Raw genomic sequence first — 56792 nt, 5'->3', positions numbered from 1 at the left:
ATGGCTTCCTCGCGGATCACCTGGACGAACGCGCGGTCGCCGAAGTCGAACGGGCCGGGCTTGTTGAGCTCGGCCAGGATCACGTCGAGCATCCGGTCGACCGTCGCGCGGTGCCGCTCGACCGCGGCGTCGCCGAGGAACCCGGCCGCGACCGCCGCGGAGCGCACCTGCTCCCGGTCACCGCCAAGCCCGGCCGCGAGCAGCCGTCGGTAGCCGTCCTGCGTTTCCGGCTTCACCTCACGCGCGGCACCGAAGTCGAGCAGCACCAGCCGCCCGCTGTCCGCTTGCCACCGATAGTTGGCGAAGTTGGGGTCGGTCTGCATCACGCCCCAACCGAACAGCTCGCGCAGGACCAGGCGGACGAGCGCGTGAGCGGCACGGTTGCGCTCGTCGGCACCGCGACCCTCCAGCGCCTCGATCGGCTCGCCCGCGACGTAATCCATCGCGAGCACGCGCGCGGTGCTGAACTCGGGCACGAGGCCGGGTACCAGATAGGCGGGATCGTCGCCGACCAGCGCCCGGTAGCGCGTCAGCATGGCCGCCTCGCGCGCGTAATCCGCCTCCTCGTGCAACTGGCGCTTGGCCTCCGCAAGCAGCGGCGCCAGGTCGAGCTCACGTGGGAGCAGCCCCGATACCCGCAGCAGCGTGGTCACATTGTCGACGTCGGCGTCGATGCTGTCGGCGACGCCCGGATACTGGACCTTGATCGCGACCGTTCGCCCGTCGGGCAGCTCGGCGCGGTGAACCTGCCCGATGGAGGCGGCGGCGATCGGGTGCGCCTGAAAGTGGCGGAAGCGGCGACGCCAGTCCGCGCCCCATTCGGCCGCGAGCACTTGGGCAAGCTGCTGCGGCGGCATGTGGTGGGCGTTGTCGCGCAGCCGCGCCAGGATCGCGGTGAGCTCGGGCGGGAGGACGTCGCCTGCGTCCATGGAGATCATCTGCCCGAGCTTCATCGCCGCGCCGCGCAGGTGCGACAGCTGCTCGGCGACGCGCGCCGCATTGGCAGGGGTGAGCAGCAGGTCGCCCACCTTCGGCCGCTCGCCCGCCGCCAGCCGCCGCGCCCCCTCCGACAGCATGCCGCCTGCGACGCTCGCCCCCATGCGCCCGAAGCGGGAGAGCCGCGACAATCGCCCGCTCGGCACGCTGCGGCTCCGCCCGTCGTCGGTCATCGGCTGGTTCCTTGTTCGAGTAGTTGCGCCAGCGTGACCGGCGCGAAGTGGTGGACGTCGACGCCAACGTCGTACTGGCGCGGCAGCGGTTTCAGCCGACCGTGGCTGTGACCGTGCAGGTTGATCGCGCGGGCGTGCTGCTGGTTCCAGCTGCGGAACGGATAATGGCACAGCACCAGCGGGTGCCCATCCGCCTCCAGCTCGGCATAGTCGCCGACGCTGGCCCAGCCGGGCGCGGCGGCGGTGTCATCCGGATCGTTGTTGCCGCGCAGCAGGTGCTTGGTGCCGTGGAGCCGTGCGAGCAGCGCCGCCACGTCGCCGGGCCGCCGCGCGACATCGCCCAGGTGCCACACGATGTCCTGCGGCCCGACGACTGCGTTCCAGCGCTCGATCAGCAGCGCGTCCATCGCCGCTACGTCGGCGAACGGGCGACGCCAGATGTTGATGGTGCGGTGATCGCCGAAGTGGGTGTCGGCGGTGAAGAACAGGCGGGTCGAAAGGGCATCGGTTGCGGGCACGCGCTGCTAACGGTTACCGGCCCATGCGGCTCCCCCAGGCGATAGACGCGGAACCGCTGTGACCGGCAGCGCGCCGAGGCGTGGTGGCGCTATCCCTCGCCGACCGCTTCCAGCAAGCGCCGGGCGCGGCCCACGTCGCCCTCGACGATTGCGGTGGTGAACCGCTGGATCATGGCGCGGAACGGCCCGCTGCGGGGCGCGGCAGCGCTCGTTTCGGGCGCCGCGAGCAGGCGGCTGCCCCACTCGCCCGACAGCGCCTTCGCGTCCTGACCGGTGCCGAGCACCAGCGAGGGGAAGGGCAGGACCGACCGGGGCGAGGCGAAGGACGCGGTCTGGTCGCCGCTCGCCGGATCGATCAGCAGCGCGCCCGCGACCCGCTCCACATAGGCGCGGGGCGACAGCCTGGCCCACCACGCCGCCGCGGCGCAGCCGATCCCCTCGGCGACCAGCAGCACGGCACGATCGGCACCCGCCACCGCATCGTCGATCAGCGAAGCCGTGACGTTGCGCTGCGCGGGCGTGTCTGCACGGCACGGGATCAGGCGTCCGGGATTGATCGGCAGCGCGGCGAGCATGTCGGCGAGCCCGATCCGCGCAGGATGGCCGCTCAGGATCACCGGCTGCAGCCGATCCAACGTCAGGGCAGTGGCGGCCACTTGCGACTCCTCCGTTGCCTGCTGCGGCGCGCCTGCGCTCGCGGAGGGCATAGTCGCGCGGCACCGACGCCGAGCCTAGCAAGCAGAACTTGGTGCTCGTAAAGCAAATCTGACAATTCCTACTTAGCTGATGGGATATCACTTGGGGCGGAGGTCATGAATGACGCAGACGCCGTTCGCCGAGGATTTCGCACGCGTTCGGGGCAGCGACTCGACGGGTGTCGGCACGGTACCCGACATCGTCGCGGCCCTCAGGGCCAGTCGCGACACCTGGCGCGCCCGCGAAGGCGCGGGCCAGGACGGCGCGAGCTTCCCGGCGCGGGCCGCAGTCGCCGGGATCGTCGAGCTGCTTTCCGCCGCGCTCTACCCGCGGCGGCTCGGTCGCTTCGGCGGGAGCAACGCTGACGAGGACGGCTTCGTCGCCGCTCAGCTGTCCGCCGCGCTCACCGCGCTGGAGCGGGAGGTCGGACGCGAGCTGGCCTATTGGCAGGCCGAGGCGCGTGTGCCGTTTCCGCGCGAGCAGGCCGGTGAGATCGCGGCGCTGTTCGGGGCGGCGCTGCCCGACATCCGACGCCAGATCGACGAGGACGTCGACGCGGCCTTCCTGATCGATCCCGCGGCGCGCAGCGTGGACGAGGTGCTGATCTGCTACCCGGGGGCGATCGCCTGCCTCCACCACCGCATCGCGCACCAGCTCTTCGCGCTCGGAGCGCCGATCGTCGCGCGGCTCATCTCCGAACTCGCCAACGAGCGCACGGGGATCGACATCCATCCCGGCGCCACCATCGGCCGTCACCTGTTCATCGACCACGGCACCGGCGTCGTGATCGGCGAGACGGCGCGGGTCGGCGACCGCGTCCGCATCTACCAGCATGTGACGCTCGGCGGCCGGACGGCGCCGGGTACCGCGCGCCGGGCGCAGCGGCCGGGCATGCCGCGCCATCCGGTCGTCGGCGACGACGTGGTGATCTACGCCGGCGCGACCATCCTCGGTCCGGTCACGATCGGCGCGCGATCGATCATCGGCGGCAACGTCTGGCTGCTGAGCGACGTCGCGCCCGACAGCGTGATCGTGCAGCCGGAGGCGCGGCACCTGCCCGCCAGCTCGGCGGGCGACCTGCGCGACGCGCTGGAGGACGCGGCATGAGGGAGGGAGGGCGGCGCCCGATCGTCGGCATCATGTGCGGGAACGAGGTTGCCAATCGCCCGGTTCAGGCGGTCGCCACCCGCTTCCTCGATCCGCTGAAGCGGTTCTGCGATGCCAGCGTGCTGCTGGTCCCCGCAGCGACGGACGCGGTCGACATCGCCGCGACCGCGGCGGTGCTCGACGGGCTGCTGCTGACCGGCGGACGCTCGCACGTGTCGCCGCGCCACTACGGCGACCACGCCGCGCCCGAACCGGAGACGGTGGATCCGGAGCGCGACGCCGTCGCCCTGGCGCTCGCCGAGCGCATGATCGCCGGCGGCAAGCCCGTGTTCGGCATCTGCCGAGGGCTGCAGGAAATCAACGTGCTGTTCGGCGGCTCGTTATCGACGATCGCCGCGGCGCCACGCCACCACCGCGGCAGCTGGGACGACGACTATGACGCGCTGTTCCGCCATCGCCACCTGGTCGAGCTGACCGCGGGCGGGGTGCTGGCCGCGGCGAGCGGCCGGCGGCGGCTGCGCGTCAGCTCGGTCCACCAGCAGGGGATCGCCCGGCTCGGCGGCGGGCTGCGGGTCGAGGCGCTGTCGGCCGCCGACGGGCTGGTGGAGGCGGTGCGCGCCCCCGCCTGCGGCGCGAACGTGCTGGCGGTGCAGTGGCATCCGGAATGGGACGTCGATCGCTGCGCGGGCAGCCGCGGCTTCTTCACGGCGTTCGGCGCGGCGCTCAGCCACCAGACAACGGTTCAATAACGAAAGGGTGATCAATGAAGAAATCTGCTGCCGTGCTCCTGCTGCTCGCCGCGCTCCCGCTCGCCGCCTGCGGCGGCTCGACCGAGACGACCAACAGCGTGGTGACGGAGAATGTCGCCGGCGACCCGCTCGGCAACGAGCTGGAGGCCGGCGACGCCTTCGGCAACCTGTCCGGGGACAATGCCGTCGCGCTCAACGACACGCTGCTGGACAATGCCGCTACGCTCGAAGGCAACAGCCTGACCGCGACCGACAACAGCCAGTGACCCATTCCGCGGTTAGCCACGTGCCGCCCGCGTCCCAGATGCCTGGAAATGCTCCCTAGGCACAACTCGGCCCGACGATGACCTCGTCGGGCCGTTCTTTTTGGGCTGCGGACTCAGGTCAGCGCGCCGCCGTCGACCGTCAGGCTGGTGCCCGTAATCTGGCGCGCCGCCGGGCTCGCCAGAAACGCCACCGCGGCAGCCACGTCTTCCGGCTGGCCGTAGCGGCCAAGCGGGACCAGGCTGCGCTGGTAGTCGGCCGTCTCGCCGTCCTCCGGATTCATGTCGGTATTGGTCGAACCGGGCTGAACCAGGTTCACGGTGATGTCGCGCGGACCAAGTTCCTGCGCCAGCCCGCGGGTGAACGACTGCAACGCCGACTTGGTCATGTAGTAGACGGTGCCGGGTGCCCCGACGATGCGGTCGGCGCCGGCCGATCCGATGTTGATGATCCGCCCGCCCGCGCCGAGATGCGGGATCGCCGCCTTGGCAGCGAGGATGGGCCCGCGCACGTTGACGGTCAGGAGCGCGTCGATGTCCTCGACCGGGAAGCTCGCGATGTCGCTGTAGCGGGCGATCGCGGCGTTGTTCACGAGGATGTCGAGCCCGCCGAGTGCCGCCGCCGCCTCACCGACCGAGCGCTCGATCGCGCCCGCGTCGGCGCTGTCCGCCTGGATCGCGACCCCGCGCCGGCCGAGCGCCTCGATCCGGGCGACTACCGCGGCCGCACGCTCCGTCGCGCGCTCATAGGTGATCGCGACATCCGCGCCCTTCTCAGCCAACCCGATCGCGATCGCCGCGCCGATGCCGCGCGAGGCGCCGGTGACCAGGGCGCGCTTGCCCGCGAGTTCCTGCATAAGCCTGTATCCTTATATAGTGATCGACACATAATGTTTGGCGTTCAGCAGTCGGGCCGTCAACGTCTAAATGTGTCGATCACTACAGAAATGATCTCCGCATCGGCAACGTCGCGGGGCACGCCGGCTTGGGTCGCGGCCGTGGCTGCGCTACGGAGCACGGATGGACTTCGATGAACTGCTCGTCCGCTTCTTCGGAACCGACGACATCGCCACCCTTCCGCCCGAGCAACTCGCCGCCGGGATCGACCGCCTGCGGCTGCAGTTCGGGCTGGAGAAGGACAGCGGTCGGCGCTTCGCGCTGTGGTGCCTAGCCTACATGCTCGGCGTCGCGCCTGACCTCGACACCGCCTTTGCCGACGAGGAGGATCGCGAGGCCGCGCGCGACTTCATGGACGCGGTCGACAACGAGATCGAGGACGCCGAGGACGAGTGACGCAGCGCCGGTGATCGGGTCGGCCCGGCGCGACGAGGCCTTGAAGGGGGGGTGCAGGGCGTGGATCGGCGTGAACTGCTGGGGCTCGCCGCGCTCGGTGCGCTGGACCTTAGCTGGCCTGCGTCCCCGGGTGCCGCCGCCCAGCAGACAGACCGGACTGCGGACGCGCCGCGGCTCTGGTACCGTCAGCCCGCGCGAATGTGGCTGGAGGCGCTGCCCGTGGGCAACGGGATGCTCGGCGCGATGGTGAGCGGCGGCGTTCGGGACGAACTGCTCCAGCTCAATCACCATGGCTGGTGGGCGGGCCAGCCCTACCATCCCGTCAACCCGGCCGCGCGCGAGGCGCTGCCGCGGGTGCGCCAGCTGATCCTCGACGGGCGGATCAAAGAAGCGCACACGCTCGCCGACGCCGCGCTGGTCGGCCGTCCGGCGAGCCAGATGCCCTACCAGACCGCCGGCGCGCTGCTCGTCCGGCTAACCGGCGTGAATGACAACGACGCGGAAAGCTACGAGCGGGATCTCGACCTCGACGGCGCGCTGGCGAGTGCCAGCTTCACCGCGGGCGGGCGGCGCTACCGGCGGGAGGTGTTCGCCTCCCATGTCGATCGGGTGCTCGTCGTCCGCCTGTCCTGCGATGCGCCGGGCGCGATCGACGCGCAGCTGGCGTGGCGCGCGGGTCCGGACGCGGCCGCGCTGCCGGCCGGTGACGATCAGCTCCTGTCCGTGCTGCGCGGCGCCAGCAGCGCCGGCGTGCCGGGCGGGCTGACACTGGCGCTGCGCGCGCAGGCGCTGCCGCGCGGCGGCCGGGTGGTGCGGGAGGGTGACGCGCTGACCGTGCGCGGTGCCGACGAGCTGGTCGTGCTGGTCGCGCTGGACAGCAGCCACCGCCGCTTCGACCGGGTCGATGGCGATCCGGTCGCCGCTACCCGCGATCTGCTCGCCGCCGCCGCCGCCAAGTCGTACGCGACCCTGCTCGCCAATCATCAGGCCGATCACCGCCAGCTGTTCCGGGCCGCCGCGCTGGAGATCGGCCGCTCGCCCGTCGCCGAGCTGTCGACCGACGCACGGGTCGCGATCAGCCGGCCGCAGGACGATCCGGCGCTCGCCTCCTTGTACTTCGCCTACGCCCGCTATCTGCTCATTGCCTGCTCACGCATCGGTGGCCAGCCGGCCAATTTGCAGGGCATGTGGAACGACAGCAACGCCCCGGCCTGGGGCTCCAAATACACGATCAACATCAACACCCAGATGAACTACTGGCTGGCCGAACCCGCCAACCTCGCGCCCTGCGTTGCGCCGCTCGTCGCGATGGTGGAGGAGCTGGCCGCGTCGGGCGCACGCACCGCGCGCGAGATGTACGGCGCACGCGGCTGGGTCGCGCACCACAACACCGACCTGTGGCGCGCCACCGCGCCGGTCGACGGCAGCTTCTGGGGCCTGTGGCCGATGGGCGGCGCGTGGCTGTGCCTGCACCTGTGGGATCACTATGACTACGGCCGCAGTGCGGCCTTTCTGCGCCGAGTATGGCCTGTGATGCGCGGCGCCGCGCTGTTCTTCCTCGACACGCTGGCGCCGGAGCCCGGCAGCGACCGGCTGCTGACCAACCCGTCGCTGTCGCCGGAGAACGATCACGGTCACGGCGGCAGCCTGTGCGCCGGCCCCGCGATGGACATGCAGATCCTGCGCGACCTGTTCGCGCGCTGCGTCGAGGCGGGCGCGATCCTGCGGCTGGACGCCGATCTCTGCGCCCGCTTCGCCGCGGCCCGCGCGCGGCTGATCCCCGACCGGGTTGGTCGCGCGGGCCAACTGATGGAGTGGCGCGACGATTGGGACGGTGACGCGCCCGATCAGCGCCACCGCCATGTGTCGCACCTCTACGGCCTCTACCCGAGCGACCAGATCAACCGCGACGACACGCCGGCGCTCGCGGCGGCGGCGCGGCGGTCGCTTGAGCGGCGCGGCGATGCGTCGACCGGCTGGGGCCTCGCGTGGCGGGCCAGCCTATGGGCACGGCTGGGTGACGGGGAGCGGGCGCTCGGCGTGCTCCATCGCCTGCTCTCCTCTCCGCGCACCTACCCCAATCTGTTCGACGCGCATCCGCCGTTCCAGATCGACGGCAATTTCGGCGGTGCCGCCGCGATGATCGAGCTGCTGGTGCACAGCCGCGGCGACCTCCTCGAGCTGCTGCCGGCGCTACCCGCCGCGTGGCCGCACGGATCGATCCGCGGCGTGCGTGTCCGCGGCGCGGCGGAGCTTGATCTCCGCTGGACGAACGGGCAACTGAGCGAGTGCCTTATTCGGCCGCGGATCGGCGGAACCCGAGTGGTTCGCTGCGGTTCCGACCGGCGGACGGTGGAGCTTCGACCCGGACGCATCGTGCGGCTGCTAGGTCCTGGCCTCCAGGCGGCTGACGCGTGACGATGATGAGGAGCGACGATGTGAGCGACACCGTGGACGTGAACGCCGCAACGGCGGACGAGCTCGACGCGGTGCCGGGCCTCGCCGGGCACGGGTTCGAGATCGTCCGCTATCGCGGCGAGCGCGGCCGCTTCACCGACCTGCGCCAGCTGGAGGAGGTGCCGGGCCTCGCCGGCAAGGTCGACGGCAGCCGGGCGCACCTGCGGGTCGGGGAGGACTGACCAGCGGCTGGAAGCGCAGCCCGACTCCGGTGGTGATCAGCCGGCCGAGCGGGCTCGACTGCTGCACGTCGAAGCCGCCGCTCTGCCGGGCATCCGACGCCAGGATGGCATCGGGCGGGTCGCGGTCGAACAGGTTGGTGACGTTCAGCGACAGGGCGTGAGCGCGGCGACCCCGGTCGTTCAGGCAGAACGGCATCCCGTGGTGGTACGGCGACGGGGCGGGCGGACGCCTGACCGTGGCCGAGCTCGCGCTGCCCGGTCCGACGCGGGCGCTGCGCGAGCGGGTCGGCGTCGCGCGGACGATCGGTGCCGTGGTGTCGTCCTCCAACGAAGTCGAGCGCCCGGGCGTGGTCCGCAACAGCTCACCCGAACGAAACCAGCTGACCATCGGTGAGATCGATGACAGCGCTAGCGGCCGGATTGCGGAGCTCCGCGCCGTGCTGGTCGCGGCCGGGATCGCATCGCCGCCCACGTTGGACATCCGGGAGGCGGTCTGGACCAAGCTGATCAACAACCTGCGCGCCTCGCTGCTGTCGCTGCTGACCGATCGGACGTCACGCGAGGTGTCGACGATCCGGCCCTGCGCCCGATCGTCGACGCGGTCGGGGCGGAGGCGGTCGCGATCGCGGCGGCGAGCGGGGTCGACTGGACGATCGATCCGCGACCGCCCGCGGCGGGTCACCTGTCCTCCATGCCCCAGGACCACCGCCGCGGGCGACCGCTGGAGGCGGATGCGCTGCTCCATCTGCCGCTCGCCTTTGCTCGCGCAGCCGGCGTGGCGGCACCGACCCTGACGACCCTCGCCGCGCTGGTGAGCGCCGCGCTAGAGCAGGTGGTGGTAGATCTTGTCGAGCGCGGCGCGAAAGTCGCGTAGCTCGGCGGCGGTCAGGGCTTCGCGGGCCGGGCGCTCGTTCTCCAGCGCGCGGGCGAGCAGGCCGTCCAGCGCCACCTTGCCCTCGTTGGTCAGCGCGACGCGGTGTCGGCGACGATCGCTCGGATCACGGGTGCGGGTCGCCCAGCCGCGCTGTTCGATGTCGTCGAGCACTCCGACCAGCACCGTCTGGTCGTAGCCGCCGAACCGCGCGAGATCGATCTGCGAGATGCCGGGATTGGCGTCGATCACCGCCATCACGCCGAACGCGCCCGCCTTCAGCCCGAGCGCGAGCGTTTCCTTGCGGTAGCAGTCGGTCAGGTAGTTGCGGATGTGGCGCAGCCGGAAGTTAATCAGCTGGTCCAGCACGCCCAGCGAGAAACTCTCCGCCAATCCGGGCGTGGCCGCGCCCGGCGGCACCGGGTCGGCAATCTTCGTTGTCGCCCTGCGAGCGGTCATTTGAGTACGCGTTGCTCCAGAAATTCCTCGACCTTCCGTATCATGGCGGCGTTATCCCACAAGCGGGCATCGACCATGCTGGCAGTCAGCGTCAGCGTCGGAATGCCGCCTTGCTCCAGGGCCATGGCGCACAATTTGGTGCCGAACGCGCTCATCCGGTCGCCGATCGGGACCAGCATCACCGCGCCCGTGCAGCCGTAGTCGCGCGCCTGCTCGATGATCCATTCCGCCATCCAGCCGGGCAGGTGGAGCTGCTCGTTCATCGAGATGTGCCGCGCGGCGAGCGCCCGCAGCGGATCGTCGGTGAAGTATTTCCGGTACCCGTCCGAGAGGAAGTTGGAGTACATCGACCACACGAACGTCGCCCCGTACTTCTCCTCGAACGCGCGGTAGAAGCCGGTGTTGAACCACAATCCGTTGTTCACCCACAAGAGCCGGACGCGCTCGTCCGGGCAGGCGGCGACGCCGCTTGCGACCCGCGCCTCCAGTTCCTCGCAATAGGTGCGCAGGTGGTCGACCGCCCATTGGCTGCCGCGGTTCCAGGTCGCGGCCATGACGTTGGTGAGCTGTTCGGGCAGCGACACCGGCGCGGGCCGTGCGGCGGCGATGATCCGCTTCGCACGATCGACCAGCTCGCCCGCCTCGTTCACGCGGTGCATGACTTGGCGGAACGCGCCTGGGTCGAGCGAGCGGTGGGTCAGCGTCTCGGCGACCGCGATGACGTTCTCGATCTGCTTGACCTGGAAGTCGAGCCGGTGCGGCTCGTACAGCGCCTCCCAGTCGGACTGCGCGTGGCGGAACCAGCCGGGGGTCAGCTCCGTCACGGAGGAGTTGTCGATCGTGACGAGCGGCACGCCGCCGAACGCGCGCGCCCATTGCTCGCCGATCTTCTGCCCGTAGTCGCCGCGCAGCCGCTCCAGGATCATGGTCGGCTTCGGCAGCCCGCCATAGGGTGCGCGCTCGGGCTCGTTCGCCAGCGTCGTCATGAACGGCAGGCTGGTGTAGCGCGGCAACCCGTCGTGGTAGCCGAGCTCGTCCATCAGCCCGAAGTAGTAGGGCGAGAGCTGTTTCGCCGAGATCACCGCCGAGTACCACGGCAGCGAAATGACGGGCACGTCCATGGTGTGGAAGATCTCGTGCGGGGCAACCGCGTCGGCGATGACATAGTCGCCGCCGCCCTCGATCACCTCCGCGCGAAACCGCGCCTGGGTCGCCTTCTGATAGGCCTGGGCGGCGAGGGTCGCGGCCATGCGCTCGCCCTCCGGCGCACGCGGCGGCCGGGTCGCGGTGTCGGTCATGCGGGCACTTTCTGGAGCGTGGCGAGGAAGCCGGCGACCGCCGCGTGCTGCTCGGCGACGGGCGGGTCGAGGTAGGGCTGCTGCTTCAGGAACAGCGACGGGATGCCGCGCGCGTCGAGCAGCTTCTTCTGATCCGGATACTCCCAGCCGAGCGTGTCGTCGTACTGGTCGTGGAAGAAGATCACCACCTCGGCCCGGCTTCGTTCGACGAGCGCCAGGAAGCGCTGGTCCTGCGCGCGCTGAGGGTAGGCGCGCAGCCCCGGGATGCCGAGCTGATAGTGGTGGACAAGCGCTTCCCACGGATCGCCGCCCTCGCTCACCAGCGTGTCATAGGTGGTGTCTCCGGCGACATGGTCGTGCGCGACGACGCGGGCACCCGCCTCCTCGATCAGCGCGGTCACGCGCGGATCGCTCTGCGGGCTGCCCTTCAGCAGCACGCGCGGCCGATCGTCGCGGCGGACCGGCGGCGGATCGGCGACCAGGGCCTCAAGCGCCGGCACGGCCTCGTCCGGATGGAGCACTGACGCCGCCGCGATGACGGCGAGCGCATCGACGCCGGAGAGGGATGGAGCGTCGCCCTGCCAGAGCGTACTCGCTTGCCCGAGCAAGCTGCGCAGCCGGTTGCAGGTCGCGATCGCCGTGCGGAGCGCCGCTTCGTCGATCCGGGCGCCGCCGATCTCCTCCAGGCGCGCGGCGAGTGCCCGCATCCGGCCGAGGTCGTACTGCGCGACCGTCCAGTGCGGCGTCTGCAACAGGTCGAAGAGATGGAGCGGCGGCACGCTCGCCTGCAGCTCCCATTTCGGGATCTCTTTCAGGAAATAGTAGAGCTGAAGGTAGGTCTCGGCCGTGCGCGGGATCACCAGCAGGCTCATGTCGGCGAAGTCGCCCTCCATCGCGGCGCCGAACAGCGACTGGACCTCGCCGTCGAAATACTCCTCCAGGTAGCGCTCAGTGAGCGGGGACCGCCGCGCGGGATCGCCGACCAGCCGGATCGGATCGAGCCCGGCGGCGAGGATCAGCTCGACCGGCACGGCGTTCAGGAAGTAGCCGACCAGCGTCGCACCGGCGGCACGGCGGCGGCGCGCTTCGCCCAGCCGATCGGCATAGACGGCGCGGATGCGCGCGAGCGCGTCGGCTCCCGTCACGCGACGTCCCCGACCTGGACTACCAGCTTGCCGAGCGCCTGCCGGTCGGCGATCGCGGCGATCGCGGCCGGTGCGTCTGCGAAGGAAAAGACCTGCGACACGCGGGGGCGGATGCGGCCGGCCACGAACAGCGCGACCAGGTCACGGACATTCTGCGCCGCGACTGCCGGCTCGTTGGTCTGCAAGCCGCCGTTAAAGACCCCGACGATCTCCGCGCCCTTCAGCAGCGGCAGGTTGAAGGGAAGGCGCGGGATGCCGGCGGTGAAACCCACGACCAGGTAACGGCCTTTCCAGGCGAGCGCGCGGAAGGCAGGCTCGGCATAGTCGCCGCCGACTGGGTCGTAGACGATGTCGAAGCCGCGCGCGCCACCCGCTTCCTTAAAGCGCTGGCCGAGGCCACGCGCTGCATCCTTGTCGAGCGGGCCGCGGTCGTAGACGATTGCCGCGTCCGCGCCGCTCGCTCGTGCGAAGTTCGCCTTCTCCGCGCTCGAGCAGGCGGCGACGACGGTGGCACCCAGCGCCTTGGCGATCTCGATCGCGGCGATCCCGGTCCCGCCCGCCGCGCCCAGCACCAATACGTGCTCACCGGCCGCGATCCGGCCGCGCTGCACCAGCGCGTGGTAGGAGGTGAGATAGGTGAAGAGGAACGCGGCACCCTCCGCCATCGACATGCCCTCGGGCAGCGGCGCGCACTTGTGCGCGGCAACCGCGACCTCCTCCGCCAGGCCGCCCCAGCCGGTGCGCGCGATCACCCGGTCGCCGACCGCGAGCGCGGTGACCGCCGACCCGACCTGCGTCACTACGCCCGCGATCTCCCCGCCGGGCGCGAACGGACGCTCGGGTTTGAACTGGTAGAGGTCGCGGATGATCAGGCTGTCGGGAAAGTTGATCCCGCAGGCGGCGACCTGGACGACTACCTCGTCGGCCATCGGCGCGGGCGAAACCGTGTCCGTCAGCCGGAGGGTCTCCGGCCCGCCGACCGCCTCGCTATGCCAGATCCTCATGCCATGTTCCTTCCCGGAGCTGAGAGCGCGGATATGCCCACGCGGAGCGCGGCGACCAGCGCGAGCGGCTGATCGACCATGATGTGATGGCGCGCGCCCGGCACCGCCGCGACGAAGCGGCAGTCGGGCAGCTGCGCGCTGAGGTGGGCGACGTGATCCTCCCCGACCAGCGCCGACTCCGCGCCGTGGAGGAGGCCGATCGGCACGCGCGCCTGCGGCACGAGCGCGTCGGCCGCGGTGCGGTCGAGGGTCGCCCAGAGGTTCGGGTCGAAGCGCCACGTCCACCCCGCCGGGCCGTTCGCGTCCGCGGCGACCTGGTGCAGCGACCCGCGCGCGAGGTGGTCGACGGCGTAGAGGTGTTCGCTTGTCTGCGGCGGCGCGAAGCGGTAGCGGGCGAGTGCGGCGGCGAGCGTCGGGTAGCGGCCGGGCGCACGACCGGTCACCAGCCAGCTCGGCCGTTTGCGCGCGGGCGGGGGAACGAAGCTGTCGACCATGATCCCGCCGCCGAGCCGCTCGGGATGGTGCGCGGCGGTGTAGATCAGCGGGATACCGCCGAAGCTGTGCGCGACGACGATCGGCGGTCCCGCGGCGGCGAGGTCGCCCGCGTCGGTCGCGCCGAGCAGCTCGGCCGCGAACTGCGCGACCGAGTAGCTTTGCCGCCACGCGGAACCGCCCATCCCCGACCAGGAGATCGCGGCGCAGCGGTGCGTGGCGGCGAAGAAGGGCGCGATAAAGCTCCACCAGTCGGCGTGCGCCGCGTTGCCGTGGAGAAAGAGCAGCCCGGGCCGGCCGCGCTCGCCCCAGGTCAGCAGCTCGATCGCCGCGCCGTCCGCATCGAAGGTCGCGCGCGCCGGGGCGTCAGCCAGCGCGGCCGTGAACCAGGCCGGTGCCGGCGGCTGCCGCCCCTCGAAGAAGCCGAGCAGGGAAGGGAGATCGTCGCCGTCGGGCAAGGCGTCAGAACTTCTTGGCGAGCGTGAAGGCGACCAGGCGCCCGACCGCGCTCGCCTGCCCGGGATCGAAGCCGCCGACGATGTTGACGAAGGGGGGATCCTCGTCGAGCAGGTTGGTGACGTTGACGCCGAGCGACAGCCCGTTCAGCAGCCCGGCGCTCCGGAACTCATAGGCGACGTTCAGGTCGATGGGGTTCCAGCTCGACACCCGCTGGTTGGGCGTGACCAGCGTGTTGCTGTACCCGCCGACGTGGTTCAGCGTCGCCCCGACGGAGAAGCCGTTCAGCTCCCATCCGGCATAGGCGCGGGCGCGGAACTCGACCGGGAAGTTGATGCGGCCGGTCTGCTCGACCGGGGTCGCGATCTGGGTCACCGCAAAGTCGTAGTTGAGGACGTAGCTGCCGTTCACGCCGATGTCGAAGCGGCTCGCCCCGGCCTCGAACGCGTAGCTCGCGTCGAAGTCGAAGCCGGAGGTGCTGATCGAGCCCAGGTTCTGCGCCGAGCCGTCGTACAGGAAGGCGATGACGGGCGGCCGCACGCCGTTGATGACGAGCCCGCGGTCGAGATACGATTGGATCAGCGCGTCACTGGGATTGCGCGTCACCGCGAAGCTGTAGTTCGCATCCAGCAGGCTCTGCGAGGTCCGCGGCGGGAAACCGATCAGGTCCTTGTAGAGCAGCGAAAAATAGGTCGCGCTGAGCTGCAGCCCGCGGATCTGCGTCGGGTTGACCTGGACGGTCGCGGACCAGGTCTCCGCCGTCTCCGGCGTCAGATCCGGGTTGCCGGCATTAAGGGTCAGCCCGACGCTCGACCCGGTCGGCGACTGGCGGTCGGTCAGCGTCGCAACCGTCAGGCTCGCGCCCGTGCGCAGCAGCGGCAGATCCTGGAGCCCGGGCGCCCGGAAGGAGGTGCCATAGCTCCCCTTGAACAGCAGCCCGGCGACCGGCGACCAGTTGAGCCCGATCTTGGGATTGGTGGTGCTGCCGACGTCGTCATAGTCGTCGTAACGGACGGCGGCGGACAGATCGAGCCGCTCCAGCCCCGGCGCCGCGTTCGCCGTGCCGAACACGGGCACGTAGAGCTCGGCATAGGCCGACTTCTGGTTGCGGCTGAGCTTCGGGTTGTTGATGATCGACGGAGCGGCCGCGGTGCCCTGGCGGCTGCCGGCATCGGAGGTGTAGCGGACAAACTCGCCGCCGATCGCCAGCCGCACGTCGCCGCCGGGCAGTGCGACCAGCGGCCCGTCGGCCTGGATCGATCCGCCGCGGGTGCGGCTGACCGCATACGGGTTGAAGAGGCCCGAGTAGATCGCGTCGAGCACCGCGGGGCTGTTGGTGCCGCCGAAGGGATTGAACGCCTGGGTCGGATCGCTGCTGCGCAGCCGCGCCGTCAGCGTCGCGGTTTCCGGTCGGCGCGTGTTCTGTTCGCTGAAGTCGGAGGTGTAGAACCCGTCGAGGCTAACCTTCCACGCGTCCGTCACTTCCCAGGCGATGCCGCCGGTCGCGAACAGCGTGTTGGTGGTGCCCTGCTGACGGATCGGGCCGAGCAGCGGCGTGAAGTCGTATTCCACGGTCACCGAGGTTGCGGTGCTGCCGACCGGGCGGACAAAGAACGGGTTGGTGTTTGGCACCGTCAGGCTGACGATGTTGGTGGTCGATCCCTGCTGGATCGCCAGCGAGGTATAGTCGCGCGCCGAGTAGAGCCCCTGCGCATGGAGGGTGATGCGGTCGCCGACCTCCTGCTCGAGGTAGCCGTAGACGCGGTGGCGCTCCTCCCGCGGGAGGATGTCGCCGAAGCGCAAATTCTCGCACAGGTTGCGGGTTCCGGCCCGCAGTTGATTGGCGGTCGCGGGGGTCACGCCGCCCGCGGGAATCGCGTAGGATTGCCCGCCGACCACGATGTTGCCCGGGCTGCACTGGCTGTTGCGCAGGTCGCTGCCGCCGAACTCGCGCAGGTCGGACCGGTTGTAGTCGCGCTCGCCGCCGTTCAGATTGTCGTTGCGGGTGTATTCATAGGCGAGCGTCACGCCGCCGCTGCCCCAGCGCTGCCCGGCGAGCAAGCTGCCCTGCGCCAACCAGTAGCCGTCGGCGAAGCCGTAGCGACCGCGCGCCTGGAGCCCCTCATAGTCCTTGCGCAGGATAAAGTTGACGACGCCCGCGACCGCGTCCGAGCCATAGACCGCGGAGGAGCCGTCCGGCACCACCTCGATCCGCTCAATGGCGATGCTCGGAATCGCCGAGGCGTCGACGTAGTTGGACGACACGCCGCTGAACGACAGTCGCTGCCCGTCGATCAGCGTCAGGGTCGCCTGCGGGCCGACCCCGCGCAGGTTGAGCGCGCTGCCGCGGGTGGTGTTGGTGCCGCCCTGACCGCCGCTGACGGAGGGGGAGGAGGCGTCGACACCGAAGCCCTGGATCTGCGGCACCTTGCGCAGGAACTCGCCGACGGTCGCGGTCGGCTGCGCGACCACCTGGTCCGCGCCGACCGAGATCACGGCTGAACCCACCGGCCCGGTGCCGCGGATGCGGCTGCCCGTCACGATGATGTCGGCGGCGGTGTCCTCCGGGACCACCTGCTCCTGCTCGCCCGACGGGGCCGAAGGGTTCTGCGCCGGAGGCGGCGCAACCGGGTCCGTGTTGGTCTGGGCCGCGGCCGGAAAGGCGAGCGCCAGGCACAGCGGGGTGACAGCGATGTAGTGCAACGAACCTCTCCTCATCTTTTCTTTGTTGTCGGTCGTGCGCCGTTTCGGCGTTGGTCGGGTGCTCGGGCCGGTCAGGTCGCGCCGCTCGCGTGCAGCGCGGCGATCGCATCGTCGCCGAGTCCCAGGCTCGCCAGCACCTCGTCGGTGTGCTGCCCGAGCGTCGGGACCGCGCCCGCGCTCATCGGGCCGCTCGCGAGCTGGAAGCCCGGCCCCACCACCTTCAGCGGCTGCTCGCTGCCGGGCAGTTCGCCCTCCAGGAAGATGCGCCGCTCCTCGAAGTGCGGGTGCTTCAGCACTTGGCCCAGGTTGCGGACGATCGCGACCGGCACGTGCCGCGCGGCGAGCTGCTCCTCGATGTCCTCGCCATTGTGCTCGCGAAAGATCGCGGCGAGCGCGGTACGCAGCGCCTCGTGGTTGGCAACCCGGTCGGCGTGGGTGGCGAACCGCGGGTCGGCGATCAGCCAGCGGCAGTGGAGCACGTCGCACAGCGCCTCGATCTGGTGCTGGTGGTTGGCGCCGATCGAGATGTAGCCGTTCGCCGTCCGGTACGTCTCCGCCGTCGCGACAAGGCGGTAACCCTTGTTCCCCGTCCGCCCGCGCACCTCGCCCGTGTAGAAGTAGGTGGGGACTGCGGCGCCCAGCAGGTTGAAGGCGCTGTCGAGCATCGCGACGTCGACGAAATCGCCGGTGCCGGTGCGTTCGCGCCGCTGCAGCGCGGCGAGGATGCCGATCACCGCCATGTAGCCACTGAAGGTGTCGATGATCGGAAAGCCGACCTTCATCGGCTCATCATCCGGATTGCCGTTCATCCACATGATGCCCGACATCGCCTGGACGATGTGGTCGTACGCGGTCCAGTCGCGCAGCGTGCCGGTCTGCCCGAAGCCGCTGATCGAGGCGTAGACGAGCCGGGGATTGCGCGCCTGGAGGTCGCCCGGCGACAGCCCGATCTTGGCAGCGACGCCGGGGCGGAAGTTCTCCACCAGCACGTCGCTGCGCTCGACCAGCGCGTGCACCACCGCGATCGCGGCCGGGTTCTTGAGGTCGAGCGTGATCGATTTCTTGCCCATGTTGGCCGAGGCAAAGGGCAGGCTCATCCCCGGCAGCCCGGCGTGTTCCGTATAGTGGCGGAAATCGTCGCCGACGCCCGGCCGCTCGACCTTGACCACCTCCGCGCCCAGCATCGCCAGCATGTTGGTGCAGGTCGGACCTGACAATGCGTGGCTCAGGTCGAGGACGCGAATACCCTCCAGCGGCCGGGATGCTTGCGGGGTCGCCTGGCGACCCGACTGGCTTGCACTCTCCATGACCTCTCCAGATCGTCTTGCTAACAAACAATACAGAAGCCAATTAGTCATATAACTTGACTTTCGGCAAGCGCCTGTCGAGCATCGCTGGCAGAAAAATCGAGCGGGCACCGCCCGCGAGGAGAGGTCCGATGCGTCACGACCACACACCCGTTCGAGCCGCGACACGTTGATGGCGATCGAGGAACAGGACGCGCTCGCCGCGCCGTCGCCGGCCGGTACGTTCCCTCGCGCGGCGGGCTGGACCCGGGCGCAGATCTACGTCCTGGTGCTGCTGGTCTTGGTCAACATCTGCAACTACCTCGACCGCGGCGTGCTTGCGATCCTGCAGGAGCCGATCAAGCGCGACCTCGCGCTCCAGGACTGGCAGCTCGGGATGATCAGCGGCCCGGCCTTTGCGATCCTCTACTCCTTCGCCGGCATCCCGGCGGCGCGCATCGCGGAGCGGGTGAACCGGATCTCCGTGCTGTCGCTCGCGCTCGCGCTGTGGTCGGGCATGACCGCGCTGTGCGGCGTGGCGGGCAGCTTCGGCCACCTGGTCCTGGCGCGACTGGGTGTCGGCGCGGGGGAGGGGGCCTGCACCCCGGTCAGCCACTCGCTGGTGGCGGACACCTTTCCGCCGCAGCGCCGCGGGCTCGCGCTCGCGGTGCTCACCACCAGCATCCCGCTGGCGCAGATGCTGGCCCCGCTGATCGGCGGCTTCGTGGCGATGACCTATGGCTGGCGGGTGGCGTTTGCGGTGGTCGGGCTGCCGGGCATCGCGCTTGCCGTGCTGCTACGGCTCACCTTGCGGGAACCGCGCGACGATGCCGCGAACACGCTGGTGTCGCGCGCGCCGGCGGGTCGGTTCCGGGACGACCTCCGGCTGCTGCTTCGCCTGCGCTGCTTTCGCTGGCTGTTCCTTGCCTCGGTCTTCATGGGCTGGGCGGTCGGCGCGACCAACATCTTCACCGCCAGCTATTTCCTGCGCCAGTACGACCTGACGCTGGCACAGGTCGGCATGGTGACGGCGGCGGGCCTCGGCGTCGCGGGTCTGGTCGGCACCTTCGCCGGCGGCTGGCTCGCCGATCGCTTCGCCGGGCGCTACGGGCGGTCCTACCCCGGCATGTGCGCGGTCGCGGCGGCGGGAGCAGGGCTGTTCTTCCTGATCACCTTCACCCGCCCGACCTGGCAGGCCGCCGTCCTCTTCCTGATCGTCGCCAACCTGTTCAACGACCTGAAGAACGGGCCCAACTACGCCGCGCTCCAGAACATGGCGCCGCCGCACATGCGGACCACCGCCACCGCGATCCTGATGGTGGCGGTGATCGTGCTCGGCACCGGCTGCGGCCCGCTGATCGTCGGGGTGGCGAGCGACCTGGCGGCGGCTCGGGCCTTTCCCGACGCGCTCGGCAGCTTCACCGCGGTCTGCCCGGGCGGGAAGGCGCCGGCGGGTGCGGCGGCGCTGCTGCACGATGCTTGTGCGGCGGCGTCGGCGGCTGGCCTGCGCGGCGGGCTGATGGCGGCGTGCCTCGCCTATGCGCTGGCGGCGCCGTGCTTCCTCCTGTCCGCGCTGACGATCCGCACCCCGCTGCAGGGCGCTCAGGACCCGCGCGAGGCGTAGCGTCTGAGCGCGAGCGCGAGCAGCACCAGTACGCCGATCAGCGCGAGCTTGAGCGAGGGGCTGGGCACCAGCCGTACCGTGGCGGTGGAGAACAGCGCCGCGCCGCCCATCTGGGTCATGCCGAACAGGCTGATCGCTGCGCTTGCGTTGTCGCGCTGCCGCTCCAGTGCCTGCGCCATGAGGGCGGGACCGGTCATTCCGCTGCCGAACGCAATCAGCATCATCGCGGCGAGCAGCGCGACAAGGTTGCCGCCGGTCGCCGCGACTGCCATCACCAGCACGGCACCGCTGCCGAGCGCCGCCGCACCGATGCTGCCGAGCCGCCCTGGCCAGCGCGCCATGACGCGCGGGACCGCCAGCGTGCCGGCGATCATCGCGCTCGCCACCACCGAATAGTAGAGCCCGGCTTGGGCAGGGCTCGCCCCCGCCGCGCGCAGCAGGAACGGCGACACCGCCAGGTACACGTACATGCCGCCGGTGATCAGTGCGTTGGACAGCGCGAGCGGCAGGTAGCGGCCCTTGCGCACGACCTGGAAATAGGTGCGTGCGAGCCTGGCCGGCCCGATCGGCAGGCGGTCACCGGGCCGCGTCTCCCCCAGCAGCGGCGCCAGCGCGATCGCCGCGATGCTGAGCGCCAGCAGCAGCCAGAACGGCGCCTGCCATCCGCCGATCGAGGTCAGGGCGCCGCCGATCGTCGGTGCGACGGTGGGAGAAATCAGCGTGACGCTGCTCATCAGCGCGAGCGGCGCGGCCGCGCTCCCCTTCGGCGCACGGTCGGTCGCCATCGCGCGCGCGGTGACGAGTGCGGTCGCGGCGCCGAGCGATTGCACTGCGCGACCGGCCAGCATGACCGCCAGGCTGCCCGCCGCGCCGCACGCGAGCGTGCCGGCGGCAAACACCGTGAGCCCGCCCAGGATCACGGGCCGGCGACCATAGCGATCGGCGAGCGGCGCGCCGACCAGTTGCCCCAGCGCGAGCCCGACCAGGTAGACCGTGATGATCAGCTGTCCGTCGGCGGCGGAGATCACCAGCCCCTGCGCCACCAGCGGCAGCGCCGGAACGATGATCTGGGTCGCGAGCGATCCCAACGCCGCGATCCCGCCGAGCAGCAGCAGCTGTGCTCGTCCGATCCCTGCCCGCACCGTGTCGATCGCTCTTCCCCCCAAGTTGATTTAAATCAGTACGACAAACCATCGACTGGACAAATTACTTTCTGCTCAGCAGAAGTGTGTAGCGACGGCGGAGGCGCCTTGGCGGCACCGGCACCGATACGATGGTCGTGGGAGTGGATCGATGGCGAAGCCCCTGGCGGGGATAACGATACTCGATTTCACCCACGCACTGGCCGGGCCTTTCTGTACCTCTCAGCTTGGGCTGCTCGCCGCGGACGTCATCAAGCTTTAGGCGCCCGGCACCGGCGACGATTTCCGTGCCTTTGCCCCCACCACCTTTCTCGCGGTGAACGGCGGCAAGCGCTCCGTGACGCTGGACCTGAAGCAACCCGCGGCGCGTGAGGTACTCGACGCGCTGCTGCCGCTCGCCGATGTCGCCGTCGAGAATTATCGTCCGGGCACCGCCGAGCGGTTCGGGCTGGAGTGGGACCGGCTGCGCGCGATCAACCCGCTGCTGATCTTCTGTTCCATCTCAGGCTTCGGGCTGACCGGTCCGCTGCGCGATCTGCCGGCGGTGGAATGGTCGGCGCAGGCCGCCGGCGGGCTTTCCGCGCAGGATCTGGGCGAGGAGGCGGACCCGCGCGATCCCGGTTTCGGGATGCTCGATGTGTCGACCGGGCACAGTGCGCTCACCGCCATCCTCCGCGCTGTTCCAGCGCGAGCGGCAGGGCACCGGGCAGCGGATCGACACCGCGCTACTCGACGCCGCCCTGATGCTCTCGACCGCGCGGCTCCACGCGCCGGCGAGCGCCGAGGGGTCGCGGGAGAGTCGCCCGGCGGTGGGGCGCTTCCGCGCCGCCGATCGCCGGCCGTTCGTGATGGGCGCACCAGCGCTGGTTCGCGACGATCTCCGACGTGCTCGGCGCGCCTGCGCTCGTCGACGATCCGCGCTTCGCGACACCTGCAGATCGCCAGGCGCACGCCGACGATCTGCTTTCGGCGATGGAGGCGCGGCTCGCGGCGCGGCCCGCGGCCGAGTGGGAGGTGACGTGACCCCGTTTTTTTCCTCCATCTGGAGCTAGAGTCCGGCCCATCAAGGGATACGGACGACATGAAGCGGAAGCATTTTCCGAAGAGCAGATCATCGGCCTCCTGAAGGAGGAGGCCGAGGCGGGCGCGGTGGTGACGGAGCTGTGCCGCAAGCACGGCATGTCGAGCGCGACCTATTATGCGTGAAAGGCCAAGTTCGGTGGGTTGGAGGTGTCCGACGCGAAGCGGCTTAGGGCTCTGGAAGACGAGAACGCCAAGCTGAAGCGGCTGCTGGCGGACGCGATGCTCGACAACGAGGGTTAGAAGGATCTGCTGTCAAAGAAATGGTAGCGCCCGCTGCGAAGCGACAAGCTGTCGCGCATCTCCAGGCGACGTTGGGGATGAGCGAGCGGCGGGCGTGCATGGTCGTCGGGGCGGACCGCAAGAGCATGCGGTATCGCTCGTGCCGGGCAGATGATGGCGACCTGCGGTCGCGTTTGCGTGAGCTGGCGCAGCAGCGTCGGCGGTTCGGCTACCGGCGCCTGCACATCCTGCTCCGCCGTGGTGGCATCACGATCAACCGCAAGAAGACGCAGCGCCTCTACCGTGAGGAAGGGCTGACGGTCAGGCGCAGACGCGGACGAAGGCGCGCCATCGGCGCGCGGGCGCCTGCGCCGGTGCTGGCGCTCCCCAACCAGCGCTGGAGCCTGGACTTTGTCCATGACCAGCTTGCCACGGGACGCCGGTTCCGGGTGCTCAACATCGTCGACGACATCACGCGCGAGTGCTTGCGAGCGGTGGTCGATACCTCGATCTCCGGCCGCCGTGTCGTGCGCGAGCCGGCCGATCTGGTGGTCGAGCGTGTCGCGCCGAAAATGATCGTCAGCGACAACGGCACTGAGCTCACCTCCAACGCGGTGCTGAGCTGGTCGGGCGAGGCGAAGATCGAGTGGCACTACATCGCGCCGGGCCGTCCCATGCAGAACGGCTATGTCGAGAGCTTCAACGGCCGCATGCGAGATGAGCTGCTGAACCAGACGCTGTTCCTGACGCTGGGTCAGGCCCGCGACATCGTCGCGGGCTGGGTCGAGGATTACAACACCGAGTACGCCACACCAGCGGCCTTCGCCGCAGGTCTCGCGTTGCAAGTGGCTGCTCCGCTCCGCGCAGCTGGAAGCTACGTTCCGCAGCCCCTTGCTCCACCAGCGCAGCCGCGCGACAACAAACCCCGGTCTCTGGTCCCGGCTGGATGAAAACCGGGGGTCACGTCAGAGGCGCTGCTGACCGCGCGCGGGGTGCCGGCGGCGGTCGTGCGGACGCTGGCGGAGGTCGCTGAGCACCCGCACGTCCGCGCCCGCGGCAATCTGCGCCCGCTCACGTTGGAGGACGGCACCGCGACTGCGGTGGTCGGCGCGCCCTTCTTCGCCGCCGACGGCCCCGGCGACCGAGCGGGCCGGTGCCCAAGCTCGGCGGGCACAGCGACGAGGTGCTCGCCGCCGCCGGTCTCGACGAAGCCGCGCGGGAGCGACTGCGTGCGGCGCGGATCATCTGAGCCTCTCGGGCTGGTCCGGTGTGCGATCCGGATCGGTCTCAGGAGGAGAAGCTCGTGCCTCCGTCCGGCATCACGTTATCGACGCCGTTACGCGCACTGCCGGCGCTCAAACGGCTGATCGCCGGCACGATCCATGCCGACTTCACGCTCCTGGAGCCGGCGTTCTGCCTGATGGACTGGATCATCTGCTAAACTCCACTTGATCAACCGTCGGATCGCGGCAGCCGAGCTCTTCCATGACAGCACCGTAGCTGCGAAGCCCGTCAGTGGTGATCGCCTCAGGCGAGCCGTGGCGCTTGAGCGCCTTCTTCATGAAAGTGAGCGCAGCCTCCTTGTCACGTGTCTTGGTGACGAAGCTCTCGAGCACCTCGCCTCCGTGATCGACGGCACGCCACAAGTAGACCATCCCGCCGTTCAGCTTGACGTACATCTCGTCCAGGTGCCAGCGCCAGTGCCGGAACCCGCACATGCGGCTCACCCGTGCCCGGCGGAGATCATCTGCGAACATCGGGCCGAACCTGTTCCATTACAGCCTGACCGTTTCATGGCAGATGTCGACCTGCGCTCGAGAAACAGGTCCTCCACGTTCCGCAAGCTGAGTAGGAAACGCACGTACATCAGCACCACCAGCCGGATCACCTCCGGTGACGAGTTGAAGTAGCGAAACGGGCTAGCTGGCTTGCGCAGGCGGGGCATGCCGCGCCGCTACGCTGCCCTGCTTACCAGCCGTTGCATTACGTCTGACAGTGCCCGGCCAGGCTCCGCGTTCTGCGTTTCTTCGCGCGCTTGCCGCCACAGCGCGCCCATATATCGGTCAAGCGATGCCGGCACGACCGGCAGCAGACCGGAGCCGGGATAGACGGTCACCTCGCCGAACAGCGGCCTTCCTGCCACTTCGTAGCAGTCGATGCGAAGAAAGTGATGCCCGCGCGCCAGACGCTCGGCACCGGCGATGAGCTTGTCGAGCGTTGATGGCCGCTCTGGATCGGGATCGCGAGTTGGCGGTGAGGCGCGAACCCAGTTACGGTCCATCACGATCCAGCGGTGCGCAGTTGCTCGCTCGAGATGAACCTGCACGAAAGCAACGCGGCCACCAAACACGAACAGCTTATAGTCGGTTGGGAGCTCTTCTCCGTTGCCGAGGTAAGATTCGATGAGCAGCCCCGGCGGTACGTTTGCATAGGCCCACTCGTCCAGCCACCGGCCATACCGCACGTCACCCCAACATGCCGCTTTCAAATACGCAGCATCCCACTCGGCCGGCGTTCGCACAAAAGCGACGTGCCCGCACCCGTGCCGCGCTTTGACCACGAAGGGCAGCGGCGCAGGCGGCTGAGGCGGCAGAACACTGCCTTGCCAAAGGGTCGGGATCACCCAGTCAGGTCCAAGCACGGAAGCGACCAGCTCCTTGACCGCGACCTTGTCGACGAGCCCCGGCAGACGCGGGTCACGGTCGTGCAGTTTACGGTGCTGTACCCATTCGGTGAACCGTTGTGGCGCATGCAGATGCAGAGCGCGTCCGTGCTGCCAAAAGTAGGTCAGATGCAGCCGTAGTTGCGCAAGGAAGGTCATCGGAGATTGTGTCGCGCGTTTGGGCCGATAAGCGCAAGCGCTGCGGAAGGCACCGCATCCCAGCTGCGCGAACTCGCCAGAATCGCCCGCTCGCGGCCGCTCAGGGGCAATGAGGCGCGCCCCGAACCGGTCGCTCGTTCAGCATTATCCATGGCCGCACAATCGAGCGATTCTCGACCTCGCTACCGTCTTGCCCGAGCGTCCTTGAACATGCCCACAGATCATCCATATACCATCCGTCTGGATGGTGACAGTGCGATGCGGAATGTTGCTGAGAGCGAGAAAATCACAATCAACCTCGGGTTTGTAGATCTCGGCCACGTTGATCTGCTCGTGCGCGAGGGCTTCTATGGCAATCGCACCGACTTCATCCGCACGGCGATCCGTAACCAGCTCGAACGGCATAGCAACGAGGCGAAGCAATCCGTCAGCCGCCGAGCGCTCCAGCTCGGTGTTTGCCACCTTTCCGCGCAGGAACTCGGATCCGCGCGTGAAGCCGACGAGAAGCTGGACATCCGCGTCCTGGGTCTTCTGTCGATCGGGTCCGATGTAACTCCCGAACTCGCGCTCGCCACGATCCGCTCGATCACGATCCTAGGCGCACTCCATGCCACCCCGGCAATCAAGGCCGCTTTGGCCGATCGCATCACCTGACCGGAGAATACCCATGAGCCTGCAGACTTCCATGATAGAGGCCTTGCGGCTGACCCGCTCCGGCGACCTTTCAGGCGCAACGGCGCTGCTTCGCACCACGCTCGCAGGGCAAGGCGGATCCTCGCCGACCATGGAATACCAAGGCGAGGTGATCGACCTGACGCCTGAGCAGCCAACGCCCCGTGTGGGTCGCGAGCAATCGCGCAGTGGCGATTTCATCGGACGTAGCCACTCGGGCAGCGTCGGAACTATCGAGTACATGCTGTACCGCCCGGCTGCCACTGCGCCCAACATGCCGCTGGTCGTCATGCTGCACGGCTGCACGCAAACGCCCGAGGACTGCGCGCGAGGCACGGGCATGAACGAACTGGCGGAGGAGCTTGGATTTCTCGTCGCCTACCCGCGGCAGACCCAGGCCGCCAACCAGCAACGATGCTGGAACTGGTTCCGGCCAGGCGACCAGGCGCGTGGGCGCGGTGAACCCGCCCTCATCGCCGGGATCGTGCGGGACGTGATCGCCGCAGAGCGGATCGATGCCGAGCGGGTCTATGTGGCGGGTCTTTCGGCTGGCGGTGCCGCGGCAGCGATCATGGCCGACGCCTACCCCGACCTGTTCGCCGCGGTTGGCGTGCATTCGGGGCTCGCCTGCGGCGCGGCGCGTGACCTGCCCTCTGCGCTCACGGCGATGAATCGAGGCGCCGCGCACCAGTCCTCAGCGCCAAATGGCCGGAAGCGCTTCGTGCCCGTCATCACCTTTCACGGCGATCGTGATCGCACAGTGATTGAGGCGAATGCCCGCGAAATCGTCCATGCCGCATCCAGGGCTGCCGGCGTCACCATCACGGTCGTCTCGGAAACGGGCAGCAGCGGCGGCAGGCGCTTTACGCGCGCGCTAAGCCAGGACGCTGCCGGACGCGTCCTGATCGAACAATGGACGATTGCGGGCGGGGGGCATGCGTGGTCGGGCGGAAATCCGGCCGGCTCGCACGCCGACGCAGCCGGGCCGGACGCATCGCGGGCCATGCTAAGCTTCTTTGAGCGGCATCGCCTCTCAGGAGCCCAGTAGGTGGTCGACGGTAGCGACACGCGCGAGCCGGGCCTGGCCGAGCTGCCGCCAGGTGCCTTCGCCAGGCAGGATGATGGCGACGATCTGAGCTTCTACGCGCCCCCACGGCTCGTCACGCACATCGACGATGGCGCTGTCGCCGCGTTGAGCGCCCACTATCGCCGGGCGATCCCGGCAGGCGGCCGCATCCTCGACCTCATGTCGAGTTGGGTAAGCCATCTGCCTCCGGAGCAGCGCTACGCCGAGGTCATTGGTCACGGCATGAACGCCGATGAGCTCGCGGCCAACCCGCGCCTCGATCGCTGGTTCATCCAGGACCTCAACCGTAATCAAGCATTGCCGATCGACGATGGGTCAATCGATGCTGCGTTGTGCTGTGTCGGCGTGCAGTACCTGAAGCATCCACTGGCAGTGTTCGCGGAGGTTCGACGCGTGCTCAAAGCGGGAGCACCGTTCATCATCAGCTTTTCGAATCGCTGCTTTCCGACAAAGGCGGTTGCGATCTGGCGCGCGCTCGGCAGCGATGGTCACGCTGCGCTCGTTCAACTGTATCTTGAACGATCCGGCTTTTCACACTTGGGCGTCGAGGTGCTGTCGGATGGGAGCGCCGGCGACCCGCTGATCGTGGTGAGCGGAAGAGCCTGAGCTGTACCTATCCAACCCACCGGCGAACGACCGTCTGCAGCGCCCCGCGGGCGTGAAATCGCTCGCCGGCAAGCAGATCAAGGTCGCCGGCTGGATCATGCCGCTCGACAAGGCAGCAAACCAGAAGCGGTTCGTCCTGCTCGCCTATCCGCCGGGCTGCCCCTTCCACGTCCATACCATGCCGAACCAGTTCATCGAAGTGATGGCGCCGGCGGGCGTGCAGCTGAACGGAAGTGACCCGATGGTGATCGCCGGCACGCTCCAGCTGGCCGGGCAAGACGAGAGCGGCATCTTGTACCGTCTGGTCAACGCGAAGAAGGTCTGAGGGGCAGGGGTGACTGCGGCAGCCGCAGTCACCCCGTCCTTTAGCTTACCGCCCGCGCAGTTCCGCCACCAGCGCCGGCGCCGGATAGATCTTCTCCAGCGCCTCCTGCACTGAGTCCGTGGACACCACGACCGTGCGGTTGAGCGTGGCGTCATAACCGTAGTTGCCGCCGAGCGAGTGAATGTTGCCGTCGAACGCCGCGCCGATCACCGTGCCCGCGCGATCGATCACCGGCGAGCCGGAGTTGCCGCCGATGATGTCGTTGGTGGTCACGAAGTCGTAAGTGGTCGCGCCGTCGATCTTCGCACGGTTAGCGGCGAAGCCCGGAGCGACGTCGAACGGCGCGTTGCCGGTCGCGCGGTCGAAGGTGCCGCCCAGCGTTGTCGCGATCGGCACTTCCTGCCCGCGCTCGGTCCAGCCCTTCACCTTCCCGTAGCTGATCCGGAGCGTGAAGGTTGCATCCAGGTATGAGCTCAATCCCACACAGGCCGCAAAAGCGGCAAATGAGCCAAAACGCCCGTTCCGGGTCGAGCTGGAACGATCGCTTGTGATCATAGATCGCGTCAAGCCGCCGTTCGTCAAGTGGGAAGGACCGCTAGCGACCTCGCGGTTGTTGACCAAGGACGGCGGCGAGTAGCGGCTCGTTGGCCGTAATCAAAGTAATCGTAAGCAGCTCAGCGCGCCCGATCATCTTTGATCGTTGATCCCTCTGGTGACCGACATCGGCATCGCCGCCGTGGTACGTAGCTGGTCTTCGCCGCTGGCGCCAAACTAGAGAGCGATCTTTAGACCTTGGTCTAATTCGAAGGTGCCGCCCACCGCCGCGTAAGAGGTGTTTAAGTACGATAGCGTTGATCGGTCCCGCACAAGTTCACGCGGGCAAATCGATCCAATGATCAAGAACGGCAACGTCAATGGCACCCAGGCTCTGCGGGTCACCGCGGCCTCGCTGCTGGCGTGCGTCGCCGCCGTGCCAGCCGCCGTGGCGCAAGTGACCCCGGCCGGCACTCGCATCACCAATACCGCGACGCTGACCCACGCCGACAGCGCCGGGCCGATCACGTTTCCAAGCAATACCGTCACCACCTCGGTCGACGGGCTGGTCGACGTGACGGTGGTTGCGGCAGCCGCAACCCGCGTCGTCGCCGACCCTGCGTCGCAGGTAGCGGTTCCGTTTGTCGTCACCAACACCGGCAACCTGGCTCAGGATTTCTCCTTGGCGGGCAGTGGCGGCGAGCCGCTCCGGGTCGCGATCGACAGCGACGGCACGAACGAAGCGACCAGGATCACGCTGACGCCAGGCGAGCAGCAGACCATCTTCGTGCTCCTGCCCGGTCCGGTCGTCGATCGAACCGCCGTCACCCTCACCGCGACCGCGGTGACGGGTACGGGCGTTCAAGGCAGCGTCCTGCCCGGTGCCGGCCCGGATGGCAGCGACGCGGTGCTCGGAGGTAGCGGCGGTCGTGCCACCGCCCAGACGGTCCTCATCCTAGATCCAGCCGCGCCCTCGCTCACCAAGTCGCAGGCAGTTCGCGCCCCCGATGGGAGCGAGCGCGCGATCAACGGCGCGACCATCACTTACCAGCTTGTCGCCCGCTTCCCGGGCGCAAAGCGCGGCGTCGTCATTACCGACGCGATCCCCGCCGGCACCCGCTTCGTGGCCGACAGCGTGACGCTCGACGGCATCCGGCTGACCGACGCCGACGACGGGGATGCAGTGACCTTCGACGGCACGACCGTCCGCGTGACGCTGGGTGATCCGACGCCCGGCACCGTCCGCACCGTGCGCTTCCAGACCATCATCAACTGAAGGATCAACGATGACCCGCCTGCTTTCCGGCACTGCTGCCATCACCATCGCCACTGTCGCGGCGCCCGTGCTCGCCGCCGGGCCGCTCCAGGTGAGCGCCAGCGTCATGGTGGAAGCCAAGGAGCGCGGCACCGACGGCGCCGTGCGGGTCAAGCTGGTGCCCGCGAGCCGCGTGGTGCCGGGCGACCGGATGACGCTGGTCGTCGCCTATCGCAACACGGGCGGGCAGCCGCTGTCCAACGTCGTGATCGCCAACCCGGTACCTGCAGCGCTGATGTTCCAAGCGGCCGCTCCCGGCTCCCCCGCGCCCGAGGTGTCGGCCGACGGCAAGACCTTTACGACGCTCTCCGCTCTGCGCGTCGCCGGCCCCGCCGGCCCGCGCGCAGCCAAGCCTGCCGATGTCACGCACGTCCGCTGGCGGATGACTGCCCCGATCGCACCCGGTGCGGAAGGCCGCTTCGCCTTCAACGCCGTCCTGAAATGACCCCCAACGTACCGAACCACCATCTAGTCAGAAGGAAGAACAGGGATGTTTGTTAAGAAGACCATCGCCGTGCTGCTGGCGGGCACCGCCACGCTCGCGGCGGACAACGCCTTTGCACAATCGACCGGCACGGCCGCCGGCACCAGCGTCGACAATACCGCGTCGGTCACCTACACGGTGAACGGCGTCAACCAGTCGACCACCTCCAACACCGCGTCGTTCGTCGTCGACCGCAAGGTGAACTTTACCGTGGTCACCGACCAGACCGGCTTCACCCAGGTCACGCTGGGTCAGCAGGACGCGGTTACCAAGTTCAAGGTGACCAACACGACCAACGGTACGCAGGACTTCATCCTCGATCCCGACCAGAACAACATCGGCGTCGGGATCCTGCCGGGCAACGACAATTTCGACGTGGCCAGCCTCCGCGCGTTCGTCGATTCGAACAACAATGGCGTCTATGACGCAAACGTCGACACCCAGACCTTCATCGACGAACTGGCGCCGGACGCGTCGGTGACCGTGTTCGTCGTCGGCAACGTGCCGAGCACCCAGTCGGCGGCGATCGCCTGGGATTCGCTCCACGTCATCGTCGCGGCGGGCGGCACGACGGGTACCCGCGGCTCGGCGTTGATCGCAACGGACCTCAACCTCGCCAACGCCGACAACACGGTCGATATCGTCTTTGCCGACAACGACAGCGATGGCGCCGCCATCGGCGACATCGCCCGCAACGGTGAAGGCCGCGCCTATTCCGGTTACGAAGTCGGCACGCGCAACGTGGCGCTGAGCGTCAACAAGTCGGCGCGGGTCGTGGCCGACGGGGTGAACCTCGCCAACTTCAAGGCGATCCCGGGCGCAACGGTCGAGTACTGCCTGACCGTCACCAACGCGACTCCGCTGGTCGCGGCGAGCAGCGTGGTCCTGACCGACGTCATCCCGGCGAACACCACCTATGTGCCGGGGTCGATGGCGATGGGTGCGCCGGGTACGCTTGGTGCATGCGTCGCCGCCGGCTCCACCGAGGACGATGACGCCGACGACGGCACCGAATCCGACGGTCTCACCGCGGCGTTCGACGGCGGATCGAAGACCGTTTCCGCGCGGATCACGACGGTGCCGGGCCTGGGATCGGTGGCGACCGCGTTCCGGGTCAAGATCAACTAAGCCACTCAGTCAGCAAGGAAAACAGAGCTCCGGCGCGCGCCACCCCCTCGCGCGCCGGGGAACGACGCTGCATGTCCATGACCCCACGCCTTCTCGCCCTTGCGGCCCTGCTCGGCCTGTCGCCTGTCGCCCCCGCGACGGCGCAGACCGTGCAGCGCGTGACGAATACCGCGCAGCTCAGCTGGAGCGACTCGTCCGACCGCCGGGAAGTAAGCTCCAACACCGTTTCGCTGGCGGTCGACCGCATCAAGGTCCCGACCCGCCTCAGCTTCCGCCTGCCGCCTGTCGGCCACGAGATGTCGGGGTCGCGCTGCGAGACGATGCCGCGGTTGCGCTTCACCCCCGCGCCCGTCGACGAGGCGGCCTATGCCGGATCCGCTCCGCTGGAGACGGTCGACAATCACCAGCCGTACTTCATCGTGCTCGAGAACGCCGGTGGAAACCGCGATGCCGCCCGCCGCGAAGAGGCGATCATCACTGCCACCAGCGGTGCCACGTCGCTGCAGGTCGTGCTGCTGGAGACCGGCAACAACACCGGCGTCTTCGCCGGTGGCATCTCGCCGCCCGGCCGCAATCCCGGGAACGCCGCGTGCGATCCGCGCCTGGATCGCGGCGCGCGCGTGATCCTGACCTTCGAGGAGGACGACCACAGCTATGGCTCGACGTCGGAGCAGCTGGTCGATCCGGCCGGCTACGTCTTCGACTCGCAGACGGGCGCGCTGGTCGACGGCGCCGTCGTGACGCTGCTCGACGAGCAGAACCGCCCGGCCGTGGTCTATGGCGACGACGGGATCAGCCGCTATCCCGCGACGGTCATCAGCGGCGGGCACACGACGGATTCGAGCGGGCGACTCTACGACTTCCCCCAAGGGAACTACCGCTTTCCCTTCGTCGCGCCGGGCAAGTACCACCTGCGGATCCAGCCGCCGGCGCGCTACACCGCACCGTCCGTTCGCTCGGCGGGTGAACTCGCCCGCCTTCGCGACCCGAGCGGCAGGCCCTTCATCCTGAACGGTGCCTCGACCGGTGGCGTGTTCGAGATCGTCGAGCCCGACCCCTTCTACGCCGACATTCCGCTCGACCGCGAAGGCGAAACGGCACTGCTGCTCACCAAGACGGCCTCGGTGCGTGAGGCATCGCCCGGCGACTTCGTGCAGTACCGGGTCACGCTGGAGAACCGAGGCTCCGCCCCGGCGCAGGGCGTTCAGCTGACCGACATCCTGCCTGAGGGGCTTCGCTACGAGCGTGGCTCCCACACCGGCGCGGGCACTCCGGCAGTATCGGCAGATGGCCGGACCCTGAACTTCCCGCTGGCGCAGGTTGCCGCCGGTGCCAGCGTCGAGGTGCGGTACGTCGTGTCGATCGCGCCCGGTGCACCAGTCGGCGAGGCAATAAATCGCGTGCTCGCCTCCGGCAGTGCCGGCGCGACCTCCAACGAGGCCGCCGCGGCCGTCCGCATCCGCCCGCTGCTGTTCACCGACGGCTTCACCGTCACCGGCCGCGTGACGGAGGGTGGCTGCGGCGACCCGGTCGACAAGCGTCGTGGCGTCCCTGGCATACGGCTGCTGATGGAGGACGGCACGTTCGTCGTCACCGACCGTGATGGCCTGTACCACTTCGAGGGCGTGCGACCGGGCCGCCACGTCGTGCAGCTCGACACCGGCTCGCTGCCAGCCAGCCACACGCCCGTCGCCTGCGACATCGACACGCGTCAGGCCGGCAGTGCGATCTCGCGCTTCGTGGAGGCCGACGGCGGACTGCTGAAGCGCGTCGATTTCCAGCTGAAGCCGACCGGCAAGGCCGCGGCGGCCGACACGCTGCCGATCGCGATCGCAGACGATGCAAATGCGGCGGGCAATCGCGATTGGCTGATCGGCCAGACGCCCGGCGTAGAGATGCTATTCCCGACGGTCGGCCACAATCCGCGGGCGCCGGTGCTGCGTGTCGCGATTAAGCACCTGCCGGCTCAGCGCGTACGACTGTCGCTCAATGGCCAGCTGGTCGATCCGCTGCTGTTCGACACCACCGATCAGGCGGGCGACGTTGCGGTTTCGCGCTGGAGCGGCCTCCCGTTGGTCGACGGCGACAACAAGCTGCACGCCGATGTGTTGGCCGGCGAGGGCCAGGTCGTCGCGAGCTTCGACCGCGTCGTACGCTCCACCAGCACCGCCGTGTCGGCGAGCGTCGTTGCCGATCGCAGCCGCCTGATCGCAGACGGCGTCACCCGCCCGCTGGTCGCGGTTCGCGTGGTCGATGCGACCGGCCATCCGGTGCGCGCCGGCACGACCCTGCCGTTCCGCGTCGATCGCCCGCATGTCGCCGCTGTTGATCCGACGCTGGCGCAGGACGGCACGCCGGGCGCCGCCACCATCGCGCGCGTGGTCGGCGACGACGGCCTGGCGTTCATCGCGCTGGAACCAACCACCCAGACCGGCGCGGTACGCGTCGTCGCGAGCTTCACGGGCGAGAAGTCGACCCACGATCGGGAGCTGCGCGCCTGGCTGTCGGGTGCGGCCAAGGACTGGGTCGTGGTGGGCTTCGGCGCGGGCACGGTCGGCCACAACACACTCGATCGCCACGCCCGCACCCTCGCCCGCGCCGACCGCGACACGCTGATGACCGACGGCCAGCTCGCGCTGTATGCCAAGGGCCGGATCAAGGGCTCGTGGCTCGCGACGATCGCCTACGACAGCGATCGCCGCCGTGATCGCGACCGGGGGCTGCTCGGTACAATCGACCCCAACCGCTACTACACCGTGTACGGCGACGGCACCCGCCAGGGCTATGATGCGCCGACCGAGCGCAAGCTCTACGTGCGGCTGGAAGCGCCCGAGTTCTACGCGCTGTTCGGTGACTATGAGACCGGCCTGACGCAGAGCCAGCTCGGCCGCTACAGCCGCACGCTGAACGGCGGCAAGCTCGCCTACGAGAGCGCCAACGTTTCGGTGACTGCCTTTGCCGCGCACACGGACGAGCTCTACGCCCGCGACGAGATCCCCGGGAATGGCCTGAGCGGCCCGTACCGCCTGTCGGGGCGCGACATCGTGCCGAACAGCGACAAGCTGCGCATCGAGGTGCGCGATCGCTTTCGCTCGGAGCTGATCGTGTCGTCGACCGCGCTCACGCGTCACCTCGACTATGACATTGACACGGCGATGGGGACGATCCGCTTCCGCCAGCCGGTGCTGACCCGCGACGCCGCGCAGAATCCGATCTTCATCGTCGTCGACTATGAGACCTACGGCCGGACCGGCGCGCTGGTCGCCGGCGGGCGCGCTGCGGTCCGCACCAGCGACCGCCGGCTGGAGGTTGGCGCAACCGCGCTGCACGACAGCACGGTCGGCACCGCCAACCTGCTGGCGATCGACGTAAAGGGGGAACTGAGCGCCACCACCGAAGTGCGAGCCGAGGCCGCGACCGGCGGCCGGGGCGGCTTTAAGGCCGGGCAGGCGTTTCTGGTCGAGGCTGAGCATCACGGCGCGGCGCTCGATCTGCTCGCCTATGCGCGCCAGCAGGATCAGCGCTTCGGCGTCGGCCAGCAGAACGTCGTGGAGGCGGGGACCCGCAAGCTCGGCGTCGACGGGCGGCTCCGCTTGGGCGACCGCGTCTCGCTGACCACGACCGCGTGGCACCAGGACTCGCTGGAGACGGCCGGCACCCGGCTCGCCGCCGATGTCCGGCTCGAGCTGCAGCGCGCGGGCGGGACGCTGTTCGTCGGCGGCCAGCTGGCGCAAGATCGGGGCATCGACGGGCGCGAGCGTGACTCGCGGCTGCTGACGCTTGGCGGTACCCAGGCGCTGTTCGACGGCAAGCTGACGCTCGCCGCGCAGACCCAGGTCGCACCCGGCGGCGACAAGGCGAGCGTCGACTTTCCGGTTCGCCATCAGGTGACCGGTGCGCTGAAGGTTATGGACGGTGTCCGCCTGCTCGGCGGGTACGAGATCGCGGAGGGTGCAGACTATACCGCTCACACCGCTCAGGTCGGCTTCGACGTCGCGCCCTGGGCCGGTGGCAAGCTGTCCTCTACGCTCAACCAGCAGGCAGCGGGCGAGAACGGGCAGCGCCTGTTCGCGCAGTACGGCCTGACCCAGTCGCTCCAGCTCGGCAGCCGCTGGTCGGTCGACGCGACGCTGGACGCCAGCAGCACCGTGCGCGGGGCGATCCCGACCGGTGCGGTGATCAGTGCGTTTCATCCGGTGGCGTCGGGCGGCTCGCTCGCGCAGGACGGGGCGGGCGACTATGCGGCCGTGACGCTCGGCACCAATTACCGTGCGGATCGCTGGTCGGCGAACGGCCGGATCGAGTATCGCATCAGCGACGCCGGCGATCGCTTCGGCATCACCGCGTCGGTGCTGCGGACGCTGGGCGAGGGCAAGACGCTGGCGTCCAGCCTGCGCTGGTCGCAGGTCACGCAGGACAGCGGCGCGGTGGCCTCCTTCGCGACCGCCGACCTGTCGGTCGCGTGGCGCCCGCTCGACAGCAATTGGTCGGTGCTCGAGCGCTTCGAGCTGCGCCGCGAGCGCGCGGACGCAGGCTTCGATGATCGCAACGTGCTCGGCGTGCCGTCCTTTGGCGGCGGGTTCCAGGCGACACTGCGCGCGGTCAACAACATCGCGCTCAACTACCGCACCGGCCCGGAAGGGCTCGGTCACGGGACCGAAGCGACGCTCTATCACGGCATCAAGTGGGTAAAGGGCAGCTTCGGCCCGCAGGACTTTACCGGCCTGGTCAACGTCGTGGGTTTCGACCTGCGCCGCGATCTCGGCCGGCATCTCGACATCGGCATCGCCGGCTCGGTCCAGCACGCGTGGGAGCGCAAGGTCGTGTCGTACAGCGTCGGACCGACGGTCGGCGTCTCGCCAGCCCGGAATCTCTGGCTCACGGCCGGCTATAACGTCGCCGGCTACCGCGACCGCGATTTCGAGGCGGATCGTTATACCCGCGCCGGCCCGTTCATAACCGCGCGATTGAAGTTCGACCAGGCGATGCTCGGCAAGGTAGGGGGACGCTGATGCGCCGGGTGCCACTTCTCGCTGCGATGCTGCTCGCCGCAACGCCGGCCGCGGCCGATCCGCTCACCGTGACCAAGAGCGTTACCGTGATCTCCGACCCGCTCGGCTCCGTGGTGCCGCGCTCGCTTCCCGGTGCGGTGGTGGAGTACAAGTCGCGTGCGACCAATCCGGCGGCGAATGTACTGGTGCCGGTGAAGGATTTGCTGCTGGTGGAGAACCTGCCCGTCAACGTCGAACTGCGGGTGGCCGATCTGGCTACCGCCGGCAAGGGGCCGGTCGAGTTCGCCGACGGAAGTCTGCTCGGCACGGGGCTGCTGCCGAGTGGATTAAGCTACAACTATTCGACGGCAGCGCCGACGACCGATGGTCTGGAGTTCTCCACCAACGGCACCAATTGGACCTATCAGCCGGTTGCGAACGCGGCGGGTTATGATCCGGCGGTGCGTGCGATCCGCATCAAGCTGACCGGCAACTTCACGGCCGCGACGTCGTTCCAGCTACGCTATCGCGCGCGGATCCGGTAAGCTTCTGTTGTTTGGTGCGTTGCGGTGGAGCCGCACGCAGGCGATCAGGCGTGACCGGCCCGGTTCAGTGCCGGAAACATCAGCCGCTCCTCGCGGTCCATCCGTGTGCGCAAGCGGGACAGCAGCGCCCGTGCCGAAGAGCGATAGCAGTGCCAAGATTGAATGAGCGACACGCCGCTCCACTTCGCTACATGCTCGGTGAAGGCTGCGTCCAGGCTAAGGTCGATGTGACTGGCCGCCGAGCCGGCGCTGCGCTGCCACGCCTGGAGCGCGGAGCGCTCGGCTGCCAGGTGCATGGAGAGTTCGCGAACCAGCTGCCAGCGCAATTGGGCGAACTCCGGTCCGGACGGAGGCGTCGGCTGGACCAAATAGACGTCAAGGTCCGCCGCCAGCGCGCGAAGTCGATCATGGTCGTGCTGAAGGTTCGCGATCACTGCTGCCTGTCCTCTCGATACAGGTGGCAGTGGAGCGTATCAGGCTTAACGACATCATGCCCTCGGCGAGGGCGGAGGCAAACTACGACGGAAGTCTAGTGTTCAGACAGGTTTTGTTGGCGGATTGCCGGCGAGCAGCGCTCGCACGTCACGCGCGAGTTCCAGGGGATCGAACGGCTTCAGGATAACCCCGATCGCGCCCTGCTCGCGATAGAACTCCATGTCCATCGCACGCCCCTTGGCCGTCATGAAGATCACTGGAATGCCGGTATGCGCCGGGTTGGAGCGCATGGCATCGAGCACCTGCGGCCCGGACATCCCCGGCATCATAACGTCTAGGATGACGACATCGGGTCGGTACCCGCCCACCAGCAGATCCAGCCCCTCCTGACCGGATGCTGCGATCCGGACGTTGATCGACGGATCCAGCGACAGTGACATGCCGACGATGGTGCGGATGTCGGCGTCATCGTCGATGTAGATGATCTTCAGCAGGCTCATGCAGCCGGTTCCTCTTCCAGGCGCGGCCGGAGAATGCGCCTCAGCGTGGCCTTAAGGTCGGGTATCGATCCCCGTGCCTTTACCAGTACGGCGTCGACCTGAGCCGCTGTCTCCTCCGTCACGTCCTGCGCGGAGAAGATCACCGTCGGGATCGCCAGTCCGTCCTCGTCGACGAGGAAGGGGATCAAGTCTCTCCCATCCGCGCCTTCCAAATGCAGGTCGAGGATCACCGCGTCGGGTCTGACATCGTGGAGCAGGGCGCGGGCGGACGGAAGGTCAGTGGCCGTGACGATCTGAGCCTCCGGCTCGAGCGCCGCCGACACGATCTTCAGCAGGTCGCGGTCGTCGTCCAGGTGCAGGACGACGGGGCGTCTCGGGCGCGTTCGCGACAAGGCCGCGCGCAAGGCTTCAGCCAGCCGTTCCGTCTCGGCCGGCTTGTTGATCCAATCCACGACATCAAGCGGCGAAGGACCATCACCGTCCGGCAGTGTGTCGGTTGTCACGACCATGACCGATGTACCTGCCGCGGTCCGTGCCTCGCGTACCGTGCGGGCGAACGAAAGACCGCCCCTCGGCGGCAATTTGAAGTCGACGATCAGTGCGGCATAATGCCGGTGCGCAAGGCACGCCCGTGCATCTTCGGCGTTGGTCGCGACCTCGAACACGCAGCCTTCCTCGATAACCAGTGCGCAGAGACTCTCGGTCAGCACTTCATCGTTCGAGCAGACCAGGATGCAGGGCGCCGCTTGGTCGGCGGCCGCGATGTTGCCGGTGAGCGGTATGGTGAAGCGGAAGCAGGTGCCGCCGCCGGGGCGATCCTCAAACCAGATCCTTCCGTCGTGCCGAGTCACGATCTCCCGCGAAATCGCCAGACCCAGACCTGTTCCGACCGTCCCGTCGCTCTGCTCGGCCCGTTCGAACCGGCCGAAGATGCGGTCGCGGAACCCGGCAGGAACGCCCGGCCCACGGTCCGCGACGGTGACAACCGCGCAGTCGCGGTCGTCGTTTTCAACGAACAAGTCGACCTTCGATCCCGGCGGGGCAGCCCTGATCGCGTTGGACATCAGGTTCGTCATCACCTGAAGCAGTCGATCGGCATCGCCCATCACCATCACGGGCTGATCGGGGAGATGGCTCGCGACGCGGATCGCGCGGGTTCCGGCCAGTCCCTGGCTGCCGAGACCCGCCTGCTCGATCGTCAGGCGCAGATCGATTGGCTCGCGCAGCATGCGAAGGGTGCCCGTTTCGATCCGGTCGATATCGAGCATGTCGTTGATCAATCGGATCAGTCGACGCGAGTTGTTCTCGGCAATCTCCACCAGACGACCGGCACTGGTCGGCAGGGTGCCGGCGGAGCCTGAGCGAAGCAGCCCGAGCGCGCCGACGATCGACGTGAGCGGCGTGCGCAGCTCATGGCTGACCGTGGACATCAGGTCGTCCTTGACTCGCTCCACGCGCTTGCGCTCGGAAATGTCACGCAGTGACACGACGAGATGATCGCCGCTGGGCAGGCTCATCAGGCCCATGGCGACGTCTACCGCAACGTCATGACCGTCTCGGTGGATCACGCGCCGGTCGGGCAGGAACGATTGCGCGAGTTGCCCATCGTGTAGGCCGACGCGCTTGTGGAAGCTGCCCTCTCCGGGCGCGATGTCGAGAATGGTCGCGATGTCGCGTCGCTCTAGCTCATCGCTCGCATAGCCGAGCATGTGCGTCGCGGCGGCGTTCATGATCTCGACCGTGCCGCTGGGATTGAGGATCAGGATCGCGTCAACGGTGCTGTTCAGGATCGTCGCATTGCGCTCGGCCGACTCGAACGCAGCGACATTTGCGCGATAGCGCTGCGCCCGCACGCGCCACAGGAACACAAGAAAGGCGAGCAGCACCAGCGAGAGCAGGGCGAACAGCGTCCAGACGATCTCGATCACGCGTGCTCGCTGGGCCTCGAAGGCGGCGGTGCGGCTAACGGATCGCCGCTGCTCGTCAACAATCCTCTGCCCAATCTCGACGCGCAGCCGGTCCATCAACTCCTTGCCGATGCCGGCGGCCACGCGCGCCTGGGCTGCCGCCGCTCGGCCTCCTCGGGCAAGAGCGATCGTTTCGTCGAGTTCCTTGAACTTCGCAGTCACAAGCGCGCGAACTGTTGCGCGGTAGGTGGCGGGCACGTCGGCCAGGCTTTGACGGTCGAGCCTCCTCAGCAATGCCGCAACATCCCGTCGGGCCGGCTCGAACGGTTCCAAAAACGCCGGATCGCTCGTCAGCAGGTATCCGCGCTGTGCGGTTTCGGCATCCTTCAGCCGTGATAAGAGGCGCACTTGCTCAAGCCGACGTTCGTAAGATGCGGCTGCCTGGACCCTCAACGCCTCGGACCGCGATGCCTCTTGTCGAATGAAGAACAGCGCCGCGGCCAGCACGAGCGGCAGGAGGGCGGCGATGCCGAGATACCGCCGCAGCGACGGCGCGCTCTCCGACAGTTCGGCCCGTCGATCACGTTGCGTCATGCGCTCTCCTCGGAACTGCTGTTGAGCACGGATCGCATGGCGAGCAGCGCTTGCGCGCGGTTAGAAACACCCAGCTTCCGGAAGATGGCGGTGAGGTGCGCTTTGACGGTCGCCTCCGTCACGTCGAGATCGAATCCGATCTGCTTGTTGGAGCGACCGTCCGTCAGCGCCATCAGGACAGCGTGCTGGGCTGGCGACAGGTCGGATATTCGATTGCCGATTGCTGCAACCGTCGTGTTAACCCCCGCGCTGTCCGGAAAGATGACGCGTCCCGCATCAACCTCGCGCAGGTTCGCAGCAATCTCGTCAAGCGGTCGGCTCTTGAACAGGAAGGCGGCAGCGCCGAGCGCCCGGGCGGCTTCTATAACGGCGAGGTCCTCGCGCGCAGAGATGACGACGATCGGCGTCTGTGGCACGATGCTTTGCAACGTCAGGAAGCCGGTATACCCGCGCGCGTCGGGTACCAAGAAGTCGAGCAGGATCATGCGGCATGATCCCCAAAGCTTCAGCAAGCTAGCCGCTTCCGCAATCGTTCCGGCTGTTCCCACCGTGGCGCCAATGATTGCCGATCGAGCAGCAAGGGAGAGACCCTCGCGGGTCAGCGGATGATCATCCGTCACTAAGACGCGACTGCTCGATCGCATCCGCCCCCCTCTTTCAGCCATTATCGATATCAGTTTCTCACTATCCTCATTGCACAATAGATCGTCGCGCCGCAAACCCTGTTGGTGAGATTTCGAGCCTTTGTTGACAACCTAGGATAGTATTGTTGAAGCGCATCGTCGTCGTCGATGAGAACGCACCGTTCCGGATCAGCTTGTTGCTCGAGCAGGCTGGCTGGCAACCTCATCATTGTAGGTTATCTGACATACCGACCTTGCGGCTTATAGAGGTGCGACCGCCCTTATTGTTATGGCGCATACTTGATCGGACACAATTTGTAACCGATCGCTTAGTGGCGAAACTGCGCGCTGAAGCCACAAATATTGCGTGTTTACCCGTGCTGGCATTCGGCACTTGGCGGACCACACAGTTCGCCGCATCGGTAAATGGAGCTGATTCACACATCAGAACAGATGAGGAAGGTGCAACTATTATCGCGGCTATACTAAGCTACGAAGTAGCGGCGCCACCCGAGTTGGGTCGACTACAACGTCATTTCGGATCGGAGGCGATAGAGACCCTTGTGGAGGGGCTTAAGAGCACGTTGATCAGTGCGCTTCCGACCCTCGATGACGGAGACATGACCATGGCCCACCGGATCGCTGGTTCGGCAGGAATTATCGGCTTTGCTGAGTTGGGAAGGGCGTGGAGCGATTATGAGCATGGCCGATGTTCGCCGGTCACCGTCGCGCGACTTACCCGGCGAGCCATTGCGCAACTAACCCATGCGGCAGACACCTAAGCCAAGGCTTCTTGATCGCTTAAGCGAGTATCATGCATGCTCCGCGAGTTGATAGTACGAAGGTGTCAACCGCACCAGCAGACAGCCTGTGCGTGCCCCCGACTTCTTCATCCACCTGGACCTAGAGACCGGCCCTTCTCAGGGGACGGACGGAACGAAGCGCAAGCAATTTTCGGAAGAGCAGATCATCGGCTCCCGAAAGAGGCCGAGGCGGGCGTGGTGATGACGGAGCTGTAGGTTCATCTGTCCGCAGCGATGTCTCCGTTTTGAGACACTGTGTGGCTACGTTCGCGATATGCTGCGCAAGGTCCCACCGCTCGAGATGGTCGAGATGTTCGTCGTCGCGGCGCGGACGAGCAGCTTTCGGGCCGCCGCGCGGTCGATGGCGCTCAGTCCGTCCGCGGTGAGCCGGCGCATCGCCGGGCTCGAACAATCGCTTGGTATCGAACTGTTCAATCGCTGCGGCCAGTCGGTGACGCTGAACGCGGCCGGTCGGCGCTATCTCGATCTCATTGAGCCCGCGATCAGTGCCATCCGCAATGCCGGTCGGACGATCGCGGGGGAAGGCGTCGCGGCGCTGCGGATTGCCGCGTCGGATAGCCTGGCGTCCTGCTGGCTCGATCCGCGGATTGCCGCTGCACGCCTGCACTGCGGTGTAGATATCGAGATCATGGTGTCTCGCGATCCGGCGGCGCTGAAGGCCGGCGAGAGTGACTTGGCTATCTGGGGCGGACTGGGTGAGATCTCAGGCCTCGGATCGGACGTCCTGTTCGAGGTGGATGCGCTGCCGGTCGCGTCCCCCAACGCGATCGAGCGCCGACAGACGCCGATGCCGGAGGAGGCGCTTGCGCGATTGTCGTTGCTGGGCGTCGGTTCTCCGGCCGGGCTGTGGGAACGTTGGTTCGCGCTTGGCGGCTATCGCCCGCCTGCGCTGACGGTGCGCGAGCTGCCGAGCGTTCGCAAAGCCTATGAGACCGCCGCCACCGGCCTTGGCGCGACCCTGGCGGTTCCGCTGTTGTCAGAGCAGGCGTTGAGCGACAATCAGCTGGTTCCGATCGCCCGACGCCGCCGCATCGGCGAAGCGTACCGCCTCTACCGCGCCGACCGTCCGGCCACGACGCTGCAGCGCCGGTTCGTCGACTGGCTGCATGGCGAGCTTGACACGTCGATCCTGCACTTTGACCGATTTTCGGAAGCCTTCCCACCGACCTGCGCGCATTGACGGGGTGCCTCAGCGTTGGGGCTCGATCGGCATGCGGAACCGCTCCGACCCGTTGAGGTCGTGGATCGACATGGTCAGCACGCCCGTCACCGGATCGACTTCCCCCATTCCGAAGAACTGGTTGCCGCCGCGTGGGCTCGAGTCGATCGGTGCGGAGGGCATGCTGTCATAGACGAGCGCGGGGCCAAAGGTCGGGTCGAGCGGATTGCCGGCCGAGGTGCCGGTACCGGCGTTGATCGGCCCGGCGACGAATTCCCAGAACGGATCGAAATCGGCAAAGGCGGCGCGGCCCGGCTCGTAGCGGATCGCTGCGGCATAATGGACGTCGGCGCTCAGCCAAACCGTGTTGCGGATGCGGTGCCGCCGCATGAAGGAGAGAAGGCGCGCAAGTTCCGGCTCGCGTCCGCCGGGCGGCCCGGCCGCGCCGTCCGCCAGGCCCTCGATGCCCCCCTTCGCCACGTCGCGATTGAGATCGGGCACCGTCAGCGACAGCGGGATGTCCGACGCGATCACCTTCCATGTCGCGGTCGACCGCATCAATGCGCCTTCCAGCCACGAGATCTGCTCGCGCCCGAACATGTCACCGTCGCGCCGCGCCGGTCCGCCCGCGAGCAGGTTCGCGCCGCGGCGGCTGCGCGCGTCGAGCATGAACACTTCTATGAGCGGGCTCGGGCGAAAGTTGCGGTAGATGCCCGCCGCGCCGGGCATCGGGCGCAGCGGGTTGTATTCGAGGAGCGCCCGCCGTGCATTGGCCGCGAGCGTCGCCATCGGGGTCGCCCCCGCCAGCGGCTTGTCGGGCCACCAGTTGTTGCGCACCTCATGGTCGTCCCACTGTACCAGCATGGGCACTTCGGCGAGAAAGCGTCGCTTGTGCGCGTCCTGGAGGTTGTAGGCATAGGCACCGCGGAAATCCTCGAGCGTCTCCGCCACATGATCCTTGGCTGGCGTGACCAGGTTGCGCCACACGCCGCCACCCGCCAGCGCAACCTCCGGCTTCAGCGGACCGTCGGCATAAATCTGATCGCCCTGATGGATGAAGAAGTCGGGTTGCTTCTGGCGCATCGCCTCGTACAGCCGATAGCCGCCCAGGTCCGGATTGATGCCGAAGCCCTGACCGGCCTCGTCACCGGCAAAGGTGAAGCGTACCGAGCGCTCTGATTGATGCGTCATCCGCAATCGGCCGGGCGTCCAGTCGCTGACGCGCCGTGAATCGTCCGGATCGGCAAAGGCGACGCGGTAGAAGACTTCTCGCCCGGCCGGCAGTCCGGTCAGGTCGAGACGGGCGGTCAGCCCCGTCGCAGGCGTCGCGAGCGATCCCGTCCGGCGCTCGCGATTGCGGAACGAAGGGTCGGTCGACCATTCGACGACCATCCGCGCCCGCTGATCGGCAGCGCTCCACAGCATCGCACGATCGCCAAGCGGATCGCCGCTCATAACGCCCAGTGGCAGCCGTGGCCGAAGCCGATCGGGCGCGACGATCGCCGGCGCGCGCATCGGCATCGCCAACGCGCCCACACTCGCCGCTAGGAAAGAGCGCCGTCGCATCAGAAGATCACCGTCGCTCGCGCGAACACCTCGCGGCCGTTGGTACCGATCGCACCCGCCTCCGGATAGAGCAAGCTACCGCCCTGCGTCAGGCCGCGCTCGATCGTCTTATCAGGGAACGCGTCGGTCAAATTAAGCACGCCGATGCCAAATCGGAACTGCCGCGTCACCGTGAAGTCAGCGGTTAGATCGATCGTGGTGACCGCGCCGTAAGTCTGCGGCGTCAGGACCGAGATCGTCGTGAACTCGCCGAACTGAACAAGGTCGGCGTTCAGCCCGAACGCGCCTAGGTCCAGCCGCCCGGCCAGCGTCCACTTGTCCTTCGGCTGTGCGGTCGTCAGCAGGCCTATTGCCATCGGCCCCAACAGCGGCGCGGAGGGGACGACCGCGTTGGTGTTGAGGCGGTCGACATCGGTGTCGAACCGACCGTAGCCTGCCGTCAGCGCCAGGCTGCCGTCGGCAAGCCGATGTCGCCAATTGGCAGTAATTTCATACCCCTTGGTCGTCGTGTCCACCGCATTGGTGAAGAAGCGCGCCTGAGAGGCATTGGTGATGCCGGCGGCCCGCAGGATCGCGGTGACCGCGGCGCCGCTCAGCGTCTCGCTGAGCGCGATGCGGTCGTCGATCTCGATCCGGAACGCGTCGACCGTCAGGGTGAAGCCGCCGCCCGGCGTCAGGACGATACCGCCGCTCAGGTTGCGAGAGGTCTCCTGTCGCAACGGCTGCGATCCCAGCGCACGCGCGACGGGATCGGACACTGCGAAGGTGCCGATGTTGACGAGCACCCCGCCGCTCGACTGGCTGGTGACGGTGCTGAAGAACTGCTGCTGCAAGGAAGGCGCGCGAAAACCGGTCGACGCCGTGGCACGCAGCGCCAGCATGTCGAGGGGCTTGAGGAAGGCGGTGAGCTTGCCGGTGGTCGCGGCGCCGAAGTCGCTATACTCTTCGTGCCGAACCGCGCCGCCCAGCGTCAGCGCCTCGATCGGGCGGAGCTCCAGGTCGGCATAGACGCTCCAGGCATTGCGATCGACGTCGACCGGCGATGGGGGATTATAGCCTGGGAAGCCCTGCGCCCCTGCGCCGACGTAAGAGCCGGGCTCGCCCTGCCTGATCTTGAACCATTCCAGCCGATGCTCCGCGCCGATCGCCAGATTGCCGCCCGCCAGGAGTTTGAGCGGCCGGCTGATCCCCAGGCTGGCGACGTTCTGCGCATAGCGCGCACCGCCCGCCTCGAACGCGGTGGGGCTGGCGGCGCCGAGCGTGGTGTTGGCGGTGTCCTCGACCCGGAACCGCGTCTCGTTCAGGCCAACGGTGTCGCTGAGGTCCCAGCGCCAGCCCCGCCATTCGCCGCGAAGGCCAAGCGTGCCGTCGAAATCGTCCATCCGCAGCCGGATGTGCGGGACGAAGCCCGCGGGGAAGATCGCCGGGGCGGTGGTCGGGACGCGGAACTGCGCCGGGCTTCGCGACCGGCGCCGGTCATAGGTCGCGTCGCCATAGAGCTCGACCGATCCGATCGCCTGGCGAAGGCTGGCCGCCGCGTTCAGGTCGACCGAGTCGGGGTCGCCCTGCTCGCCCGTCAACCGGCCATAGCGGCTGTCGATCCCGGCGCGGTTGGTGGCGCCGCGTTCGCGCAGCTCGGCGGTGACGTTCAGGCTGCCGTCGTCGCCAAGCGCGAAGCCGTGATTAAGCGCCGCGGTCAGCGTGCGGCCGTCGCCCCGTTCGGTGATGCCGGACTGGACATCGGCAAAGCCCGATGCCGCCCCCGATTTGAGCACGATGTTGATGACGCCCGCGATCGCGTCGGAGCCATATTGCGCGGCGGCTCCATCGCGAAGGATCTCCACGCGCTCGATCGCCGACACCGGAATGGTGTTGAGGTCGTAGGGGACGGAGCCGCGGCCGACCACATTGTTGAAATTGACCACCGACGAGCTGTGCCGCCGCTTGCCGTTGACCAGCACGAGCACCTGATCGGGCGAAAGGCCGCGCAAGGTTGCCGCGCGCGTGTTCGCCGCCGATGGTGCGGTCGCCGACCGCGGAAAGTTGAAGGACGGCGCCAGGAACTGCAGCGTGCGACTGAGATCGCTCAGCCCACGTGCCGCCAGCTCGTCCGCCGACAGGATGTCGACCGGCGACGCGGTCTCGCTGCCCAGCCGACCCGGCGCGCGCGATCCGACGACCACGATCTCCGACGTATCAACGGGTACGTCCTGCCCCCAAGCCGGCGTGCCCAGCGCCACGCCCAGCGCAACGATACTTGATTTCCCGAGCTGCTTCATGATCGATCACCCCCTGCTTTTCGCGGGGCGCTTAGAGGCGATCGAGCCGTGCCGTTATCGCTGATTGCGTGACAGCTGTTGCCGACGATGCAACAGTCTTACGTTGCGCACCATTCTCGCCCCATCGTTCACGAAACGGATGTAAGTCGCCAAGCGCACCCACCGTTGCAAGAACGACGCGTGGCGAGGTCATGGGAGATACCGGTGGGGGCGCTGCCTCACCAATTGTAAGAACTCGGCTGTTTCCCGCCGCGAGTGTCTTCGCGGCGAATCGCATGCAGCGATTAGGCGAAGCGACCGTGTTGCTGGGCTTGGGCCTCGTGCTGTTCGGTCTCAACATCATCGGCACGGCCGCCGAGCCGCTGCAGGACCAGCCTAAAATCGCCGCCGGGTTGCTGTGAAAGCAATCGTTGAATGGCTGGAACGACTTTAAGCGCCGCTCCTCGGCGCAGCGGCGGGTGCGCTGGCGACGGTCACAATCCAGTCCTCGTCGGCGATGATGGGCATCGTCATCGTTCTGGCCGGCGGTGGGCTGATCAAGCTCCCAGCCGGCATCGCGACCATGCTGGGTGGTGATCGAATAGCTCGCCTCCACCTTGCGCTGCGCGGCGTTGCCCAGGCGGCCGGTGACGACGATCTCGTCCAGATGCGCGCCGGTGTCGGCGTTCTGATCATACGCGAGCGAGTCCTGCTTCTCCGCCGTCACCGCTTCGGCGGTAGTGACCTGCGCAGCGGCGGTGCCGGCGCTGGAGACAAGCAGGATCGATGCCGCGGTCGCCCGCAGCCACAGGTCGAAGGACATGATTATTCCCCTTTGGATCGGCAACGCGATCCTGATGGTCGGTCGCTCTCAGCTTCGGTTGCTTTCGCGTCGGTTCGTTAAGCTAGGAACACGATGCGACGTCGCTACCGTGACGCGCGCTCTGCCAGCTTCTGCCGGCTGTGGAGTGCGCACCGGAGCGTCAGAAGCTGGCAGTCACCCCTAACGTATAGATGCGGCCGCTGGTCGTGTAGACCAGCGTCCGATCAGCCTCCCGATCAGCGAACTGCTCAATCGCCTCGTTGGTGATGTTGATGCCTTCGGCCACCAGCCGCACCGTGGGGGTTAGATTGTAGCGGATCTGGAAATCGACGTTGTTGGTCGGGCGGATGCCGTCGCCCACGTTCGCGTTGGAGCCTGCGCCAAGGAGGTAGCGGCTGCGGAACGCCGTCGATACGCGCGCGCCGAACCGTTCAGTTTCGAAGTAGAGCGTGCCGTTCGCTGCCCACTTAGACAGATTGAACAGCGGAATGCGCTGCGACACTCCGTTGTAGACCGCATTCTGATCACCGTCGATGTAGGTCCCGTTCGCGACAACGCCGAACCGGTCGAACGGCGCGGGCAGGAACGTGAAATCGTGCTGGAACGCCGCTTCCACGCCGCGGATCTTCGCTCCTTCGCCGTTGATCGGTCGGGTGTAGTTGTACGGTGTGGTGCCGTCCTGCCCCGGTAGCAGCAATGACACGGGGAAGCCGGTCGCGCTGTACGGGACCTGCGACGTCTCCGACGTAATGAAACTGTCCAGATCCTTCCAGAACACGCCGAGCGAGGCGAAGCCACGGCGGTCCATATACCATTCGAGCACGCCCTCGACGGAGGTGGAGCGAAATGGCTGGAGGAACGGATTGCCGACAGAGACCGTGCCCCCGAACGGCGCCACAGTCAGCGTGCCCGCTGCGGCCAGCTGCGGCAGCCCGGGCCGGTTGACGTTGCGGCTGGCTGAGGCGCGCGCGACGAGCTGGGGCGTGATGTCCAGCGCGAGATTGACGGCCGGCAGCCAGCCGTCGTTCTCCGTCTCCACCACCACCGGTTCGAGCCGGGTCACGCCGTTCGTGGCGGTCGCAAGCGAGCCGCCCGATCGAAGGCTGGTGTTGTAATAACGCACACCCGCGTTGCCGCGCAGCCGCATGCTGCCGAGGTCGGTGTCGAGATCGATTTGCGCGAAGCCCGCCCACGTCCGTTCGCGGATGTTGTAGTCGCTTCCGGCCGTCAGATTTGCGGCCGTCAGGTTGCGGTTGTTGCCGAGCAGCGCGTAGATCGGACCCACGTCGCCGCCGATGTAGGGCAGCAGGCTGTCCCGGTTGATGACGTACTTCAGGCTGTCCGGCACCGCTCGGTCGGTCGTCGCCGCGGTGCCATAGAAGGTATTCGTGAGATACTGATAGCCTGCGTTGGTGAAGCGCTTGTACTCGCCGCCGGCCTCCAGCTTCAGGGCCGGAGAGATGTCCAGCACCGTGCCGACCTGCGCATTACGGTATTCCGACGTGATGGTGTTTTCCTGCGCCACCAGCCGCTGCACATTCCAATTCGCAGGGTTGGTCAGGTCGAAGCCGTAGGTATTCTGCGGAATCGTCGGACGCATGTCGAAGCTGAAGGCAGTGTTGCGTGCCTGCAGGAACACCTTGTCGAACACCGGCTGCGCGAAGTCGGACTTCTGGTAGCCGGCGAGTGCGGTGAGGAGCAGCCGGTCGCTCGCCTGCCAGCTGACATTGGCAACCGCCTGGTAGAAGTTCGTCTCGTTTTCGACATAATGGTGCTCAGTGCGCTGATCGATGCCAGTGTAGCTCGCGGCGACAAGGGAATTGCCCTCGATTACCGCAGACCGGATCACCTGCGTGCCCGACACGTTGCCGGTCAGCGCGTTGTAGCCCCCTGAGGCAATGGCCCAGTCATCGCGGTTGTCCGACAACTGACCATAGAGCAGATCGACGTCCAGCTTGAAGCGGTCTCCCGGATGGTACTGCAGCGCTGCGGTCGCGCCGATCCGCTCCCGATCGGTGTACCATGTCGATGGCGACTGCGCTTGCGGTGCGAAGATCGTGCCGCCACGCAGCAGCGCACGGGTGTTCGCGTCGATCTCCGGCCCGATATTGTTGGCGCCGTAAGTGACGCGACCCCAGTTCCAGTTGCGATAGCCGTATTCGTTGTTACGGATCTTGGAGTAGGCGATGGAGACCAGCGCGCCCACGTCACCTTGCCGCTGAGAGAACAGCGCGACGAGGCGCGGGGTAAGACCCTCCGTCTGGTCGTTGTGCTGCCCCTTGGCCGAGAGCACGACCTGTGGCCCGTCATAGTCGAACGGCTTGGCAGTGGCGAGCTGAACGGTGCCCGCGATCCCGCCCTCCTCCTGGTTTGCCGCAAAGCTCTTCTGCACAGTGACCCGGTTGAACAGTTCGGAGGCAAACAGGCTGAAGTCGAACCCGCGCGTGCGGCTGACGTTGCCGCGATTGTCCATGCCCGACGCCGTATTGCCGAGCACCTCCATGCCGTTCAGCTGCGTCCGGGTGAAATCGGGGCCGAGCCCGCGCAGCGCGATCTGCCGACCCTCGCCCGTGTCACGCGTGATCGCCACGCCGGGTACGCGCTGCAGCGCCTCCGCGAGGTTGAGGTCGGGAAAAGCTGCGATGTCGGACGCGACGATGCTGTCCTGCGTACCCACCGCACGACGCTTCAGTTCCTGTGCGGCGGTCAGTGCGGAGCGGTAGCCGACGACGACGACGTCCGGTCCGTCGGTCTGCGGCTCAGTCGTTGCGACCGATACCGGCGTCTCGATCGGTGCGGCGACGGTGTGGCGCGCTCGCCGCGGCGTGGCATCCTTTTGTCCGGCGCGCAGTACCAGCACACCGTTGCTGGTGACCGCGTGGAGGCCCGTGCCGCGGAGCAAGCGTGTGAGCGCGTCGTGCGCGGTGAGGCGCCCACTTACTCCAGCCGTCCGGCGACCCTGCACCAGCGCTGGCGCGGCGATGACCTGCATGCCGGTCACGCTGGAATAGGTCGACAACGCCGAGGAGAGCTCGCCGGCCGGGATGGAGAACGCAGCCGCGCGCTGCTGTCCGCTGGCCGGCGCGCCGACCACCACCAGCGCCGCTGCCGACGCACAAAGATACCACTTCATTGCCGCTGTCCCCCATCGCTGTCCCGGCGCTCTCTGGCGCTCACGGGGAAGACGACGGTCGCGGACAGATCCGGACAGTCTTTTTTGCCAGATCAGGCGTTCGGTCGCAGGACCAGCTTGCCGTTGCGCTCCACGACCGTGAAGCCGAATCCATCGCCCATCGCACGCAGGATCTGCGCCGGGCGATCGATCCGGAAGCGACCGGACACGCGAACGGCGGACAGCGCTTCCGGCGGTGCGGCGATCGATACGCCGGCTTGTCGGTTCAGCACCTCGACCACTTCGTCCAGTCGCATGCCGTTCGTGTCAATCCATCCGCCCCACCAGGTGGGAAGCGTCGTGTCGAAACGTTCAGGGTCGGCAACGGCGCCATCGTGAAGGCTGCTGCGATAGCCGGCGCGCACCAGAACAGAGCGCGTCTGCCCCGCCACGGAACCGAAGCGGACGGCGCCGCGGTACACGGCGAGCTTCAGCCTGTGCCCCGTGAGATCCAGGTCGAACGCCGTTCCCAGCACCCGGATCTCGCCGGAGCCGGCACCGACGATGAACGGCCGTACGGAATCATGGCGGATGTCAAAGCTGGCCTGCCCCGCCAACAGTTCGGCCGTCCGGCGACCGGCGCCATAATCGATCCGAACTCGGGTCGCGCCGTCCAGCTTCACCGTTGACCCGTCGACCAGCGTCAGCATGCCACGCTGGCCGGGTCGTGTCGCCACCTCACGCGTGTAGGGCGCCGCCGTCGTCGCTGGCTGATGAAGCATCACCGCGCAGGCGAGCACACCCGCTATGCCGGTGCCGACCAGTCCGGTTGCGACCCCGCGCCGTTGCCGCCGCAACGCGCGCACCTGATCGTTCGTCAGCCGACCGCAACGCTCCGACGCCGTCTGCAACGCTTCCGTCAGGGCGGCTCCATCCACGACGCCGGCGCTGGTGCTCACGCGCCGTGCTCGATACTGAAGCCACGGCGAGCCAGCGCCGTGCGCAAGTCCTTAAACGCTCGCACCACATGTTTCTCGACGGCGGCCAAGCTCATGTCGAGGCCAAGCGCGATATCGGCAGTGCTGAGCCCGTCAAGTCGCCGACGCAGGAACACCTCACGTCGGAGCGGCGGCATTCGCTCCAGAGCAGTCGCCATGATCGCGACGGCGCGGCGGTAGGCAACGATCACATCCACTTGAGGGTTCGGGCAAACCAGCTCGTCGCTCAGCGGCACGGCAACGCGCCGCGCGGAGCGGGCGTGATCGACCAACAGGTTGCGCGCGATCGCGAAGCATAGCGCCTTGGCGTTATTGACCGGCGCCTTGTAGCTGAACAGCCGTACGAAGGTTTCCTGCACCAGGTCCTCGCCGTCGGCATGATTGGCAACCCTCTGACGCATGAAGCGGCGTAGAGCGTCGGTCAGTGCGCTGCCGCAGACCTCCGGCAAGTGCTCCGCCGCTTCGCTCACCACCCCGACTCCATCGAAAAATCCCCGGGCGCAGCTAAGCGGCCAACGTGAAATCCACATGACAGTGGATGGCGCAGATCAACTCGCTCGCGAGGCTACTCGGAGGTTCAGAAATTCGGTCCGATGTCCGATGCCGCTATGGCACCAATCCGGTCTAACGAATGTCCGCGCCTAGCAGGATTCCGCCCCGAAGCGGTCGTTCCGATGCTGTCAGTCTAACGCGAACTCGTCTCCAATCGACAGCAGGATGGCTTAGGAGGGCGGCAGCCTAGCTCGCGAGGATCTGCCACTCGGCAAGTGCAGCCGAGCGTCGCTCCTTGTAGGTCTGTCGGGCGGTGAGTTGGCGTTCGAGGCTGAAGTGATTGTGGATGTTGGCGTGGACGGAGGCGAACTTCTGTAAGCTCTTCATCTGCCTGAACCGGAGCATCGCCCGCTCTCGTCGTCGGAACGGCAGGTGTGAGTTCTCGACCCGGTTGTTGGCCCAGCGGCCCACCTCCTGGCGGTCACGGCAGCCTAGCTCGTCCAGGGCAGCACCGTAGCTGCGCAGGCCATCGGTCGTGATTGCCTCAGGCGAGCCGTGGCGCTTGAGCGCCTTCTTCATGAAGGTGAGCGCCGCCTTCTTGTCGCGGGTTCTAGTGACGTAGCTCTCGAGCACCTCGCCCTCGTGATCGACGGCACGCCACAAGTAGACCATCTCGCCGTTCAGCTTCACGTACAGCTCGTCCAGGTGCCAGCGCCAGTGGCGGAACCCACGCATGCGGCTTACCCGTGCCCGGCGGATGTCGCCGGCGAACATCGGACCGAACCTGTTCCACCACAGCCTCACCGTCTCATGGCATAGCTCAATCCCGCGCTCGAACAGCAGGTCCTCCACGTTCCGCGGGCTGAGCGGGAAGCGCACATACATCAGCACCACGAGCCGGATCACCTCCGGCGACGAGTTGAAGTAGAGGAACGGACTGGCTGGCTTGCGCGGGCGGGGCATGCTGCACCGCTACGATGCCCTGCTTACCAGCCGGTGCATTAGGTCTGACGGTGCCGGCGGGCGACCTGCCGAGCTAAAACCCGCATTCGGAGTGGCGAACGGACCTAGCAGATTTCCGAAGGATGAGGACAATTGGAAGCAGCTATGGCGTAGGCTTCGCGACTGACACTTAGCGATCGGACTTTCTCTTACCCACCTTAACCAGCTTTACTCTATGCCTCTTCATAAATCGCGCCTTAGTTCACGCGCTCACTTCCTGAGGGCCTTATGATCGTTAATCTACTCGCGTTGGCAGCCGCCACGATGCAAGCCTCACCGTCGCAAGCGCACGACGGCCCGACCGTTGACGAACTGACGTTCGGACGCAGCCTCAGCGGCATCATCGAAGGCTATCGCGCCTGCGGTTTGCCGCTTACCGACTTGGGAGATATTCCGGCTCGCTTTGAGCGGTACGCTCGAACCCACCGGCAATACTCCCGTAGCATGACCGAGGTTTACGCGAAGCGGAATGCCTCTTCGCGAGCGTTCATGGCTGCGAACCCGGCCTACAAGCAAGCGCAATGCGCTAAAGCTCGCCCTCTTCGGGCCCAAGCCGTGGCGACCGCAAAGCGATCTGCGATGAAGCTCGACGAAGCGCACGCTAGAGCAGTCGCAGCCGCACGATGAATGCTTCCGTTCTGGCGGCAGCGTTGCTGCTACAGCTAAGCGGCGGTTCGCCGTCGTTTATACAGCCCCTAATAGACGAGGATGCGCGTACAGCAGCGACCAGAGCCGCGACGGCTTCGTTCAGTGATCGCCTTAGTGCGGGTGTCGCCGAAAGCTCGCCTTCACCTTCTTGGCGAGCTGTTACTGACGTGATGGTGCGGGCGAACAGCGGCTACTCGGCTCCGCTCAACTACCGTTACTCGACGACCGTCACCGTCGACCTGGACAAAGATGGACGTACCGATCAAGCCGACTTCGTTGACAACGGCAAGCAAGGAGCGATCCGCATACGGTTCGGCAATGGTCGCGTTCGCATCTTCGCTAAGGGTAAGCGCCGCATCTACGGTGAAGGGCTTTTCGCCGTTGGGCAGCACGCAATCATGGTCAACTATCCAGAAAGCAGCATAGTCTTCATGTTTATGCATAGCGACGAAATGCGTGCGATCTTCGAAGGCGAGTAAAGCTTCATGGATGTTTTTCCGTCCACGTTCGCGTAACCATATTAAAGATCGGCCTAGCCGTCTTCGTCATAGATAAGGGTGTTAGGTTTGTCGGCGCGCGCATCCGAAGAGCGCTGAAACCGAATGATGACGACTTTGACTGGTGACGGCTTACCTATTGCGATTTGGCGATCACGTTTAAATTTTACACTGACCCGTGTAGACAATATCCTTGAGCGTCTTAACGCCTAGCCACGTCTTAGGTTTGGCGATCAACTGGCGATTAGTGATCGTGTACCCGCCGCCGCAGTTGCTGTTGCGGCTTAGGTAGCCGATGAGCGGGCACTGTCAAAGCAACTGCACCAGCCGGACCTAACGTGCGGTCCTACCTCGGTTGCCTGCTTTCTAGCAGACAAAAAACGGCAGCGATCTCTAAAACAAATCGAACGAATCCGCAGCACTGACAGCCGGGGCGGCATGCTTCACGTGCTCTGACGAACCCGTTAGCAAGCCGCGTAGGAACGGCGGTGCGTTAGGTTTTGACAGCACCTACGGCAGTCTCACTTACGACTGGATGGCTGAAGAGGTTAAGGACGGCCAAAACCTTATCGCCACGGACCGGATGGCGCGCAAGTTTGGAGAGCAGAGCCGATCCTGTCTTCTGATCCGGGACTAGACTGCTTTGTGGCGAGACGGGCGGACGGCATGACGCTAACTGCCTCAGCTACAACGTCGCCATCGACTTAGATATCTAGCAGCTGGGCTAGGAACGGTGTGCTGGCGAGCACGCCTACCATGATATTGGACGCGCCCAGATGTAGTGCAAAGGCGGTCAGGATGACGCCGGTGGTCAGCGCGGCTGTGCCGCCCGACCAAGCCGCTTCGCTGATCAGGAGCCGCAAACCAGCCTCGCGCTCAGCCTCCGTTACATTAGGTTGCGGTGCGAACCAGCGCATCGCGCCCCGACGCCTCTCACAGACGCTGGTTGCCGCTCAGTTTGTTGACTCAAAGCAGAAGTCAGTGTCCGCATTCAAGAAGTGCGCGCCCACGATTGCTGACGTCGCAGCGGTTTCGATCTGGGTGTATTAAACAACCGGGATCGTGACGGTCCGAGAATGACTTTCGGTGGATCTGTTGGTTGGGAAAGCTTCAGGGCACGATGTGACAGCCCAGCGAAGGATCCCATGTACTATCACGACAAGCGCCTCCAGTATCCGGTTACCGTCGACAAGCCCGATCCTCGCTTCGCGCGCATGCTGCAGCAGGCGATCGGCGGCGTGGAAGGCGAGATCCGCGTGTGCATGCAGTATTTTTTCCAGGCGTGGGGCAACCGCGCGCCGACGACCAAGTACCGCGACATGCTGCTCCATACTGCCACAGAGGAGATCGGCCACATCGAGATGCTGGCGACCGCCGTCGCGCTGAACCTGGAGAAGGCGCCGGCGTCGCTGCAGCCGACGGCATCGTCGGCGCGGTGATGGGTGGCGGCAACGGGCGCCACGCCATCGAGGGCATGATCCACAAGAACCTGCTGTCGGGCGGGCTGGCGGCGATGCCCGTTGACTCCGACGGCGTGCCGTTCAACATGAGCCACATCTACGCCAGCGGCAACGTGGCGGCCGACATGCACTGCAACGTCGCGGCCGAGAGCACCGGCCGCGTGCTGGCGGTGCGCCTGTTCAACGCCGCGCACGACGACGGCATGAAGAAGATGCTGCACTACATGATCGCGCGCGACACCATGCACCAGCAGCAGTAGCTGGCCGTGCTGGACGAGGATCGCACATATTCCCACTACTTTCCCACTACTCGTGAGAACCGTACTGCCGAACTTAGGCGCGGAGAGTGGGCGGGCAGGAACGCGGAGATTGCGCCCAAAGGCGTTCTCCGTAGTACGGTTTGGAAGCGAAGGTGCCGCAGAACTGCGCCGCTTCGGGCGAGTTCTCTGTTTGGCTTGGACGTTCGCAGACTTAGTGGCGGAGCGGGAGGTTGCCTCAAATTCGTACTAAGTAGCTGACAGAGCAGACTAATCACCAAGCGGCTTGGCCGCTAGCCCACAATCTTTCCCACCGGGTATGGAAATAATCCGCCGCTATTCACTCGCGTATGCCTCACCTCCCCGCCCGCCCTGCCGAGCTTTAGCAGCCTTGCTTGCGTCTCACATGAGGCATATATCAGCATCACGTGAGACGAGGAACGGTATGGCTACGCAACCTGCATCGATCGAGGCGCTCTTGGGTGTACCGGTAGGCAAGCAGGCCTCTCGGCTCGCTTTGGCCTACTCCATTGAGGATGGCTTACCCGTGACGGCGCTCGACCGCCTAGCCGACACAGTGGCGCCCGACGACGCCCGCTTCAAGTTCCGCCTGATCCCGAAAGCCACGCTGGAGCGGCGGCGCAAGTCGCCATCCAAGCGCCTCACCAGCGAGGAAGGCGACCGGCTGGCGCGCCTGGCCAAGGTGTTCAGCTTCGCGCTCGACATCTACAAGGCACCCGAGAAGGCCCGCGAGTTCCTGACCCGCCCGCACCCGATGCTTGACAGCAAGCCGCCGCTGGACGTGGCACTTGCCACCGGACCCGGCGCCGACTTAGTCATCAACCTGCTGGGGCGGGCGGCCTACGGCGGCGGCGCGTGAAAGGCGGCAACACCGACCGCGTTCTCACCGCCT

50 protein-coding genes and 5 pseudogenes (2 of these 55 only partly in view) are annotated in these 56792 nt (G+C 67.3%); 29 read left to right on the top strand and 26 right to left on the bottom strand.

Annotated elements, in window-relative coordinates; translation table 11 throughout:
* The 3 genes from CRO12_RS02875 to CRO12_RS02865 form a co-directional block, all read right to left on the bottom strand.
* On the bottom strand, positions 1-1169 hold the 5' portion of the coding sequence (locus CRO12_RS02875) for an ABC1 kinase family protein (RefSeq protein ID WP_097062483.1). Its footprint begins 151 nt before the window's first position; the window shows 1169 of its 1320 coding nt (coding positions 1-1169); the start codon lies at positions 1167-1169; the stop codon falls past the left edge of the window.
* Entirely contained in the window at positions 1166-1687 is a 522-nt protein-coding gene (locus tag CRO12_RS02870) for a metallophosphoesterase family protein (RefSeq protein ID WP_097062482.1), read from the bottom strand. The genes CRO12_RS02875 and CRO12_RS02870 overlap by 4 nt, the downstream gene beginning before the upstream one ends.
* Before the next feature lie 89 nt (positions 1688-1776).
* Complete coding sequence (locus CRO12_RS02865) at positions 1777-2343, bottom strand: alpha/beta hydrolase (RefSeq protein WP_245858154.1); 567 nt, start codon at positions 2341-2343, stop codon at positions 1777-1779.
* Between the two features lie 160 nt (positions 2344-2503).
* On the opposite strand from CRO12_RS02865, the gene epsC reads away from it, so the two are divergent.
* Genes epsC through CRO12_RS02850 form a run of 3 tightly spaced genes read left to right on the top strand, consistent with a single transcriptional unit; the run spans position 2504 to position 4505 of the window.
* Complete coding sequence (epsC, locus tag CRO12_RS02860) at positions 2504-3490, top strand: serine O-acetyltransferase EpsC (protein ID WP_097062481.1); 987 nt, start codon at positions 2504-2506, stop codon at positions 3488-3490.
* The gene (locus CRO12_RS02855; RefSeq protein ID WP_179640845.1) at positions 3487-4239 is read left to right on the top strand and encodes a gamma-glutamyl-gamma-aminobutyrate hydrolase family protein; all 753 of its coding nucleotides are present in this window, start codon (positions 3487-3489) and stop codon (positions 4237-4239) included. Before epsC ends, CRO12_RS02855 begins: the two co-directional genes overlap by 4 nt.
* A 14-nt stretch (positions 4240-4253) precedes the next feature.
* Positions 4254-4505, top strand: a complete 252-nt coding sequence (locus tag CRO12_RS02850; protein ID WP_097062480.1) for a hypothetical protein — start codon at positions 4254-4256, stop codon at positions 4503-4505.
* Between the two features lie 113 nt (positions 4506-4618).
* Here CRO12_RS02850 and CRO12_RS02845 read toward each other — a convergent pair whose 3' ends face one another.
* Positions 4619-5359: an SDR family NAD(P)-dependent oxidoreductase gene (locus CRO12_RS02845; protein WP_097062479.1), complete on the bottom strand. Its 741-nt coding sequence runs from the start codon at positions 5357-5359 to the stop codon at positions 4619-4621.
* Between the two features lie 163 nt (positions 5360-5522).
* Here CRO12_RS02845 and CRO12_RS02840 point away from each other — a divergent pair, with 163 nt between their 5' ends.
* The 4 genes from CRO12_RS02840 (at position 5523) to CRO12_RS18545 (ending at position 9308) form a co-directional block, all read left to right on the top strand.
* Positions 5523-5795, top strand: coding sequence for a hypothetical protein (locus tag CRO12_RS02840; protein ID WP_097062478.1), 273 nt, complete (start codon positions 5523-5525; stop codon positions 5793-5795).
* A gap of 60 nt (positions 5796-5855) precedes the next feature.
* A complete protein-coding gene (locus tag CRO12_RS02835; protein WP_245858153.1) occupies positions 5856-8213 on the top strand; it encodes a glycoside hydrolase family 95 protein in 2358 nt (785 codons plus the stop codon).
* A gap of 20 nt (positions 8214-8233) precedes the next feature.
* Positions 8234-8434 (top strand): ComEA family DNA-binding protein, encoded by a 201-nt coding sequence (locus CRO12_RS02830; protein WP_245858151.1) that lies wholly within the window; start codon positions 8234-8236, stop codon positions 8432-8434.
* A 460-nt stretch (positions 8435-8894) separates the two neighbouring features.
* A complete protein-coding gene (locus tag CRO12_RS18545) occupies positions 8895-9308 on the top strand; it encodes a ketopantoate reductase C-terminal domain-containing protein (RefSeq protein ID WP_097062476.1) in 414 nt (137 codons plus the stop codon).
* Here CRO12_RS18545 and CRO12_RS02820 read toward each other — a convergent pair.
* From CRO12_RS02820 to CRO12_RS02790, 7 genes are all read right to left on the bottom strand, one after another.
* Positions 9258-9764, bottom strand: coding sequence for a MarR family winged helix-turn-helix transcriptional regulator (locus CRO12_RS02820; protein ID WP_097062475.1), 507 nt, complete (start codon positions 9762-9764; stop codon positions 9258-9260). The genes CRO12_RS18545 and CRO12_RS02820 overlap by 51 nt on opposite strands.
* On the bottom strand, positions 9761-11062 hold the full coding sequence (locus tag CRO12_RS02815; protein ID WP_097062474.1) for a 2-hydroxyacyl-CoA dehydratase family protein: 1302 nt from the start codon (positions 11060-11062) through the stop codon (positions 9761-9763). The genes CRO12_RS02820 and CRO12_RS02815 overlap by 4 nt, the downstream gene beginning before the upstream one ends.
* The gene (locus tag CRO12_RS02810; protein WP_097062473.1) at positions 11059-12207 is read right to left on the bottom strand and encodes a 2-hydroxyacyl-CoA dehydratase subunit D; all 1149 of its coding nucleotides are present in this window, start codon (positions 12205-12207) and stop codon (positions 11059-11061) included. Before CRO12_RS02810 ends, CRO12_RS02815 begins: the two co-directional genes overlap by 4 nt.
* Positions 12204-13211 carry an NADPH:quinone oxidoreductase family protein gene (locus CRO12_RS02805; protein WP_097062472.1) on the bottom strand — a complete coding sequence of 336 codons (1008 nt, stop codon included), beginning with the start codon at positions 13209-13211 and terminating at the stop codon, positions 12204-12206. Before CRO12_RS02805 ends, CRO12_RS02810 begins: the two co-directional genes overlap by 4 nt.
* Positions 13208-14161, bottom strand: a complete 954-nt coding sequence (locus CRO12_RS02800; RefSeq protein ID WP_097062471.1) for an alpha/beta fold hydrolase — start codon at positions 14159-14161, stop codon at positions 13208-13210. Before CRO12_RS02800 ends, CRO12_RS02805 begins: the two co-directional genes overlap by 4 nt.
* A gap of 4 nt (positions 14162-14165) precedes the next feature.
* Positions 14166-16862, bottom strand: coding sequence for a TonB-dependent receptor domain-containing protein (locus CRO12_RS02795; RefSeq protein WP_179640843.1), 2697 nt, complete (start codon positions 16860-16862; stop codon positions 14166-14168).
* 71 nt (positions 16863-16933) lie between these two features.
* Positions 16934-18169, bottom strand: coding sequence for a CaiB/BaiF CoA transferase family protein (locus CRO12_RS02790; RefSeq protein WP_179640841.1), 1236 nt, complete (start codon positions 18167-18169; stop codon positions 16934-16936).
* 172 nt (positions 18170-18341) lie between these two features.
* On the opposite strand from CRO12_RS02790, the gene CRO12_RS02785 reads away from it, so the two are divergent.
* Positions 18342-19772, top strand: a complete 1431-nt coding sequence (locus CRO12_RS02785; protein ID WP_097062468.1) for a spinster family MFS transporter — start codon at positions 18342-18344, stop codon at positions 19770-19772.
* Here CRO12_RS02785 and CRO12_RS02780 read toward each other — a convergent pair.
* On the bottom strand, positions 19751-20938 hold the full coding sequence (locus CRO12_RS02780; RefSeq protein WP_179640839.1) for an MFS transporter: 1188 nt from the start codon (positions 20936-20938) through the stop codon (positions 19751-19753). The genes CRO12_RS02785 and CRO12_RS02780 overlap by 22 nt on opposite strands.
* 127 nt (positions 20939-21065) lie before the next feature.
* Between CRO12_RS02780 and CRO12_RS18540 the strand changes: the two are divergent.
* The 5 genes and pseudogenes from CRO12_RS18540 to CRO12_RS17885 all read left to right on the top strand — a co-directional run.
* Positions 21066-21756 (top strand): annotated as a pseudogene (locus CRO12_RS18540) (CoA transferase); the annotation flags it as partial.
* A 43-nt stretch (positions 21757-21799) separates the two neighbouring features.
* Entirely contained in the window at positions 21800-21937 is a 138-nt protein-coding gene (locus CRO12_RS17890) for a CoA transferase (RefSeq protein ID WP_179640837.1), read from the top strand.
* 39 nt (positions 21938-21976) lie between these two features.
* Positions 21977-23166: pseudogene (locus tag CRO12_RS02770) on the top strand (IS3 family transposase).
* A gap of 42 nt (positions 23167-23208) precedes the next feature.
* A pseudogene (locus CRO12_RS18535) lies at positions 23209-23319 on the top strand (hypothetical protein); the annotation flags it as partial.
* Between the two features lie 200 nt (positions 23320-23519).
* Positions 23520-23657 (top strand): hypothetical protein, encoded by a 138-nt coding sequence (locus CRO12_RS17885; RefSeq protein ID WP_179640759.1) that lies wholly within the window; start codon positions 23520-23522, stop codon positions 23655-23657.
* 22 nt (positions 23658-23679) lie between these two features.
* Here CRO12_RS17885 and CRO12_RS18530 read toward each other — a convergent pair.
* Together CRO12_RS18530 and CRO12_RS02760 are read right to left on the bottom strand one after the other, a co-directional pair.
* Positions 23680-24161, bottom strand: a pseudogene (locus tag CRO12_RS18530) (IS6 family transposase); the annotation flags it as partial.
* Between the two features lie 9 nt (positions 24162-24170).
* Positions 24171-25037: an ATP-grasp fold amidoligase family protein gene (locus CRO12_RS02760; protein WP_245858142.1), complete on the bottom strand. Its 867-nt coding sequence runs from the start codon at positions 25035-25037 to the stop codon at positions 24171-24173.
* A 210-nt stretch (positions 25038-25247) separates the two neighbouring features.
* Here CRO12_RS02760 and CRO12_RS02755 point away from each other — a divergent pair, with 210 nt between their 5' ends.
* The 4 genes from CRO12_RS02755 (at position 25248) to CRO12_RS02740 (ending at position 27727) form a co-directional block, all read left to right on the top strand.
* Positions 25248-25691 carry a hypothetical protein gene (locus CRO12_RS02755; protein ID WP_218838849.1) on the top strand — a complete coding sequence of 148 codons (444 nt, stop codon included), beginning with the start codon at positions 25248-25250 and terminating at the stop codon, positions 25689-25691.
* Between the two features lie 148 nt (positions 25692-25839).
* Positions 25840-26757, top strand: coding sequence for an extracellular catalytic domain type 1 short-chain-length polyhydroxyalkanoate depolymerase (locus CRO12_RS02750; RefSeq protein ID WP_218838848.1), 918 nt, complete (start codon positions 25840-25842; stop codon positions 26755-26757).
* Positions 26758-27402 carry a class I SAM-dependent methyltransferase gene (locus CRO12_RS02745; RefSeq protein WP_097062463.1) on the top strand — a complete coding sequence of 215 codons (645 nt, stop codon included), beginning with the start codon at positions 26758-26760 and terminating at the stop codon, positions 27400-27402.
* A gap of 1 nt (position 27403) precedes the next feature.
* Positions 27404-27727: a DUF3299 domain-containing protein gene (locus tag CRO12_RS02740; RefSeq protein WP_097062462.1), complete on the top strand. Its 324-nt coding sequence runs from the start codon at positions 27404-27406 to the stop codon at positions 27725-27727.
* A gap of 45 nt (positions 27728-27772) precedes the next feature.
* Here the strand turns inward: CRO12_RS02740 and CRO12_RS02735 are convergent, their stop codons facing one another.
* A complete protein-coding gene (locus CRO12_RS02735) occupies positions 27773-28282 on the bottom strand; it encodes a S46 family peptidase (RefSeq protein ID WP_281253385.1) in 510 nt (169 codons plus the stop codon).
* A gap of 337 nt (positions 28283-28619) precedes the next feature.
* Here CRO12_RS02735 and CRO12_RS02730 point away from each other — a divergent pair, with 337 nt between their 5' ends.
* From CRO12_RS02730 to CRO12_RS02710, 5 genes are all read left to right on the top strand, one after another.
* Positions 28620-29537 carry a hypothetical protein gene (locus CRO12_RS02730; RefSeq protein ID WP_097062461.1) on the top strand — a complete coding sequence of 306 codons (918 nt, stop codon included), beginning with the start codon at positions 28620-28622 and terminating at the stop codon, positions 29535-29537.
* Between the two features lie 10 nt (positions 29538-29547).
* Positions 29548-30021 (top strand): DUF11 domain-containing protein, encoded by a 474-nt coding sequence (locus tag CRO12_RS02725; protein WP_097062460.1) that lies wholly within the window; start codon positions 29548-29550, stop codon positions 30019-30021.
* 45 nt (positions 30022-30066) lie between these two features.
* Positions 30067-31188: a hypothetical protein gene (locus CRO12_RS02720; protein ID WP_245858136.1), complete on the top strand. Its 1122-nt coding sequence runs from the start codon at positions 30067-30069 to the stop codon at positions 31186-31188.
* 77 nt (positions 31189-31265) lie between these two features.
* Positions 31266-36200 (top strand): DUF11 domain-containing protein, encoded by a 4935-nt coding sequence (locus tag CRO12_RS02715; RefSeq protein ID WP_245858134.1) that lies wholly within the window; start codon positions 31266-31268, stop codon positions 36198-36200.
* Positions 36200-36724: a hypothetical protein gene (locus CRO12_RS02710; protein ID WP_097062459.1), complete on the top strand. Its 525-nt coding sequence runs from the start codon at positions 36200-36202 to the stop codon at positions 36722-36724. Before CRO12_RS02715 ends, CRO12_RS02710 begins: the two co-directional genes overlap by 1 nt.
* Before the next feature lie 44 nt (positions 36725-36768).
* Here the strand turns inward: CRO12_RS02710 and CRO12_RS02705 are convergent, their stop codons facing one another.
* From CRO12_RS02705 to CRO12_RS02690, 4 genes are all read right to left on the bottom strand, one after another.
* On the bottom strand, positions 36769-37158 hold the full coding sequence (locus CRO12_RS02705) for a hemerythrin domain-containing protein (protein WP_097062458.1): 390 nt from the start codon (positions 37156-37158) through the stop codon (positions 36769-36771).
* A gap of 102 nt (positions 37159-37260) precedes the next feature.
* Positions 37261-37659 (bottom strand): response regulator, encoded by a 399-nt coding sequence (locus tag CRO12_RS02700; protein WP_097062457.1) that lies wholly within the window; start codon positions 37657-37659, stop codon positions 37261-37263.
* Entirely contained in the window at positions 37656-40160 is a 2505-nt protein-coding gene (locus CRO12_RS02695; protein WP_097062456.1) for an ATP-binding protein, read from the bottom strand. The genes CRO12_RS02700 and CRO12_RS02695 overlap by 4 nt, the downstream gene beginning before the upstream one ends.
* Positions 40157-40804 (bottom strand): response regulator transcription factor, encoded by a 648-nt coding sequence (locus CRO12_RS02690; protein ID WP_097062455.1) that lies wholly within the window; start codon positions 40802-40804, stop codon positions 40157-40159. The genes CRO12_RS02695 and CRO12_RS02690 overlap by 4 nt, the downstream gene beginning before the upstream one ends.
* Positions 40805-40929: 125 nt before the next feature.
* On the opposite strand from CRO12_RS02690, the gene CRO12_RS17625 reads away from it, so the two are divergent.
* Together CRO12_RS17625 and CRO12_RS02685 are read left to right on the top strand one after the other, a co-directional pair.
* On the top strand, positions 40930-41565 hold the full coding sequence (locus tag CRO12_RS17625; RefSeq protein ID WP_144033507.1) for a hypothetical protein: 636 nt from the start codon (positions 40930-40932) through the stop codon (positions 41563-41565).
* Between the two features lie 295 nt (positions 41566-41860).
* Positions 41861-42787: a LysR substrate-binding domain-containing protein gene (locus CRO12_RS02685; RefSeq protein WP_097062454.1), complete on the top strand. Its 927-nt coding sequence runs from the start codon at positions 41861-41863 to the stop codon at positions 42785-42787.
* A 9-nt stretch (positions 42788-42796) separates the two neighbouring features.
* Here the strand turns inward: CRO12_RS02685 and CRO12_RS02680 are convergent, their stop codons facing one another.
* Both CRO12_RS02680 and CRO12_RS02675 read right to left on the bottom strand, forming a co-directional pair.
* Positions 42797-44287, bottom strand: a complete 1491-nt coding sequence (locus tag CRO12_RS02680) for an alkaline phosphatase D family protein (RefSeq protein ID WP_218838847.1) — start codon at positions 44285-44287, stop codon at positions 42797-42799.
* A 44-nt stretch (positions 44288-44331) separates the two neighbouring features.
* Positions 44332-46611 carry a TonB-dependent receptor plug domain-containing protein gene (locus tag CRO12_RS02675; RefSeq protein ID WP_097062452.1) on the bottom strand — a complete coding sequence of 760 codons (2280 nt, stop codon included), beginning with the start codon at positions 46609-46611 and terminating at the stop codon, positions 44332-44334.
* Positions 46612-47107: 496 nt separating this feature from the next.
* Between CRO12_RS02675 and CRO12_RS18595 the strand changes: the two genes are divergently transcribed.
* Positions 47108-47494, top strand: coding sequence for a hypothetical protein (locus CRO12_RS18595; RefSeq protein WP_483881771.1), 387 nt, complete (start codon positions 47108-47110; stop codon positions 47492-47494).
* Between the two features lie 79 nt (positions 47495-47573).
* On the opposite strand, the gene CRO12_RS02665 is transcribed toward CRO12_RS18595, so the two are convergent.
* The 4 genes from CRO12_RS02665 to CRO12_RS02650 form a co-directional block, all read right to left on the bottom strand.
* Complete coding sequence (locus tag CRO12_RS02665) at positions 47574-50546, bottom strand: TonB-dependent receptor (protein ID WP_097062450.1); 2973 nt, start codon at positions 50544-50546, stop codon at positions 47574-47576.
* A gap of 92 nt (positions 50547-50638) precedes the next feature.
* Positions 50639-51307, bottom strand: coding sequence for a FecR family protein (locus tag CRO12_RS02660; protein ID WP_281253383.1), 669 nt, complete (start codon positions 51305-51307; stop codon positions 50639-50641).
* Between the two features lie 173 nt (positions 51308-51480).
* Positions 51481-51993 (bottom strand): RNA polymerase sigma factor, encoded by a 513-nt coding sequence (locus tag CRO12_RS02655; protein WP_218838846.1) that lies wholly within the window; start codon positions 51991-51993, stop codon positions 51481-51483.
* A 268-nt stretch (positions 51994-52261) separates the two neighbouring features.
* Entirely contained in the window at positions 52262-52978 is a 717-nt protein-coding gene (locus tag CRO12_RS02650) for an IS6 family transposase (protein WP_097062447.1), read from the bottom strand.
* A 662-nt stretch (positions 52979-53640) separates the two neighbouring features.
* Between CRO12_RS02650 and CRO12_RS17615 the strand changes: the two genes are divergently transcribed.
* The gene (locus CRO12_RS17615; RefSeq protein WP_144033506.1) at positions 53641-54144 is read left to right on the top strand and encodes a hypothetical protein; all 504 of its coding nucleotides are present in this window, start codon (positions 53641-53643) and stop codon (positions 54142-54144) included.
* Positions 54145-54866: 722 nt separating this feature from the next.
* On the opposite strand, the gene CRO12_RS17610 is transcribed toward CRO12_RS17615, so the two are convergent.
* Positions 54867-55079 carry a hypothetical protein gene (locus CRO12_RS17610; protein WP_144033505.1) on the bottom strand — a complete coding sequence of 71 codons (213 nt, stop codon included), beginning with the start codon at positions 55077-55079 and terminating at the stop codon, positions 54867-54869.
* Between the two features lie 159 nt (positions 55080-55238).
* Between CRO12_RS17610 and CRO12_RS18525 the strand changes: the two are divergent.
* The 3 genes and pseudogenes from CRO12_RS18525 to CRO12_RS02630 form a co-directional block, all read left to right on the top strand.
* Positions 55239-55882: pseudogene (locus CRO12_RS18525) on the top strand (manganese catalase family protein).
* Between the two features lie 316 nt (positions 55883-56198).
* On the top strand, positions 56199-56759 hold the full coding sequence (locus CRO12_RS02635; RefSeq protein ID WP_342747194.1) for an antitoxin Xre-like helix-turn-helix domain-containing protein: 561 nt from the start codon (positions 56199-56201) through the stop codon (positions 56757-56759).
* A protein-coding gene (locus tag CRO12_RS02630) for an RES family NAD+ phosphorylase (protein ID WP_097062444.1) crosses the window boundary here: on the top strand, positions 56756-56792 show its 5' end (the start). The gene runs 443 nt beyond the window's last position; only the first 37 of its 480 coding nucleotides appear in the window; its start codon is at positions 56756-56758; the stop codon falls past the right edge of the window. The genes CRO12_RS02635 and CRO12_RS02630 overlap by 4 nt, the downstream gene beginning before the upstream one ends.

This window comes from Sphingomonas guangdongensis, assembly GCF_900199185.1.
Classification (GTDB): Bacteria; Pseudomonadota; Alphaproteobacteria; order Sphingomonadales; family Sphingomonadaceae; genus Sphingomonas; species Sphingomonas guangdongensis.
Note: the sequence above shows the minus strand (reverse complement) of the source record. Positions and strands in the feature narration are given on the sequence as shown.

Excerpts from the sequence above, each read along its gene's own strand:
- epsC (WP_097062481.1), top strand. The coding sequence starts at position 2,504 with ATGACGCAGACGCCGTTCGCCGAGGATTTCGCACGCGTTCGGGGCAGC.
- CRO12_RS02720 (WP_245858136.1), top strand. The coding sequence starts at position 30,067 with ATGTTTGTTAAGAAGACCATCGCCGTGCTGCTGGCGGGCACCGCCACG.
- CRO12_RS02660 (WP_281253383.1), bottom strand. The coding sequence starts at position 51,307 with ATGCTTCATCAGCCAGCGACGACGGCGGCGCCCTACACGCGTGAGGTG.
- CRO12_RS02680 (WP_218838847.1), bottom strand. The coding sequence starts at position 44,287 with ATGCCGATGCGCGCGCCGGCGATCGTCGCGCCCGATCGGCTTCGGCCA.
- CRO12_RS02730 (WP_097062461.1), top strand. The coding sequence starts at position 28,620 with ATGATCAAGAACGGCAACGTCAATGGCACCCAGGCTCTGCGGGTCACC.
- CRO12_RS02845 (WP_097062479.1), bottom strand. The coding sequence starts at position 5,359 with ATGCAGGAACTCGCGGGCAAGCGCGCCCTGGTCACCGGCGCCTCGCGC.
- CRO12_RS02820 (WP_097062475.1), bottom strand. The coding sequence starts at position 9,764 with ATGACCGCTCGCAGGGCGACAACGAAGATTGCCGACCCGGTGCCGCCG.
- CRO12_RS02650 (WP_097062447.1), bottom strand. The coding sequence starts at position 52,978 with ATGCCCCGCCCGCGCAAGCCAGCCAGTCCGTTCCTCTACTTCAACTCG.
- CRO12_RS02700 (WP_097062457.1), bottom strand. The coding sequence starts at position 37,659 with ATGAGCCTGCTGAAGATCATCTACATCGACGATGACGCCGACATCCGC.
- CRO12_RS02685 (WP_097062454.1), top strand. The coding sequence starts at position 41,861 with ATGCTGCGCAAGGTCCCACCGCTCGAGATGGTCGAGATGTTCGTCGTC.
- CRO12_RS02665 (WP_097062450.1), bottom strand. The coding sequence starts at position 50,546 with ATGAAGTGGTATCTTTGTGCGTCGGCAGCGGCGCTGGTGGTGGTCGGC.
- CRO12_RS02805 (WP_097062472.1), bottom strand. The coding sequence starts at position 13,211 with ATGAGGATCTGGCATAGCGAGGCGGTCGGCGGGCCGGAGACCCTCCGG.
- CRO12_RS02840 (WP_097062478.1), top strand. The coding sequence starts at position 5,523 with ATGGACTTCGATGAACTGCTCGTCCGCTTCTTCGGAACCGACGACATC.
- CRO12_RS02695 (WP_097062456.1), bottom strand. The coding sequence starts at position 40,160 with ATGACGCAACGTGATCGACGGGCCGAACTGTCGGAGAGCGCGCCGTCG.
- CRO12_RS02725 (WP_097062460.1), top strand. The coding sequence starts at position 29,548 with ATGACCCGCCTGCTTTCCGGCACTGCTGCCATCACCATCGCCACTGTC.
- CRO12_RS17615 (WP_144033506.1), top strand. The coding sequence starts at position 53,641 with ATGAATGCTTCCGTTCTGGCGGCAGCGTTGCTGCTACAGCTAAGCGGC.
- CRO12_RS02675 (WP_097062452.1), bottom strand. The coding sequence starts at position 46,611 with ATGAAGCAGCTCGGGAAATCAAGTATCGTTGCGCTGGGCGTGGCGCTG.
- CRO12_RS18595 (WP_483881771.1), top strand. The coding sequence starts at position 47,108 with ATGATGGGCATCGTCATCGTTCTGGCCGGCGGTGGGCTGATCAAGCTC.
- CRO12_RS02785 (WP_097062468.1), top strand. The coding sequence starts at position 18,342 with ATGGCGATCGAGGAACAGGACGCGCTCGCCGCGCCGTCGCCGGCCGGT.
- CRO12_RS02755 (WP_218838849.1), top strand. The coding sequence starts at position 25,248 with ATGCCCACAGATCATCCATATACCATCCGTCTGGATGGTGACAGTGCG.
- CRO12_RS02690 (WP_097062455.1), bottom strand. The coding sequence starts at position 40,804 with ATGCGATCGAGCAGTCGCGTCTTAGTGACGGATGATCATCCGCTGACC.
- CRO12_RS02855 (WP_179640845.1), top strand. The coding sequence starts at position 3,487 with ATGAGGGAGGGAGGGCGGCGCCCGATCGTCGGCATCATGTGCGGGAAC.
- CRO12_RS17610 (WP_144033505.1), bottom strand. The coding sequence starts at position 55,079 with ATGCGCTGGTTCGCACCGCAACCTAATGTAACGGAGGCTGAGCGCGAG.
- CRO12_RS02790 (WP_179640841.1), bottom strand. The coding sequence starts at position 18,169 with ATGGAGAGTGCAAGCCAGTCGGGTCGCCAGGCGACCCCGCAAGCATCC.
- CRO12_RS02760 (WP_245858142.1), bottom strand. The coding sequence starts at position 25,037 with ATGACCTTCCTTGCGCAACTACGGCTGCATCTGACCTACTTTTGGCAG.
- CRO12_RS02735 (WP_281253385.1), bottom strand. The coding sequence starts at position 28,282 with ATGATCACAAGCGATCGTTCCAGCTCGACCCGGAACGGGCGTTTTGGC.
- CRO12_RS02815 (WP_097062474.1), bottom strand. The coding sequence starts at position 11,062 with ATGACCGACACCGCGACCCGGCCGCCGCGTGCGCCGGAGGGCGAGCGC.
- CRO12_RS02710 (WP_097062459.1), top strand. The coding sequence starts at position 36,200 with ATGCGCCGGGTGCCACTTCTCGCTGCGATGCTGCTCGCCGCAACGCCG.
- CRO12_RS02635 (WP_342747194.1), top strand. The coding sequence starts at position 56,199 with ATGGAAATAATCCGCCGCTATTCACTCGCGTATGCCTCACCTCCCCGC.
- CRO12_RS02715 (WP_245858134.1), top strand. The coding sequence starts at position 31,266 with ATGACCCCACGCCTTCTCGCCCTTGCGGCCCTGCTCGGCCTGTCGCCT.
- CRO12_RS02850 (WP_097062480.1), top strand. The coding sequence starts at position 4,254 with ATGAAGAAATCTGCTGCCGTGCTCCTGCTGCTCGCCGCGCTCCCGCTC.